This is a genomic window from Candidatus Hadarchaeales archaeon (genome assembly GCA_038736355.1).
In the GTDB taxonomy this organism is placed as follows: domain Archaea; phylum Hadarchaeota; class Hadarchaeia; order Hadarchaeales; family WYZ-LMO6; genus WYZ-LMO6.
Window position 1 is genome coordinate 275,481 of record JAVYML010000003.1, and the last position, 55,038, is coordinate 330,518.

General features: G+C 54.2%; 59 protein-coding genes and 5 tRNA genes (2 of these 64 running past the window's edge). 34 read left to right on the plus strand and 30 right to left on the minus strand.

Translation table 11 applies throughout. The annotated features are described in order from the left end of the window. Together QXG22_06335 and QXG22_06340 are read left to right on the plus strand one after the other, a co-directional pair. A protein-coding gene (locus tag QXG22_06335; protein ID MEM0359602.1) for an N-acyl homoserine lactonase family protein crosses the window boundary here: on the plus strand, positions 1-596 show its 3' portion. It extends 142 nt beyond the left edge of the window; only the last 596 of its 738 coding nucleotides appear in the window; its start codon lies off the left edge, out of view; the stop codon is at positions 594-596. A gap of 1 nt (position 597) precedes the next feature. Continuing rightward, positions 598-1,767 carry a 3-hydroxyacyl-CoA dehydrogenase NAD-binding domain-containing protein gene (locus tag QXG22_06340; GenBank protein ID MEM0359603.1) on the plus strand — a complete coding sequence of 390 codons (1,170 nt, stop codon included), beginning with the start codon at positions 598-600 and terminating at the stop codon, positions 1,765-1,767. Here the strand turns inward: QXG22_06340 and QXG22_06345 are convergent. Continuing rightward, positions 1,764-3,209: a radical SAM protein gene (locus QXG22_06345; protein MEM0359604.1), complete on the minus strand. Its 1,446-nt coding sequence runs from the start codon at positions 3,207-3,209 to the stop codon at positions 1,764-1,766. The genes QXG22_06340 and QXG22_06345 overlap by 4 nt on opposite strands. A gap of 51 nt (positions 3,210-3,260) precedes the next feature. Between QXG22_06345 and QXG22_06350 the strand changes: the two genes are divergently transcribed. The 3 genes from QXG22_06350 to QXG22_06360 all read left to right on the plus strand — a co-directional run bounded on the left by QXG22_06350 (position 3,261) and on the right by QXG22_06360 (position 5,007). After that, positions 3,261-3,335: transfer RNA gene (locus tag QXG22_06350), tRNA-Arg, on the plus strand. 145 nt (positions 3,336-3,480) lie between these two features. Then, positions 3,481-3,583, plus strand: a tRNA-Glu gene (locus QXG22_06355). 17 nt (positions 3,584-3,600) lie between these two features. Beyond that, positions 3,601-5,007 carry an amidohydrolase family protein gene (locus QXG22_06360; GenBank protein ID MEM0359605.1) on the plus strand — a complete coding sequence of 469 codons (1,407 nt, stop codon included), beginning with the start codon at positions 3,601-3,603 and terminating at the stop codon, positions 5,005-5,007. 20 nt (positions 5,008-5,027) lie between these two features. Here the strand turns inward: QXG22_06360 and QXG22_06365 are convergent, their stop codons facing one another. Then, on the minus strand, positions 5,028-5,612 hold the full coding sequence (locus QXG22_06365; protein MEM0359606.1) for a ferritin family protein: 585 nt from the start codon (positions 5,610-5,612) through the stop codon (positions 5,028-5,030). A 107-nt stretch (positions 5,613-5,719) separates the two neighbouring features. Between QXG22_06365 and QXG22_06370 the strand changes: the two genes are divergently transcribed. Both QXG22_06370 and QXG22_06375 read left to right on the plus strand, forming a co-directional pair. Continuing rightward, complete coding sequence (locus QXG22_06370; protein MEM0359607.1) at positions 5,720-6,925, plus strand: acetyl-CoA C-acetyltransferase; 1,206 nt, start codon at positions 5,720-5,722, stop codon at positions 6,923-6,925. A gap of 44 nt (positions 6,926-6,969) precedes the next feature. After that, positions 6,970-7,059 (plus strand) — tRNA-Leu (locus QXG22_06375). A 188-nt stretch (positions 7,060-7,247) separates the two neighbouring features. On the opposite strand, the gene QXG22_06380 is transcribed toward QXG22_06375, so the two are convergent. After that, positions 7,248-7,715: a C-GCAxxG-C-C family protein gene (locus QXG22_06380; protein ID MEM0359608.1), complete on the minus strand. Its 468-nt coding sequence runs from the start codon at positions 7,713-7,715 to the stop codon at positions 7,248-7,250. Between the two features lie 30 nt (positions 7,716-7,745). Further along, positions 7,746-8,540 (minus strand): hypothetical protein, encoded by a 795-nt coding sequence (locus tag QXG22_06385; protein ID MEM0359609.1) that lies wholly within the window; start codon positions 8,538-8,540, stop codon positions 7,746-7,748. Positions 8,541-8,599: 59 nt separating this feature from the next. On the opposite strand from QXG22_06385, the gene QXG22_06390 reads away from it, so the two are divergent. Genes QXG22_06390 through QXG22_06425 form a run of 8 tightly spaced genes read left to right on the plus strand, consistent with a single transcriptional unit; the run spans position 8,600 to position 15,776 of the window. Next, positions 8,600-9,520, plus strand: a complete 921-nt coding sequence (locus QXG22_06390) for an MBL fold metallo-hydrolase (protein ID MEM0359610.1) — start codon at positions 8,600-8,602, stop codon at positions 9,518-9,520. Further along, entirely contained in the window at positions 9,517-10,317 is an 801-nt protein-coding gene (locus QXG22_06395) for a tRNA pseudouridine(38-40) synthase TruA (protein MEM0359611.1), read from the plus strand. Before QXG22_06390 ends, QXG22_06395 begins: the two co-directional genes overlap by 4 nt. A 24-nt stretch (positions 10,318-10,341) precedes the next feature. Continuing rightward, positions 10,342-11,127 carry a glutamate 5-kinase gene (gene proB / locus QXG22_06400; protein ID MEM0359612.1) on the plus strand — a complete coding sequence of 262 codons (786 nt, stop codon included), beginning with the start codon at positions 10,342-10,344 and terminating at the stop codon, positions 11,125-11,127. Further along, positions 11,124-12,440: a glutamate-5-semialdehyde dehydrogenase gene (locus tag QXG22_06405; GenBank protein MEM0359613.1), complete on the plus strand. Its 1,317-nt coding sequence runs from the start codon at positions 11,124-11,126 to the stop codon at positions 12,438-12,440. The genes proB and QXG22_06405 overlap by 4 nt, the downstream gene beginning before the upstream one ends. Then, on the plus strand, positions 12,410-13,222 hold the full coding sequence (gene proC / locus QXG22_06410; protein MEM0359614.1) for a pyrroline-5-carboxylate reductase: 813 nt from the start codon (positions 12,410-12,412) through the stop codon (positions 13,220-13,222). Before QXG22_06405 ends, proC begins: the two co-directional genes overlap by 31 nt. After that, a complete protein-coding gene (locus tag QXG22_06415; protein MEM0359615.1) occupies positions 13,219-13,686 on the plus strand; it encodes a phosphopantetheine adenylyltransferase in 468 nt (155 codons plus the stop codon). Before proC ends, QXG22_06415 begins: the two co-directional genes overlap by 4 nt. Positions 13,687-13,699: 13 nt before the next feature. Further along, entirely contained in the window at positions 13,700-14,866 is a 1,167-nt protein-coding gene (coaBC, locus tag QXG22_06420; protein ID MEM0359616.1) for a bifunctional phosphopantothenoylcysteine decarboxylase/phosphopantothenate--cysteine ligase CoaBC, read from the plus strand. Positions 14,867-14,876: 10 nt separating this feature from the next. Continuing rightward, complete coding sequence (locus QXG22_06425; protein ID MEM0359617.1) at positions 14,877-15,776, plus strand: hypothetical protein; 900 nt, start codon at positions 14,877-14,879, stop codon at positions 15,774-15,776. Here the strand turns inward: QXG22_06425 and QXG22_06430 are convergent. After that, positions 15,773-16,291, minus strand: coding sequence for a nitroreductase family protein (locus tag QXG22_06430; protein MEM0359618.1), 519 nt, complete (start codon positions 16,289-16,291; stop codon positions 15,773-15,775). The two genes, QXG22_06425 and QXG22_06430, sit on opposite strands and share 4 nt — an antisense overlap. A gap of 38 nt (positions 16,292-16,329) precedes the next feature. Here QXG22_06430 and QXG22_06435 point away from each other — a divergent pair, with 38 nt between their 5' ends. Continuing rightward, positions 16,330-16,575, plus strand: a complete 246-nt coding sequence (locus QXG22_06435) for a hypothetical protein (protein MEM0359619.1) — start codon at positions 16,330-16,332, stop codon at positions 16,573-16,575. On the opposite strand, the gene QXG22_06440 is transcribed toward QXG22_06435, so the two are convergent. Beyond that, complete coding sequence (locus QXG22_06440) at positions 16,572-16,751, minus strand: hypothetical protein (GenBank protein ID MEM0359620.1); 180 nt, start codon at positions 16,749-16,751, stop codon at positions 16,572-16,574. The two genes, QXG22_06435 and QXG22_06440, sit on opposite strands and share 4 nt — an antisense overlap. 76 nt (positions 16,752-16,827) lie before the next feature. Here QXG22_06440 and QXG22_06445 point away from each other — a divergent pair, with 76 nt between their 5' ends. After that, positions 16,828-17,100: a hypothetical protein gene (locus QXG22_06445; protein ID MEM0359621.1), complete on the plus strand. Its 273-nt coding sequence runs from the start codon at positions 16,828-16,830 to the stop codon at positions 17,098-17,100. Here QXG22_06445 and QXG22_06450 read toward each other — a convergent pair whose 3' ends face one another. Beyond that, a complete protein-coding gene (locus QXG22_06450) occupies positions 17,101-17,313 on the minus strand; it encodes an LSM domain-containing protein (GenBank protein MEM0359622.1) in 213 nt (70 codons plus the stop codon). It abuts the gene before it with no gap. A 37-nt stretch (positions 17,314-17,350) separates the two neighbouring features. On the opposite strand from QXG22_06450, the gene QXG22_06455 reads away from it, so the two are divergent. The 4 genes from QXG22_06455 to QXG22_06470 all read left to right on the plus strand — a co-directional run bounded on the left by QXG22_06455 (position 17,351) and on the right by QXG22_06470 (position 20,765). Continuing rightward, positions 17,351-18,142 (plus strand): Ku protein, encoded by a 792-nt coding sequence (locus tag QXG22_06455; protein MEM0359623.1) that lies wholly within the window; start codon positions 17,351-17,353, stop codon positions 18,140-18,142. 2 nt (positions 18,143-18,144) lie between these two features. Continuing rightward, the gene (gene ligD / locus QXG22_06460; protein MEM0359624.1) at positions 18,145-19,104 is read left to right on the plus strand and encodes a non-homologous end-joining DNA ligase; all 960 of its coding nucleotides are present in this window, start codon (positions 18,145-18,147) and stop codon (positions 19,102-19,104) included. 22 nt (positions 19,105-19,126) lie between these two features. Then, positions 19,127-19,201, plus strand: a tRNA-Ala gene (locus QXG22_06465). A 325-nt stretch (positions 19,202-19,526) separates the two neighbouring features. Further along, positions 19,527-20,765: a thiolase family protein gene (locus QXG22_06470; protein MEM0359625.1), complete on the plus strand. Its 1,239-nt coding sequence runs from the start codon at positions 19,527-19,529 to the stop codon at positions 20,763-20,765. A gap of 1 nt (position 20,766) precedes the next feature. Here QXG22_06470 and QXG22_06475 read toward each other — a convergent pair whose 3' ends face one another. The 8 genes from QXG22_06475 to QXG22_06510 form a co-directional block, all read right to left on the minus strand. Beyond that, positions 20,767-22,047 (minus strand): Ni/Fe hydrogenase subunit alpha, encoded by a 1,281-nt coding sequence (locus QXG22_06475; protein ID MEM0359626.1) that lies wholly within the window; start codon positions 22,045-22,047, stop codon positions 20,767-20,769. Further along, positions 22,044-22,799, minus strand: a complete 756-nt coding sequence (locus QXG22_06480) for a hypothetical protein (protein ID MEM0359627.1) — start codon at positions 22,797-22,799, stop codon at positions 22,044-22,046. Before QXG22_06480 ends, QXG22_06475 begins: the two co-directional genes overlap by 4 nt. Continuing rightward, entirely contained in the window at positions 22,796-23,635 is an 840-nt protein-coding gene (locus tag QXG22_06485) for a hypothetical protein (protein ID MEM0359628.1), read from the minus strand. Before QXG22_06485 ends, QXG22_06480 begins: the two co-directional genes overlap by 4 nt. After that, the gene (locus tag QXG22_06490) at positions 23,632-24,618 is read right to left on the minus strand and encodes a 4Fe-4S dicluster domain-containing protein (protein MEM0359629.1); all 987 of its coding nucleotides are present in this window, start codon (positions 24,616-24,618) and stop codon (positions 23,632-23,634) included. The genes QXG22_06485 and QXG22_06490 overlap by 4 nt, the downstream gene beginning before the upstream one ends. A 61-nt stretch (positions 24,619-24,679) precedes the next feature. Continuing rightward, positions 24,680-25,498 (minus strand): MaoC/PaaZ C-terminal domain-containing protein, encoded by an 819-nt coding sequence (locus QXG22_06495; protein MEM0359630.1) that lies wholly within the window; start codon positions 25,496-25,498, stop codon positions 24,680-24,682. Positions 25,499-25,501: 3 nt separating this feature from the next. Beyond that, entirely contained in the window at positions 25,502-26,452 is a 951-nt protein-coding gene (locus QXG22_06500; GenBank protein MEM0359631.1) for an SDR family oxidoreductase, read from the minus strand. 166 nt (positions 26,453-26,618) lie between these two features. Next, positions 26,619-26,752 (minus strand) — tRNA-Lys (locus QXG22_06505). Between the two features lie 37 nt (positions 26,753-26,789). Further along, positions 26,790-27,353 carry an archaemetzincin family Zn-dependent metalloprotease gene (locus tag QXG22_06510; GenBank protein ID MEM0359632.1) on the minus strand — a complete coding sequence of 188 codons (564 nt, stop codon included), beginning with the start codon at positions 27,351-27,353 and terminating at the stop codon, positions 26,790-26,792. Between the two features lie 58 nt (positions 27,354-27,411). On the opposite strand from QXG22_06510, the gene QXG22_06515 reads away from it, so the two are divergent. Genes QXG22_06515 through QXG22_06525 form a run of 3 tightly spaced genes read left to right on the plus strand, consistent with a single transcriptional unit; the run spans position 27,412 to position 29,535 of the window. Next, positions 27,412-27,984: a hypothetical protein gene (locus QXG22_06515; GenBank protein MEM0359633.1), complete on the plus strand. Its 573-nt coding sequence runs from the start codon at positions 27,412-27,414 to the stop codon at positions 27,982-27,984. A 31-nt stretch (positions 27,985-28,015) separates the two neighbouring features. Further along, positions 28,016-28,666 carry a cobalamin-dependent protein gene (locus QXG22_06520; protein ID MEM0359634.1) on the plus strand — a complete coding sequence of 217 codons (651 nt, stop codon included), beginning with the start codon at positions 28,016-28,018 and terminating at the stop codon, positions 28,664-28,666. Continuing rightward, a complete protein-coding gene (locus QXG22_06525; protein ID MEM0359635.1) occupies positions 28,663-29,535 on the plus strand; it encodes a DUF166 family protein in 873 nt (290 codons plus the stop codon). The genes QXG22_06520 and QXG22_06525 overlap by 4 nt, the downstream gene beginning before the upstream one ends. Here QXG22_06525 and QXG22_06530 read toward each other — a convergent pair. Genes QXG22_06530 through cdhA form a run of 6 tightly spaced genes read right to left on the minus strand, consistent with a single transcriptional unit; the run spans position 29,532 to position 38,072 of the window. After that, on the minus strand, positions 29,532-31,127 hold the full coding sequence (locus tag QXG22_06530; GenBank protein ID MEM0359636.1) for an ASKHA domain-containing protein: 1,596 nt from the start codon (positions 31,125-31,127) through the stop codon (positions 29,532-29,534). The genes QXG22_06525 and QXG22_06530 overlap by 4 nt on opposite strands. 45 nt (positions 31,128-31,172) lie before the next feature. Then, entirely contained in the window at positions 31,173-32,567 is a 1,395-nt protein-coding gene (gene acsC, locus QXG22_06535) for an acetyl-CoA decarbonylase/synthase complex subunit gamma (protein MEM0359637.1), read from the minus strand. Continuing rightward, the gene (gene cdhD / locus QXG22_06540) at positions 32,568-33,734 is read right to left on the minus strand and encodes a CO dehydrogenase/acetyl-CoA synthase subunit delta (protein ID MEM0359638.1); all 1,167 of its coding nucleotides are present in this window, start codon (positions 33,732-33,734) and stop codon (positions 32,568-32,570) included. A gap of 12 nt (positions 33,735-33,746) precedes the next feature. Continuing rightward, positions 33,747-35,192 carry a CO dehydrogenase/CO-methylating acetyl-CoA synthase complex subunit beta gene (gene cdhC, locus QXG22_06545; protein ID MEM0359639.1) on the minus strand — a complete coding sequence of 482 codons (1,446 nt, stop codon included), beginning with the start codon at positions 35,190-35,192 and terminating at the stop codon, positions 33,747-33,749. After that, positions 35,189-35,716, minus strand: a complete 528-nt coding sequence (gene cdhB, locus QXG22_06550) for a CO dehydrogenase/acetyl-CoA synthase complex subunit epsilon (protein MEM0359640.1) — start codon at positions 35,714-35,716, stop codon at positions 35,189-35,191. Before cdhB ends, cdhC begins: the two co-directional genes overlap by 4 nt. 1 nt (position 35,717) lies before the next feature. Next, positions 35,718-38,072 (minus strand): CO dehydrogenase/acetyl-CoA synthase complex subunit alpha, encoded by a 2,355-nt coding sequence (gene cdhA, locus QXG22_06555; GenBank protein MEM0359641.1) that lies wholly within the window; start codon positions 38,070-38,072, stop codon positions 35,718-35,720. Between the two features lie 172 nt (positions 38,073-38,244). Here cdhA and QXG22_06560 point away from each other — a divergent pair, with 172 nt between their 5' ends. From QXG22_06560 to QXG22_06580, 5 genes are read left to right on the plus strand one after another with little or no spacing between them, the layout of a single operon-like run. Continuing rightward, a complete protein-coding gene (locus QXG22_06560) occupies positions 38,245-38,919 on the plus strand; it encodes a methylenetetrahydrofolate reductase C-terminal domain-containing protein (GenBank protein MEM0359642.1) in 675 nt (224 codons plus the stop codon). Then, entirely contained in the window at positions 38,920-39,846 is a 927-nt protein-coding gene (locus QXG22_06565) for a methylenetetrahydrofolate reductase (GenBank protein ID MEM0359643.1), read from the plus strand. It begins immediately after the preceding gene. A 7-nt stretch (positions 39,847-39,853) separates the two neighbouring features. Further along, entirely contained in the window at positions 39,854-40,978 is a 1,125-nt protein-coding gene (locus tag QXG22_06570; protein ID MEM0359644.1) for a hydrogenase iron-sulfur subunit, read from the plus strand. Positions 40,979-40,985: 7 nt separating this feature from the next. Beyond that, complete coding sequence (locus QXG22_06575; protein ID MEM0359645.1) at positions 40,986-41,750, plus strand: AAA family ATPase; 765 nt, start codon at positions 40,986-40,988, stop codon at positions 41,748-41,750. After that, a complete protein-coding gene (locus QXG22_06580) occupies positions 41,747-42,331 on the plus strand; it encodes a molybdenum cofactor guanylyltransferase (protein ID MEM0359646.1) in 585 nt (194 codons plus the stop codon). The genes QXG22_06575 and QXG22_06580 overlap by 4 nt, the downstream gene beginning before the upstream one ends. On the opposite strand, the gene mfnA is transcribed toward QXG22_06580, so the two are convergent. The 8 genes from mfnA to QXG22_06620 are packed head-to-tail and all read right to left on the minus strand — an operon-like array spanning position 42,285 to position 50,162. Further along, positions 42,285-43,406, minus strand: a complete 1,122-nt coding sequence (gene mfnA, locus QXG22_06585) for a tyrosine decarboxylase MfnA (GenBank protein MEM0359647.1) — start codon at positions 43,404-43,406, stop codon at positions 42,285-42,287. The two genes, QXG22_06580 and mfnA, sit on opposite strands and share 47 nt — an antisense overlap. Then, the gene (locus QXG22_06590; GenBank protein MEM0359648.1) at positions 43,403-44,266 is read right to left on the minus strand and encodes a RimK family alpha-L-glutamate ligase; all 864 of its coding nucleotides are present in this window, start codon (positions 44,264-44,266) and stop codon (positions 43,403-43,405) included. Before QXG22_06590 ends, mfnA begins: the two co-directional genes overlap by 4 nt. 19 nt (positions 44,267-44,285) lie before the next feature. Beyond that, positions 44,286-45,239: a methenyltetrahydromethanopterin cyclohydrolase gene (gene mch, locus QXG22_06595; protein MEM0359649.1), complete on the minus strand. Its 954-nt coding sequence runs from the start codon at positions 45,237-45,239 to the stop codon at positions 44,286-44,288. Continuing rightward, positions 45,218-46,036, minus strand: a complete 819-nt coding sequence (locus QXG22_06600) for a formylmethanofuran dehydrogenase subunit C (protein MEM0359650.1) — start codon at positions 46,034-46,036, stop codon at positions 45,218-45,220. The genes mch and QXG22_06600 overlap by 22 nt, the downstream gene beginning before the upstream one ends. Further along, positions 46,033-46,914 (minus strand): formylmethanofuran--tetrahydromethanopterin N-formyltransferase, encoded by an 882-nt coding sequence (gene fhcD, locus QXG22_06605; protein MEM0359651.1) that lies wholly within the window; start codon positions 46,912-46,914, stop codon positions 46,033-46,035. Before fhcD ends, QXG22_06600 begins: the two co-directional genes overlap by 4 nt. Next, complete coding sequence (locus QXG22_06610; protein ID MEM0359652.1) at positions 46,911-48,527, minus strand: formylmethanofuran dehydrogenase subunit A; 1,617 nt, start codon at positions 48,525-48,527, stop codon at positions 46,911-46,913. Before QXG22_06610 ends, fhcD begins: the two co-directional genes overlap by 4 nt. Continuing rightward, a complete protein-coding gene (locus tag QXG22_06615) occupies positions 48,524-49,783 on the minus strand; it encodes a formylmethanofuran dehydrogenase subunit B (GenBank protein MEM0359653.1) in 1,260 nt (419 codons plus the stop codon). The genes QXG22_06610 and QXG22_06615 overlap by 4 nt, the downstream gene beginning before the upstream one ends. After that, complete coding sequence (locus tag QXG22_06620) at positions 49,770-50,162, minus strand: molybdopterin dinucleotide binding domain-containing protein (GenBank protein ID MEM0359654.1); 393 nt, start codon at positions 50,160-50,162, stop codon at positions 49,770-49,772. Before QXG22_06620 ends, QXG22_06615 begins: the two co-directional genes overlap by 14 nt. A gap of 59 nt (positions 50,163-50,221) precedes the next feature. Between QXG22_06620 and QXG22_06625 the strand changes: the two genes are divergently transcribed. Continuing rightward, positions 50,222-51,055: a F420-dependent methylenetetrahydromethanopterin dehydrogenase gene (locus QXG22_06625; GenBank protein ID MEM0359655.1), complete on the plus strand. Its 834-nt coding sequence runs from the start codon at positions 50,222-50,224 to the stop codon at positions 51,053-51,055. Between the two features lie 6 nt (positions 51,056-51,061). Continuing rightward, positions 51,062-52,003, plus strand: a complete 942-nt coding sequence (locus QXG22_06630) for a hypothetical protein (protein MEM0359656.1) — start codon at positions 51,062-51,064, stop codon at positions 52,001-52,003. Here the strand turns inward: QXG22_06630 and QXG22_06635 are convergent. After that, entirely contained in the window at positions 51,992-53,353 is a 1,362-nt protein-coding gene (locus tag QXG22_06635) for an MFS transporter (protein ID MEM0359657.1), read from the minus strand. The genes QXG22_06630 and QXG22_06635 overlap by 12 nt on opposite strands. An 83-nt stretch (positions 53,354-53,436) precedes the next feature. Between QXG22_06635 and QXG22_06640 the strand changes: the two genes are divergently transcribed. The 3 genes in view from QXG22_06640 to QXG22_06650 are tightly spaced (at most 39 nt apart) and all read left to right on the plus strand, a layout consistent with a single transcriptional unit that may run on beyond the window. Continuing rightward, positions 53,437-54,507, plus strand: a complete 1,071-nt coding sequence (locus QXG22_06640; protein ID MEM0359658.1) for a Coenzyme F420 hydrogenase/dehydrogenase, beta subunit C-terminal domain — start codon at positions 53,437-53,439, stop codon at positions 54,505-54,507. A gap of 39 nt (positions 54,508-54,546) precedes the next feature. Further along, positions 54,547-54,858, plus strand: a complete 312-nt coding sequence (locus QXG22_06645; GenBank protein MEM0359659.1) for an MTH1187 family thiamine-binding protein — start codon at positions 54,547-54,549, stop codon at positions 54,856-54,858. After that, positions 54,855-55,038, plus strand: partial view of an ARMT1-like domain-containing protein gene (locus tag QXG22_06650; protein ID MEM0359660.1) — the start only. 656 nt of this gene lie beyond the right edge of the window; only the first 184 of its 840 coding nucleotides appear in the window; the start codon lies at positions 54,855-54,857; the stop codon falls past the right edge of the window. Before QXG22_06645 ends, QXG22_06650 begins: the two co-directional genes overlap by 4 nt.

Consider the following 55,038-nt stretch of genomic DNA (forward strand, 5'->3'; position numbering starts at 1 on the left):
ACGCGGGAGTAGGTACCTCAAAGCATGAAGACCTAGAGGTGAGAGGGGGAGGAGAAAAAGGTCTGAGAAAGGCTCTGGAGGAAGTGAGAATTTCTCCCAAAGAAGTGGAGATACTCATCCTCACCCATCTCCACTTCGATCATGTGGCCTGTGTCAGGCTTTTCGAAAACGCAAGGATTTACGTCCAGAAGAAGGAATGGGAGACCGCCCTTTCCCCTCTTCCCCCCCTCCGTCCCTTCTACGACCAAAAACTCCTAGAACCTCTCGAAAGGATGGATTTGGTACTGGTGGAGGGGGATCATGAGATAGAAAAGGGATTGACCCTCCTTCACCTACCGGGTCACACAGAAGGGATGCAAGGACTGGCCTTTCACACGAGGAAAGGGACGGCGGTCTTGGCCTCCGACCTCCTCTATACCTATCTCAATCTCCACTCTCCCTTTTCTTATACTCCATTCTATCCGCCAGCTATTATCGTGGACCTGCGGGAGTGGTTTTGGAGCGTGGGAAAAGCTCTGAGAACCGCTTCAAGCAGGGAGTTGGTATACCCCGGTCATGAGCCCTCCCTAGAGGGAAAGAGACTTCCAGAGGTGTGAAATGGGAAAGGAAGGCTTCGAAAGGGTAGCGGTAATAGGGGCGGGGTCGATGGGACATGGAATAGCCGAACTTTTTGCCATGCACGGATATGAAGTGAACCTCGTGGACCTGAAGGAAGAAATTCTGCGGGAGGCCCTCAGGAAGATCGAAAAGAGTCTCGGGATGATAGGGGGATTGGAAGAGGATACTGGGGAAATCTTGGAAAGAATTCATCCAACCACCGACTTGGGAAAAGCCCTAGAAAAAGTGGATTTCGCCCTTGAAGCCGCTACGGAAAAGTTGGAATTAAAAAGGGAACTTTTCAGAAAAATGGACAGATTTCTCCCCCACGAAGCCATTCTCTCCACCAACACTTCCTCCATAAGGATTTCCAGCCTAGCCGAAGTCACCTCCCGACCGGAGAGAGTGATTGGAACCCATTTCGTTCACGCTCCCCAAAGAGTGGACGGTTTCATGCCCCCCCACTTTTCCATCCTCTTACCTCTGGTGGAGGTGGTCAAAACGGAATTCGTGCTTGGGGAAGTACTGGAACTAACGGTGGAACTGATGAAAGGGATAGGAAAGGTGCCGGAGGTGGTAAAGGATTCGCCCGCCTTCGTAGCCAACAGATTGCTGGTGAGGGGTGGTCTGGAGGCCTACCATGCTCTGGAAGAAGCCGATCCTTACGAGATAGACGCCTCCGCCATCTACGGTCTCGGCATGCCCCTGGGAATCTTCCAGCTCATAGATGTGATAGGTCTGGATGTGGCCCTCTATATCCTAGAATACCTACAGGTAGAGCTAGGAAGGGAGTATTCCCCACCCGAGGATCTCAAAGCACTGGTAGAGGAAGGATACTTGGGACAGAAAAGTGGAAGAGGTTTCTATGACTATTCCCAGGGAATACCGGAAGTGAAAAGAGAGGATTGGAAAACCTTTGATCCACTACGCTTGCTGGCACCCATGGTAAACGAGGTATGCGGGATGATTCAGGCGGGAATAACGAATGCCGACCAAGTGGAAAGGGTCTCCAGTCTCTCCTTCGTACCCAAGGGAATCTTCTCGCTCGCGGAAGAGTTTGGGGTGGAAAAAATCGTGAAAAAACTGGAAGAACTCAGACCGAAGGGAGAATGGTATGAACCTTCCTCCCTTTTGCGGAAAATAGGGAGCTTCTCCGAACTTCAAACCTAAGTAACAGCGGAAGCCCTCAATTTCTCCCAGTATCTCCTATTATAAGGACAACCTGGATCTGGAGCCTGTACATCCCCGAAGTATCCATATGCCCTAGCCCTACATCCCCCACACACATATCTATACTCACAACCTCCACATCCTTCCAAGGCATCCCTATCCCTTAGCTTCCATAGCACCTCTGAAGTCTCCCAAATCTCCTTCAACCTCCTTTCCTTCAGGTTTCCCAAAGGGATGGGCATGAACACACATGGTACCACCTCTCCATCGGGTTGGAGACCACAATAGAGCCTACCCGCACCACATCCTCCCAAGAAATCCGCCAAGCTCCTCGTCTTACCCTGCAGGGCCCTGAGGGTTTCTTGACTGGCGAAGTGTGTGGGAACAGGCCCCAACCCTCCTTTTCCTTCAGCCATTTGAAGGGAAACCACGGAGAGTTGGGGGGCCGTGCTCAAACAGAAGAAACCCGTGCTCACCATCCTCTCGTAGAGGTGGCAGAGGAGTTCCCACCTCTCCTCTGGGGCAAGGTCCTCCTCCATTATTTCTTTCCCCCTCCCTACGGGAACATAGTTGAAAACCATCACCCTCTGGACCCCCAGCTCTTCCTTCACAAAGTCTATGAGGGAGGGAATCTCTTTGAGGTTCCAGCGGGTGGCGGTAATAGCCACGCAAGTATCCAAACCCTCTTCCACCGCGTTCCTTATTCCCTCACAAGTCTTTTTCCAAATTCCAGGTATCCCCCTGAAGCGATCGTGTGTCTCCTCAAAGCCATCCAGAGAAACCTCCACGTAATCCAAGATTTCCTTCATCTCTTTGCATTTCTCTCTCGTGAGGAGGGTCCCGTTGGTAGCTATGGAGAGGAAAAGCCCTCCTTCCTTTCCCCTCGCGGCCACCTCCAGCAAATCCTTCCTCAACAGGGGTTCCCCTCCTGAAAAGGCCACAGCCACCACTCCAGAAGTTATTAGCTCATCCATCACCTCCTTGGCCTCCTCACTGGTGAGCTCATTGCTCGAAGTCCCAGCATTCTGGTAGCAGTGGAGACACTTCAAGTTACAAGCGTTGGTATAGTTCCAAACCACCAAAAAGGGTGAGACCGTGACGAATGGTCTCCTTACCCCGTACTTGGCTATTCCCTCCAAGACGTTTACCATCCCCCTCCTTATCACAGGCTTCCTTAGGAGTTCCTTGAGCTTCTCCTCTGGATAGCCAAAAAGATGACTGCCCCTACTCAGCACTGCTCCCACGAGCAAAAAGGAAAAAAAGTCCCTCACATCCCCCTTTACCTCTTCCCCCATGTATCTGCGAATGGCCAAGTCCAACCTGCTCCCTCCTCCCCTTTTTTCTCCAGCCACGAACCTGAGGAGGAAACGGGTTAAGGGATTACCCAACCACCTCTGTACCGAGTTCACGATGAAGGCTTCCTTTCCCTCCTCCAAGGTCACCTTTCCTCCCTCTCCTTTTCCTCTAAATAGTTTAATTGGTGATAAAAGAAGGGGCCCGTGGCCAAGCCAGGATAAGGCGGCAGCCTTCTAAGCTGCAAATCGTGGGTTCGAATCCCACCGGGCCCGCCTACCCTCAAATCCTTAAAAGGACGGGAAAAACTGGAAAGGGCGATGATGAGAGAAAGGGTTCGGAGGAAACGATGAGGGAACCCCAAGCTCCTGAGCCCTTTTTCCGGAAAGAAGAAAAGAAGGGTAGAAGAGTATTGTGGGTGCCCCGGTGGTGTAGCCCGGCCAATCATAGTGGCCTCATGGGCGGCGAAGAGTCGTCCAGGCCAATCGAGCCACAGACGCGGGTTCAAATCCCGCCCGGGGCACCTATTGGAGGGAGAGGATGGAAAAACTCCTGATAAGGGATGGTTACCTCGTGACCATGGATGCCAAGAGGAGGGTTCTGAAGAGGGGTTCCGTGTTGGTGGAGGGGAATAGGATAGTGGAAGTAAAGGAGGAGATAAAGGAAAGCGCCGATGTGGTGATAGATGCCAAGGGAATGGCTGTACTACCGGGCTTGGTAAATGCCCATACCCATTCCCCCATGACCCTTTTCAGGGGCGTGGCCGATGACATGGAACTCGACAGGTGGCTTAAGGAGAAGATTTGGCCCGTGGAAGCCAGGTTGAGGGCGGAGGACTGCTATGTGGGAGCCCTCCTCGCCTGTGCCGAAATGATCAAATCGGGAACCACCTGCTTTGCTGACATGTATTTCTTTATGGAAAAGGTGGCAGAGGCCGTGGGGAAAAGCGGACTCAGGGCCTCCCTTTCCTATGGAATGATAGAATTGGGCATTCCCGGAAGATGCGAGGAAGAACTGAAAAAGGGAGAAAAACTGGTGAAGGAATATCACGGATCCTTCGGGGGGAGGGTCCAAACCATGTTCGGTCCCCATGCCCCCTACACCTGCTCTCCAGAGTGTCTTAGAAAGGTCAAAGAGAAGGCCGAAAAGTACGGGGTGGGAATCCACATCCACCTATCGGAAACCGAAAGGGAGGTGAGGGAGACTAAAGAGAAGTATGGGAAAACTCCCGTGGAGCTCCTCCATTCCATAGGCTTGTTGGCCCCCAACCTGCTGGCCGCCCACTGCGTGTGGGTTGACGAGAAGGAAATGGAACTCATGGCGAAAAGCGGAATGAAACCCGTCCACAACCCCACCAGCAACCTAAAGCTAGCTTCTGGGATTTCTCCCGTACCCAACATGTTGGAAAGGGGGATTCCCGTGGCACTGGGAACGGATGGGGCCGCCTCCAACAACAGTCTGGACATGTTTCAAGAGATGAAGGTCGCTGCCCTCATCCACAAGGGATGGAAAAGAGACCCCACCCTCCTTTCGGCTCAAACCGTGCTTGAAATGGCAACCCTCCACGGAGCAGAAGCACTGGGAAGGGAGAAAGAAATAGGCTCCATAGAGAAGGGAAAAAAAGCGGACCTCATCCTTGTGGATCTCAGGAATCTAAGGTTTTCTCCCCTCCACCACGTACTTTCCCATTTGGTTTACGCCTCGACCGGGGAACTGGTGGACACGGTAATCGTGGACGGGAAGGTACTCATGCGAAAGCGCAAGCTTTTAACTCTGGATGAAGAAGAAGTTTTGAAAATGGCGGAAGAAACCGCTTCCGAGCTTTTTGAGGAGGGTGACTTCAAAAATAAATCCTACGAGGAACTGGCAGAACTGGAGGACGAACTGGAAAAGAAAAAAAGAAAAAAGGGAAAATACAGGGCAGTTTACCGCAAGGCTCATCGCTAAGGAACCTTCAGAGAACTGCGTCAGTACTCCTCACACTTGAGCTGGTAGAAGCTTCTTTCATGATTACAGGAAGGACACCTCTCCGGTGGTTCCTTCCCGAAATGCACGTAGCCGCACTCCCTGCAGACCCACCACGCTTCCTTTTCTTTCTTGAAAACCGTTCCCCTCTCCACTTCTCTGAGGAGTTTGGAGTACCTCTCCTCATGGTGCCTCTCTGCTACTGCTATGGCCCTCAACCTTTCCGCTATTTCGGGTAGACCTTCCTCTTCAGCCACCTTAGCGAAGTCGGGATACATTTTGGTCCACTCGTAGTTTTCCCCTGCTATGGCAGCCTTCAGGTTCTCAGCGGTTGTTCCCAGAGTGGTGGGAACTGATGCCTCCACCTTTATCTCCTGGGGCAAATTCCCGCTCTTCTTTCCCAGTTCGTTGATCAGTTTGAAGAGCCAACTGGCGTGTTCCCTTTCGTTCTCCGCCGTGATGGCAAAAATTTCCGCAATTTGCTCGAATCCCTCCTTCTTTGCCACTTTGGAATAGAAGGTGTACCTGTTCCTAGCCTGACTTTCCCCCACGAAGGCCTTTGCCAAGTTTTCTATCGTCCTTTTCATCAGGAAAGAGTCTGCCATCTACTATATATTGTATATGGGGGAAAGCTTCCCCGAAATACCACCCAAAACTTATTTAAATGAAGAAAGGAGAAAAAAACGGTTCTAAAATGAAGAACGAAGTCGTAATAGTGGACTACCTACGGTCTCCCTTCTCTAGGTCCAGACCTAGGGAGCCAGATAGAGACGCTTTCAACAGGTTGAGGATGGATGTGGTGCTGGGGATGCTGTACAGAAAGCTCGTAGAAAGAACTGGAGTGAAACCGGAGGAAATAGACGAAGTTATCTCAGGTTGTGCCTTGCCTGTCAAGGAGAATTGGAGCTACGGAGGCAGGTTTCCAGTTTTCCTAGCGGAGTTACCCGAGACGGTGCCAGCTATTTTCGTAGAAAAACAGTGCGCTTCCTCCATGGTGGCCATCAGGGTGGGAGCCTTGGAAATCATGGCTGGGTTCTCCGACATCGTATTGGTAGGGGGATACGAGCACATGACGCACGTTCCCATGCAGGCGGAGTACATGCTGGAGTTTGTAGATCCCTGTCCGGACCTCATGACGGATCCCAGATACGAGAAATACGATCTGGTAACCGGTATGAACATGGGATTGACGGCGGAGAAGTTGGCCGAGATGAGAAAAGATGTGATCACCAAAGAGGACATGGACAAATGGTCCGTAGAAAGTCACATGAAAGCTGCCAAGGCTTTGGAGGAGGGATACTTCAAGGGTGAGATAATGCCCGTAGAGGCACCTCAGGCCGATGGGACCATCATGAAGGTGGACAGGGACCTTTCGATAAGACCTGATACCACACTGGAGAAGATAGCCTCCTTGCCCCCCGCTTTCAAGGAAGGCGGAGTAATCACGGCGGGTAACTCTTCTCCCCTGAACGCTGGTGCCACCGCCATGATGCTGATGTCCCGCAAAAAGGCCGAAGAATACGGACTAAAACCCATGGCTTCCATCGTTTCCCTAGGCTGGGGAGCGGTGAACCCAGGAGTGATGGGAAGGGGTCCCGTGCCCGCGAGCAGGATGGCCCTCAAGAAGGCCGGACTAAAAGTGGAGGACATCGACTACTGGGAAATTAATGAAGCCTTTGCCATCGTCACCCTGAACGCCATCTACGAGTTACAGATTGACCCGAAAAGGGTAAACATAAAGGGCGGAGCCATAGCCATAGGACATCCGCTGGGTGCCAGTGGATGCAGACTGGTAGGTACCCTTGCTAGAATCTTACAGGAGAAAAGGGCAACCTACGGTCTGGCCACGCCCTGTGTGGGTGGTGGACAGGGGGAGGCCGTAATTATAAAGAGGGAATAAAAGCTTCCCTAATTTTATTTTTTTTCCTTTACCAAAAGAGACAGGCGGGGGTGCCCGAGCCTGGTCAAAGGGGCAGGACTTAAGATCCTGTGACCTTAGGGTCGTCGAGAGTTCAAATCTCTCCCCCCGCACCAACAAATTTAGATCGTGATCGACAGCTAATATCCAGAAACCAATTCAACATGGTGAAATCCTATTTTGTCCTGCCATATAGAGGTCGGCCTCGATCAAAAACTGCCGGTGGTTTGGCAGAGATACATTCTTCAAACCGACATCACGCTAGTTCAAAGGGGTCTCAACTTCGTTCTTGAACACGTTCTACCTATAACTTCCCCAGTTCTTCCAAGAGCTCTGCTACTTTCTCAGCCGTCTTTCCCACCCTTTCCACACATTTCTCCAGTTTTTCGGGGGACCTCAGGAAGAGCATTACTTGATTGACATCGAACCAATCCGTTCCTGTAAGTTCTTTGCAAGAGGTGGTACCATATTCCTCCAAAAACCACTTCACCAGTCGTTGAGCTGGATCAAAAGCTTCCAGAAGTCCCTCGATTCCTTCTTCCATCCGAATCCTCCCCGTCTTTAAACCAAGAACCAACAGACCCCCAGTAAGGGCTCCACAAGTTAGTCCCGAGTACATGCCTCCTACCAAAGAACCCGAAGCCTTGAAAAGGGTGTCATCCCCCAATTGCAGCGTCTCCTGGAAGGCGCGTATCACCGCTTGGGAACACCCATGAAATTCTCTTTCATATTTAGAAGCCAGTTCCCCCACCTTCCTCTTAATCGGCTCCACAAACGTGTTTCAACGTTCCACATTAAAGGGTTAGGGCACGGAGAGAGGACACATCCTTTCCAAGAGAACCCTATCCCAAGCCTCCAACACCGTGAGCGTGAGGTTCCTGGTGCCCGGAAGGCTGTAAAAAGGACTGGTTTCCCATTCCCACTCCTTTCTTCCAGGAAGCAACCATTCCGCCACGTGCTTTCCCCCAACGGAAGTATTCTCCAGTTTCCACGTTACAGCCAACACGTAGGCGGGGAGGTCCCCGCGGTTGAAAAGCTCGACCTTTACGGACCTCAGCTCGTAAAAGTTGAAACAGTTATTCTCCAGCATCTTCCCCTTATCCGCCCAGGGATAGTTCTCCAGCAAGCTTTCAATGAACTCTTCCAGTTTCCTCTCCGGATCCTCCCCCGGATACATCCTTTGCACTTCCTTCAACAGGTTTTCCAAAGGCCAGCTCTCTCCCCTCCATTCAAAGGATACCTTCCCAATTTCCAGGCTGGGCCCTGAGAAGGGGAGAAGATTTTCCGCTATTTTCTTTCCTCGGTATTCGAAAAGGAGTCGATAGGTCCCACCTTGGGGGGAAACCCCCTTCGGAGAGAAGAGGAGGGAAGCCTTCGAAACATTTTCCAACAAAAAAGCGTTATCGATTTTCCTTCCTTCGGGACTGAAGAGGATGACCTGAACCCCTTTTTGGGTGGAGTAGGAGAGCTCCAGCTCCAAGTTCTCTCCAGGAACCAACGAATAGCCTAGAAACTTAAACTTGGGGCCTTCTTCCCGCAAAAAATACCAACTCCCCAGCAAGAAGAAAACTAAAAGGAAAAGGAGTACTTTTCTCATTCTCTCTTCTCTCGAGAAAAATGGAATAAAGCTTTATCGAACTTTCCTGATGGTATCTGATGGTCTGGGTGGAAGAACCCAAAACGATAGAGCTCTCTCCGGGAGTTTATGCTTACCTTCAGCCAAAGGGGGAGTGGTTCGTAAACAACACGGGTTTCTTGGTGGGAAAAAGGGAAGTAGTGGTGATCGACTCCGTGGCAAGTGTTAAAAGGGCGGAAAGGTTCCTAGCGGAAATCAGAAGGATCACTGACCTTCCCATCAAATACCTCATCAACACCCATGCCCACCCCGATCATCTTTGGACCAACCATCTCTTCCATCCTTCCCTCACCATCTGTCATTCCAGGTGCAGGGAGGAGACTCTCAGGGAAAGAGAGGTGGATCCCTCCCTTTACTTGGCCCTCTTTCCGGAATTGGAGGTGGGAGGGGTCAAGGTCTGTCCCCAAGACCTGACTTTCGAACAAAGCCTCACCCTGTACCAAGAAACGGAAGAGGGGGAGAGGGAAATCAGGATGATACATCCAGGTCCCGCCCATACCCGGGGAGATCTTTTCCTCCACTTGCCAGAAGAAGGGGTGGTCTTTTGTGGCGATCTTCTCTTTTCTCCCCCCTGTACTCCCTTCGTCCTCATGGGATCCGTGAGGGGATCCATCAAAACCCTTGAGCTCCTCCGGAACCTCCAGGCCAGAGTTTACGTGCCCGGACATGGTCCACTCAGTTGGGGTGGGAAAGCGCTGGAAGAGGCCAGGGAATATCTGGAAATGATCTGGAGGGAGGCAGAAAGGGGGTTGAAAGAAGGAAAATCCGTGGAAGAGGTGATAGGGGGCCTAGAACTGGGGAAGTATGCAAGCTGGAGGGAAAGGGAGAGGCTACTGGGAAACTTGGAAAGGGCCTATCGGGAACTGAGGGGTGAACCGCACATGGAGAGGGAAGAGGTCCTACAGGTAATGGTGAGGATGTGGGAGCTAAGAAAGGAATGAGGATCGCCCTGAGAATCGCGTATGAAGGCTCCTCTTGGTTCGGATTTGCCCGCCAACCTGGAAAACGCACGGTGGAGGGAGTACTCCTCCAAGCCCTTTCGAAGGCGGGTTTGATGGAGACTCCCGAAGGGGCTGGATACGAAGCTGCCGCTAGGACCGACAGGGGGGTAAGTGCCATAGGACAAGTGGTGGCCCTCACTTCCAGATACCTTCCTACTCCGGAAGAACTGAATTCCTTTCTTCCCCCAGACCTCACCATCCTCTCGGTAAAGGAGGTCCCCCCCACCTTTCGACCCAGAAGGGAAGCCCTTTTCAGACATTACAGATACGTCCTCCCTCTTCCTCACCCCTTCGACCTCCACGAAGCGAGAAGGGGGGCCAAGTTTTTGGAAACTACCCACACCTTCGCCCCTTTTTGTAAACCAGAACCAGGTCGCCCTCTTTCCTCCAAACTCTTCCTGGTGGGGATAAGGGCGGAAGGGGGGATACTGAAGGCGGACTTCATAGCCACCAACTTCCTCTACCACCAGGTGAGGAGGATGATGGGAGCCCTGCTCTTGGTGGGAAAAGGAGAAAGGAAGGTGGAGGACCTTTGGAAACTCAGTAGAGAAGGGGGAAGGGGATGGGAACCCGCACCCTGTGAGGGTCTTTTCCTTATGAAGGTGGGATACAAGGATCTCCTCCTACCACCCAACCCATCTGCCGTGAAGAGGTTCGAGGATTATCTCTCCCAAGTCCCCAGCTTAGGAAATGCTGAAATGCGCAGGATCTTGAGGGAAGAACTGGGGTTTAAATAGGGTAAAAGGGGGGAATTTTCAGGTATGGGGAGAGATTTCTCGAAGGTGAAGAGGATCGTGGTAAAAGTTGGTACTAGCAGCCTCACGGACAAGTATTCTCGGCTGGATTATCAAAAGGTGAGAAAGATCGTGAGAGAAGTCATGGACCTCAGAAAAAAGGGAAAGGAAGTGCTGCTGGTAACTTCTGGAGCCATAGGCGCTGGAGTGGGTAGGTTGGGGATGAGGAAGAGACCCAAGGAATTGCCCATGTTACAGGCCGCGGCCGCGGTAGGTCAGGGAATTCTGATGAGGGTTTATGAAAAGTACTTTGGAAAATATGGGCAACCCATAGCCCAGCTCCTCCTCACCAAGGAAGATTTTTTCGACAAGGAAAGGAGTAAGAACCTGAGAAACACCCTTAGGGTTCTTCGCCAATGGGGAGTGATACCCGTGGTCAACGAAAATGACAGTGTGGCAGTGGAGGAGATAAAGTTCGGGGATAACGACCTTCTCTCAGCCCATTTGGCCATCCTCTCTGAAGCCGATCTCTTGGTCCTCCTTTCGGACGTGAACGGCCTCTACACAGGAGATCCTAAACATGATAGGAAAGCAAAACTCCTCCACGAAGTGAGGGAATTCACCCCCCAACTGGAGAGGCTGGCAAAGGGCAAAAGTTTTGGAGGGATGAGAACCAAACTACAAGCAGCCAAAATGGCCTGCTCCGCAGGCATACCCGTGGTGGTAGCCAGAGCTGGAGAAAGGAAGGTGCTGGAGCGTTTGCTTTCGGGGGAAAAGGTGGGTACCCTCTTCCTGCCGGAGGAGAAAAAATGAAACTACTGGAAAGCGTTAGGAAGGCTAGAGAGGCCTCCCTCCAAATGGCCACCCTACGTACGGAGGTAAAAGATGCCGCTCTCAGGGAGGCGGCCAAGGCCGTGAGGGAACATCGGACCGAACTCTTGGAAGCCAATACTAGGGATTTGAAGATCGCTGAGAGGAGGAGACTCTCCAAGCCCCTCTTGGAAAGACTGAAGCTGAACGAATCCAAACTGGAAGCCATTTCCAAGATGATAGAGAGTGTAGCCCAGCTGGAAGATCCTGTGGGAAAGACCCTTTACGCCTGTGAACTGGACGAAGGATTGGAACTTTACCGGGTGTCCTGTCCGATAGGAGTAGTGGGAGCCATCTTCGAGTCCAGACCAGATGTCCTTCCCCAAATCTCCTCCCTTTGCCTGAAGTCCGGAAACGCCGTGATCCTCAAGGGTGGGAGGGAGGCCACCCACTCCAATCGGGCCTTCTTTAAGCTCATGAAGGAGGCGACGGAAGGAAAGGGGGTACCGGAGGGATGGATACAGCTGGTGGAAGGAAGGGAGGAGGTGAGGAAACTCCTGAAGCTGGAAGAATATGTGGACCTGCTAGTTCCTCGGGGAAGCAAAGAATTCATTAAGTTCATTCAAAGGAATACCAGGATTCCCGTCCTCGGGCATGCGGAAGGTGTTTGTCATGTGTATGTGGACGAATATGCAGATTTCGAGAAGGCCTTGGAGATATGCTACGATTCCAAGGTCCAATATCCAGCTGTCTGCAACGCTGCGGAGAAAGTATTGGTACATGCAAAAATAGCGGAAGAGTTCCTGCCCAGACTGGTGGAGATGTACTCCAAAGCCGGAGTGGAAGTGAGGGGATGCGAACGTACGAGGAAGATCGTGAAGGTGAAAAGGGCCAAGGAAGAGGACTGGTATGCCGAATACCTCGATCTCATCATAGCCGTGAAGGTGGTAGACAGCGTGGAAGAGGCCATTTCCCACATCAACCACTACGGCTCCAAACACACCGACGCCATCGTCACGGAGGACAGAGAAACCGCTGTGAAGTTCATGGAGAGGGTGGATTCTTCCTCCGTGATGTGGAATGCTTCCACCAGGTTCAGCGACGGCTACAGGTATGGACTTGGAGCAGAAGTGGGAATAAGTACGGGAAAGCTCCATGCGAGGGGTCCCGTGGGGCTGGAAGGGCTCACCACGTATAAATACTATTTGGTGGGGAAAGGGCACACGGTGGCTCCTTACCTATCCTCCCCTCCCAGACCTTTCCTCCACCGTCGACTGGAAAGAACTTGGGAAGAGGTGAGGGAGGGAAGGGTCTGAAGGTGGGAATCGTGGGGGGAGGGAGGCTCGGATCCTCCCTCTTGAGGGGCCTGCTGAGGGCGGGATTCTCCCAAAGTGAACTCATGGTTTGCGAAAAGGATGAAGAAAAGGCCAAGAACCTCTCCCTCCAGTTCGGCGTGAGGGTGGTGAAGGAATGCGGTCCCCTCCTAGAAGATTCGGAAGTGATCTTCATAGCCGTAAAACCCAAGGAGCTCGAGGAGGTGCTGGAGGAGATGGAAGGGAAAGTGGAGGGTAAAATCGTTCTTTCCTGCGTGGCTGGCGTTCCCCTCGAAAGGATGGAGGGGAAATTGAAGGGAGCGAGGGCCTTCAGACTCATGCCCAATTTAGCCTGCTCGGTGGGGGAAGGGGCGATGGTCTATTCCTCTAGAACGGGGGGGGAGGAAGAGAGGAGAAAGGTGGAGGAGCTTTTGGAAAAATTGGGAACACCCCTGGAAGTCCCAGAGGAGAAAATGAATGTCATAACCGCCCTCAGCGGGAGTGGTCCGGCTTATTTCTCCCTGGTAATCCAAGCGCTCGCTGAGGCGGCGGAAGAACTCGGGGTGCCCAGGAAGGAAGCTCTGAAGCTGGCCTCCCAAACGGCCAAGGGAACTGGAAAGATGTTGCTGGAACTGGAACTCGAGCCAGAGGAACTCATAAGGATGGTTGCCTCACCAGGAGGGACCACGGAGGCTGCCCTCGGGGAACTGGAAAAGGGAAAGGTTTTTGAGGCCTTCAAGCGAGCCTTAAAGGTCGCTTGGAAAAGGGCTGGAGAGCTGGGATGAAGTTCAAAAAAGTGGCTGCCGGCGGAACCTTTGACCATCTCCACGCAGGTCATTTAGCCCTCCTGAGAAAGGCTTTCGAGGTGGGTGAGAAGGTATATTTGGGAGTTTGTTCGGATGAAATGGCCAGGAGCAAGGGATGCGAAATACAACCTTTGGGGCAAAGGCTGGGAAGGCTGTTGGAAACCGTTTTCACGGAATTTGGAGAGGAGAGGGTAGAGGTGGTGGTGATCAGGGACCCCTATGGTCCTGCGGTTTCAGACCCGGAGCTGGAGGCCATCGTGGTGAGTCCCGAAACGAGGGAAAGGGCGGAGGAGATCAATAGAATAAGAAGGGAGAGGGGTCTGAGGGAACTCCAAATTCTGGAAATCCCCTTCGTTCTAGCAGAGGATGGAAAGCCCATCTCCTCGACGCGGATAAGGAGGGGAGAAATAGACGAACATGGCAAACTAATTAAGAAGGAATAGGAAAATCCTCTTGGTGAAGAGGATCCTCCTCTGCCTCACGGGCAGTGCTGCCATCATGAGGGGACCGGAACTGGCCAGGGAATTCATCAGGGAAGGGGCAGAGGTAAGGGTGGTGATGAGCCCCAGTGCCTCCCAACTCCTTTCCCCCATCCTCATGCACTGGGCCACAGGCAGGGAAGTGGTGACCTCCCTCACGGGTGAAATCGAACACATCAAGCTCTCGGAGTGGGCGGATGCAGTAGTAGTGGCTCCCGCCACTGCAAGCACGATCGGGAAGCTCGCCTGGGGAATAGCCGATACCCCCGTTACGGCCACGGTCCTTTCTTCGCTGGGACTGGGCAAACCCGTTTTCTTGGCACCCGCCATGCATGCCTCCCTGTTCTTCAACGGTCCGGTGCAGGAGAGCCTGAAGAGGTTGGAGGAAAAGGGCATCACCGTGATAGGACCCGTTCTGTTGGAGGGAAGGGCAAAGATGGCCGAAACGAGGGAAATCGTTCTAAGGGTCATGTTTTACCGTCCCCCCGACATGAAGGGGTTGAGGGTAGCCGTCACGGCCGGTCCCACGCTGGAACCCATAGACAAGGTGAAGATGATCACCAACCTCAGCTCTGGGAAGATGGGGATAGCCCTAGCTAGGATGGCCTCCCTGCGTGGGGCTGAGGTAACCCTCATCTACGGTCCAGGCACGGAAAGCCCGCCGGAGGGGATAAGGGTGGTGAGGGTGAGGACTACCCAAGAGATGAAGGAAGCCTTGGAGAAGGAGGTGGAAAAGGGGGTGGACGTGGTGATAGCGGCGGCGGCCGCTCAAGATCTCATGGTCGAAAGACCTTTTGAGAGGAAACTCAGGAGCGTGGAAACCGTGGAACTCAGGTTGGTTCCTGCACCGAGGGTGGCGGATGGTGTGAAGCGTCTCCGTCCCCACCTCTTACTGGTAGGGTTCAAGGCGGAACATGGGGTCTCTGAAGAAGAGCTGATTTCCAGAGCGAAGGAGAAACTGGAGGCCGGTTTTGACTTAGTAGTAGCCAACGATCTCTCCCGCCCGGGAGCTGGTTTCGGTGAAGATACCAATGAGGTGATACTGATACACCGATCGGGGATGGAAAGGCTGAAGGGCAGGAAGGAAGAAGTTGCCCATCGGATCCTCGATTTGGTTCTCCAGCTGAAGAAAAGCCGGGGTTAGGAGAATTCGAATGGAAGGGGAACTCAGGGCCTTCGTTCCCGCCCACCTCTCCGGGTTTTTCGAGGTGTGCCCTTCTCCCAGACCGGAAAGAATGGGCTCTAGGAACGGGGGACCCTGCCTGGAGGTGGGTGTTCTAACGAAGGTGAGATTGGAAGAGGGGAAGGGAGTAGAAATCTTTATTGACGGGAAGAAAACGGAAGCCAAAACGAGCTCGTACGTAGCCAGGTCTTTCTTGGGAGATACGGAGGAGGAGTTCCATTTGAGGGTCGAACATCATCTACAGGTCCCCATGGGGGCGGGTTATGGAGCCAGCGGGGCGGGGGCTTTGGGTATGGCACTAGCCCTTTCCAAATGGCTGAGAATAAGGGCATGGAAAAGGGAGGCCATAAGAATGGCCCACGTGGCCGAAATCAGGAATCTCACTGGCCTTGGGGATGTAGGTGCCCAGGCAAAAGGCGGGCTGGTGATAGGGGTAAGACCAGGGGCCCCTCCATATGGCTCTTGGAGGAAGATCGCCGTACCAAAGGGAATGTGGGTGGTTTCCTGCACCCTAGGAGGAATAAGCACCAAGGAAATACTCTCCAATCCAGAGATGAAGGACCGGGCGCGTTCTCTGGGAAAAAAAGCCGTGGAAAGGGTTCTAGCCCATCCAAGCGTGAGAACTTTTCTTGAAGCCTCTCTGGAATTCGCCGAAGGTTTGGGTCTCATGGATGGAGAGCTGAGGGAGATGGTGGAACTCTTCAAGAAATTTGGAGCGATAGGGGCAAGCCAAACGATGCTGGGAAGGGGGGTTTTCGGCTTCTTTCCCGAAGAAAGCCTGGAAAAGGGGGTGGAGGAGCTTTCGGCCTCTTTGGGAAAGGGAATGCTGATCAAGAGTAGGGTTAGTGCGCGGGGTGCTCACCTTCTCTAATACCTTTCCCTATGCACGATTTCTTCCAGGGGTCTGCGGGGGGGTGCTTCAGGTTTCTCGGCACTCCTTCCGATGGGAACGATGGCTAAGGGGCGTATGCCTGGGGGGAGGTGGAGAACCCTGGCCACCTCATCCTCGGAGAAGGCTCCCACCCAGCAGGTCCCATATCCCAAGCTAGTGGCCGCCAAGAGGAGGTTTTGGGTAGCAGCGGCCGTATCCTGCACGTAAAAGAGTTCACCCCTCCTTCCGTACCTCCCTACCGTTCTCTCCACATCCGCACATATCACCACTACCACCGGTGCTTCCCCTATGAAGGGTTGACCAAAGGCAGCCTCCATCACTTCCTCCTTTATCCTCTGATCCTTCACCACCACCAGTTCAAGCGGCTGACAGTTGCCGGCGGAAGGGGCCCAGGCGGCTGCCTCCAGCATCTTTCTCAAATCCTCTTCCGGAATGGGGTCGGGCTTGAAACTCCTTATACTCCTCCTCTTCCTTATGGCCTCGAGTGTATCCATCTCCAATTTTAAGTCTTCTGTAGAAAAAAGGATTGGGTATGGCAGAAAACGAAGTGGATTGGATAGCCTCCAAAGCTCTAGAATTTCTCATGGACAAAATCAGGGATGGCCCCCTCTCGAAGCAAGATATAGAAATGGCCTTCGACATCTTTGCCAGACCCAGACTGCAAAGGTTGAGGTTATCGGATTTTGAAAGGAGACAGGTGGAAGATCAGATCATGGCCAGGCTAGAAGAGAGGGTCAAACAGATGAACCTGGAACACTGGGGAAGGAGCGAGCTCTAGAGCCGGACCAGGCCGTAGAGGGCTAAGAGGCAGAGGAAAGTGATGAGGAACATTCCAACCGCCCATTTTTTTGCCTCGGCCCTCACGCAAATATAACCGAAGAAGCCCGAACCCACTGCTGTCAGTACTAAGATGATTCCCAGCAGGATTTTCCCCACTGTTATTAGAGCCGACATCGGCTTATTTTATGAACCCAACTTTTAATCCTATCGTCTCGATAAGGTTAAACGACCTTCCTTCAGAGGGAAAAGGATGATAGAAAAAGCCGTGGAATGGCTGGTAGAGGATGAGGAAGCCAGGAGGATCTTCCTGGCCCTCAGGGACACAGAGGGGGAAATATCGGCCTTAGAGCTCTTCAAGCTCCTTTCCAAACCCGAAAGCTGGATATTGAGATGTATCCTGGAAAGGATGATGGATTATGGCATCCTGGGCAGAAATCCTAACGGCAAGTTCTATCTTACAGAAAATGGAAAAAAGCTGGTGGAATTGGAGAAATCCCTAGGAGAGGTGAAGAAGATAGGTTGACTAAACCTCCACTATCCTGATGTTTCCCCCCTTCAGGAAAAGGAACTTGTGTTTTCTCACGAGCTTCTGATCCCAATACTCCTCCGCTTCTTCCAGCACCAAGTTCTGGTGCTCATCGCACGTCCTCAAGACTCCTTTTATTTCCCTCCCATCCCGGGCAAAAACCCGGATGGTAGATCCTATCCTTTTTCCCAGCTCCAAAACCTCAGCCATCTGTTCCTATAAGTTGCTAGGACTTAAAGGATAATGGATGCCCAAGGCCATCTTCGCGGGGAGTCTTTCCTTCGGCCTCGTAAACCTTCCCATCAAGCTTTATCCCGCCACGAAAGCCAGGGGGACGGCTCTCCGTACCCTCCACTCCTCCTGTCACACACCCCTCCAACACAAGAGGTGGTGCCCACGCTGCGAAAAGGAGGTGCCCCTGGAAGAGGTGGAGTATGGCTTCGAACTCTCCAAAACTAGGATTGTTCCCCTCAAGGAGGAGGAACTCCTCGGTATCCAGCCCAAGAAGGCCAAAACCATAGAAATCTTCACCTTCGTCGATCCCGCTTCCATCGATCCCCTCTATCCAGAGGCCCACTATCACGTAGTACCCCAAGAAGGAGGAGAAAGGGCCTTCGCCCTCCTCAGGGAGATCCTCTCCCTCACAAACAAAGTGGGGGTGGGAAAGATGACCATGAGGGCCAGGGAATACGTGGTGGTCCTCAGACCCTACAGGCAGGGTCTGCTCCTCTCCACCCTCCACTACCAGAGCGAACTCGTGGACCCCTCGGAGCTGAAGGAACTCCAGCACCTTCCCCTTCCCACCGAAAAGGAAAGGGAGCTGGCCAGGATGTTGGTGGAGCACCTGAGCGGTGATTTCAAGCCCGAGGAATACAAGGACACCTACAAGGAGGCCCTCATGGAGTTGGTGAAGAGGAAAATGGAAGGTGAACCCCTTCCCGTGATGAGGGAGGAGAAGAAGGAGGCTCCAATGGACCTCATGAAGGCCTTGGAAGCCAGCTTGGCTGCGGCCAGGGAAAGGAAGAAGGCGAGTGGCTGACCATGGGTCTGCCCATCCTGAAACCCATGCTTGCCAAAATGGGTTCCCCCTCAGACCTCAAGAGGAAAAACTTCATTTGGGAACCCAAGCTTGACGGAACGAGGGCCCTGGTCTATCGGGAAGGGGAAAAGGTGGGCTTTTTGAACAGGAGGGGCAAGTGGATAGAATATAGGTATCCGGAGCTTTCCTCCCTATCCTCCCATCTCCTATCCGATCCCTGTCTGCTGGATGGGGAAATAGTGGTTTTCGGGGAAAACGGTCTTCCGAATTTCCCCCTCCTCCAAGAAAGGGAACACCAGGAAAATCCCTTCAGGATAGAATTCCTCTCCCGTCTTCATCCTGCCACGCTGGTAGTCTTCGATCTCCTCATCAAGGGAAGGGAAGAGCTCTTTTCCTTACCCCTTCTGGAAAGGAAGAAATTGCTCTCCGAAACCGTTCAAGAGGGGGAGAGGATCAAGCTCTGCCTCTACACCAAGCAGGGGGAGGACCTTTGGGAAAGTGTGAAGAAGATGGGGCTGGAGGGGGTAATGGGAAAGAGGGAAGATTCCCCCTATCGACCGGGCGTGAGGAGTCCGGATTGGCTCAAGTTAAAAACCACGAAGACCCTGGACGCCATCATCTTAGGATATACCCCGGGGGAGGGACAGAGGGCCCCTTACTTTGGGGCTTTGGCCCTGGGTGCCTATCATGGGGGTAAGCTCGTTTTCCTTGGAAAGGTGGGAACGGGCTTCGACACCAGGCTCATGGAGGAACTCACCCCCCTCCTCAAACAGCTGGAGAGGAGGGAGAGACCCGTCGAGGAAGAGCCTCCTTACGAGGTAAAGTGGGTGGAACCCAAGCTCGTTTGTGAGGTGAAGTATCTTGAAATCACCGAAGACCTCAAGCTCAGGGCGCCTTCCTTCGTCAGGATGAAGGAAAAGGACCCACAGGAATGTGAACTGGAACTCGAGGTAAAAACTTAAGGTAAAGCTTCCATTTTTATTCGGGCCCATAGCTCAGCGGTAGAGCGCCCGCTTCGCAGGCGGGAGGTCGCGGGTTCGAATCCCGCTGGGTCCACCACCTTAACTCACACAAGTTCGTCCAGCACCCTCCAGCTAACGAACCCGCTGCTCTGTTCCTTCCTCCTTACTCCCAGATAATCCCCGAACTTCAGAGGTGGCTATGATATCAGGTAGTCCACTCTCCCCATATGGCGCAGTTGAGGAGCTTGTTGTCATCTAGATCCTCCATGAGCAATGGAAGTTCCTCCCACACTCCTCCTCCGCCTCCCTAGGAGCCTCTTCACCTTCGACCAGAACTCCACTCGCAATCCACCCTCCGAAGCATTCTTCTCTAGATACCTCGGGTTCCCCTTAAATTCTGGCTCGAAGAGAAAACTGGGGGAATGACAGGACTCAGGGAAGTCGTGGTGGTGGAAGCCGTCCGCACCCCCACAGGAAAGTCGGGATGGGCAGGAATGGGGAAAAGAGGGATTTTCTCGGAGGTTTCTTCCCAGTATCTGCTTGCCGTGGTCCTGCGCGGTTTGGTGGAGAAGGTGAAAAAGAGGTGTTCTGCCTTCGACGAAAGGGAAATAGAGGATGTGGCCGTAGGGTGTCTCAGCCAAATAGGAGAGCAAGGATTGAACCTCGGCAGACTGGGGGTAATAGCCGCGGACCTCCCGCTGGAAACGGCGGGTTGGACGGTGAATCGGTATTGCAACGCCGGTCTACAGGCCATCAATTCTCAGGCCCAGGCCCTCATGGCGGGCTGTGGGGAAATAGCCATAGCCGCTGGAGTGGAACTCATGAGTCGCTATCCCATAGGATCCGATCTGGAGGCTGCCCTGAAGGCCGATTTCCCCGTTTCTTTCCATCCAAGAGTGGAGGAAAGGGGTGCTCTACAAGTAATGGGGGTCTGCGCGGAGCTGGTAGCTGAAAAGTACGGGCTAACAAGGGAGGACCAAGATCTCTTCGCCCTGTGGAGTCATCAAAAAGCGGTGAAGGCGATGAGGGAAAGGGAATGGTATGAGAAGAGAGTAATCCCGGTAGAGGTGGAGAGGGGGGAAGAAAAGATAAGGGTTGAGAAGGACGAACCGCCTAGGACCATTTCTTTGGATGATCCAGCCACGGCTTACGAACGCCTTAAGGCCCTTCCTCCCAGGTTCAAGGAGAACGGCACGGTTACCGCCGGAAACTCCTCCGCCATAGCGGATGGGGCGGCAGCGGTGATGCTGATGACCTTGGAAAAAGCGGATGAACTGGGGCTCAAACCCCTCGCCAAAATAAAGTCCATGGCCGTAGCAGGCGACGATCCCGTTAGTATGCTATTGGGACCCATTCCCGCTATGCGTAAGGCGCTGGCCCGGGCCGGCCTGAGGATGGAGGAGGTGGAAGTGTGGGAGCCCAACGAGGCCTTTGCCTCCCCCGTGTTGGCCTTCTGCAGGGAGTTCGGAGTACCCTTCGATGACCCCCGCATCAATCCCACAGGAGGAGCCATAGCCATAGGGCATCCCATAGGATGCAGCGGGGTTCTCTACTTTACGGAAATGGTTCACTGGATGGCCCGTCATCGTCTCAGGTATGGATTACAAACCATGTGCGGGGGAGGAGGGGTGGGAATAGCAACGGTAGTGGAGGGGATGTAGTTCAGATCCTCTTTATCCTCACCAGGTGGGTAGCACAGGAAATACAAGGATCGTATGCCCTGGCGATCATCTCCAGAGTCCTTTCGAGCTCCTTCGGGTTCTTCACGAGCTTGGGGGCTGCCACCCTGAAGTCCTTATCGACGTTGGCGGCGTTCATGGCGGTTGGTGTGATCACATCCGCCCATACGACCCTTCCCTTGGCATCGAACTTGTAAGAGTGTATCAGGATGCCCCTAGGAGCCTCCACGGAAGCCGTTCCCGTCCCCGCCTTTGGCTTTACCTCCACCGGTTCCTCTTTCTTCAGTCCAAGGCTGAGGAGCTCCTCCACATCGGAGATGCAGCGGTCCACGCTGTGGACCAACTCTAGGGCCTGGGCCAAGTTGTTGGAAAGGGAGTTTTGATAATCCAGCTTGTCCTTGTGTTGCTTGAAAAGCTCCTTTGCCTCTCCCTCCAGCCTTTCTCCGAAGAGTCTAATCCTGGCCAAAGCCCCCACCATAAAGGGCTTACCCTTGTAGGAGGAATGCTTGGCCCTGGAATGCTTCACCGTGGTCTCCTTGATGTACTTTCGATAGTCATGCACATCCCAGCTCTCCCCATCCGAAGCCACATGCCTCTCTCCGAAGTATCCGAACCTTTTACCGGGATCCAAAGCGATGAAAGTATTCTCCGATCTCGGTGCCTCTGGAAGCTCGAAGGAGGAAAAGAGCTTCACGGAAAGAAGGGCGAACTCCCTTGTGAGCTGCATGGCTTCTTTGATCCTCTCCAGGTCCTTCTCCGAGGGAATGGTGGCGAAACCTCCCACCCTTTCGTTCATTCCATGAACTTCCCTCCCGGTGAGGATGTTGTGGACCAAGTTTCCTGCCTTCTTAAGTTGTAAAGCCCCTTTCACCTCCCTCGGATACTTCTGTGCCATGTGCACCACGCTGGGGAAACCGAGGAAGTCGGGGAGGGCCAAGGCAAACACGTGAAGGGCGTGGCTTTCCACCATTTCTCCGTGGATGAGCAGGTCCCTCAGGAGCTCGGTTTGCCTCGAAACCTTCACCCCTAAGGCATCCTCCACCGCCTTGATGGAAGCCATGCTGTGGGCGCAGGTACAGATGGCACAGATCCTCCTCATCACGTCAGGGACCTTCTCGTAGTGCATTCCCCTGATGAAGGACTCGAAGAACCTTGGACCCTCGAAGAGGTTGAACTTCACTTCCCTTACCTGGTCCCCTTCGATTTCGACCTCGATTCCACCTTCCCCTTCCACCCTAGCTAGTGGTTCCACTTCTATCTTCATCCCTTCACCTCCAAGATTTCGGGATAGTTGGCCGCAAACATGCGCAGCCTAGCCCTAACATAGTCCAATTTGAAGCCCGCCTCCTTGAAAACCTGTAGGGCACTCTTCACCCTGGCCTCCCCCTCTATCACTCCCCTGCATCCTATGCAATCCACTCCCAGCGAGGGGCATCTGGCCTTGCATCCTCCCACGGTGAGGGGTCCCAGGCAGAGCTTGCCCTCCAGCATCAGGCATCCATTTTCCCTGAGCTTACATTCCACACACACGGGATAATCCACCGCCTCGGGCAGATCCCCTCTGAGCAAGGAGGCAGCGGCCCTCAAGAATTCCTCCTTCTCTATGGGACAGCCGGGAAGGACGAAATCCACCTTAACATAGGCTGAGAGGGGCTTGGATTCGTAGATTTCCCACACATCCGGAGCTCCGTAAACCTCCCTCATCTTCTCCTCCACCTTCAAGATCCCATTACAACTCGCCTGTACTCCTCCCCAGGCAGCACAATCCCCTATAGCAACCAGCAGTTTGGCCTTTTTCCTTATCTCTTCCAATTTTTGCTTCTGCTTGGGAGTGGTGATGGACCCCTCTACGAAAGCCACATCGTACTCACTATCCTCCACGGCACTGCTTGCCATCGTGAAGGACTTTAGGTCCAAGGCTCCCACCAACTCCAGCAGCTCATCCTCCAGGTTGAGGATCATGAGCTGATCCCCAGCACATCCCGTGAACCCAAAGATCCCGACCTTCGGCTTCATCCTATCAACCCCTTTATCTGGAGGGCATCCACGCCCGTGAAGACGGGTCCATCCTTACATACGTACCTCATGGAGGTACCTGCCCCCACCACACAATGCCTGCATTTCCCAATTCCGCACTTCATCCTCCTTTCCATCGTCATGTAGATCCTCTCTGGAGGGAAGTTCCTGTCCATGAACTCCTTGAAGACGAATCTGTACATTACCGGTGGACCACAAACCACCGCATAGGCATCCGGGTTCAAGTCCACCATTCCGAAGAGCTTCGTGACCACTCCCTCACAAACCCTCTCCGGACACTTTTTCCTCAAGTTCTTGCATACTTCATCCTCCTTTTCATAGGAAAGGTAGACCCTACAGTCCTTGGAATCCATGAGTTTCATGATCTCATCCTTGAAGAGCATCAAACTGTAGTCCCTTATTCCGTAAAGGAGGAGGATTTCCTTATAATCCTTCCTGTGATCCAAGGCGTATTGGAGAACCCCCCTCAGGGGAGCCATTCCCAAACCTCCCGACACCAGGATGAGATCATGGCCCTTCATCTTCTCCATTGGAAAACCGTTTCCATATGGACCCCTTATCCCCACCTTGTCTCCAGGGGAAAGCCGATGAAGGGCGGAAGTAACCCTTCCCACCTTCCTCACGCAAATCTCCATGGGTTTTCTGGTCGGGGAGGAACAAATGGAGATGGGAGCCTCACCCACTCCCGCCACGCTCACCTCTATGAACTGGCCTGGTTGATGGTTCAGAGAAGCATCCAATTGGATGAGTTTCTCTATGGGAGTTTGTTCCTCCACCTTCAGCACCTTGGCCTGCCTGGGAAGGAGCTCGTTCATTTAGCCACACCCCTTATCGTGGAGAGCATTTCCACGAAGTCTATTCCTGCCGGACAGTAAACCGTGCATCTTCCGCATCCCACGCACCTCACTTCTTCCCCTACCTTGCAACTGAGCCTGTTAAGCGTCCTCTCCACCACCGTTGGCCTGAAGTTCAAACCTCCTGCCACCAGTGCATGCCTCTTCAGCATACAGGAATCCCATCTCCTCACCCTGCTCCCCTTCCTGATGTCGAGGGTCAAAAGATCTGAAACATCATAGCACTGGCAGGTAGGACAGACAAGATTACAGGTGCCGCAAGCCAAACACTTCCTCGTGAGCTCTTCCCATCCTTCCTTCCCTTCCGTCTCTATCAAGTCACCCATTCCCGCCAAGTTGATTTTCCTTTTAATTCTACCCTTCCTTCTCTCCTCCAGCTTCGCTGCAAGCTTCATCTCCGCTTCCCCTGCCTCCTTGAAGTACTCAGCCTTCGAAAGCCTGTATCCTTCCCCGCTTCCTATCCTCACCAAGTATTCCTTTCCAAGGTCGTGGAGGAAGAGATCGAACCCGCTGGAAGCATATCCACTTCCCACAGAGGTACAGAAGCAGTATTTGTCCGGAACGCAGGTTAATCCTATCACTAGGGTGTTTTCCCTCCTCCTAGCGTAGTATTCATCCCTCGGGGCATCGAGGAAAACCCTGTCTAGCTTGAGGATACCGTTGATGTCACATGCATGAACTCCCAAGAGAACGGCCTTTTTACCATCGAGCTTTTCCGTGTACGTTTCTCCCTCAAAAGACAGGATTTCCTCTTCGGGAGGTAGGAAGAGTTTCTTGGGAGGAAGGAGGGTACGAGTATATTCCAGCTTTGCTTCCTTCAGGTTCTCCACCCTTCTAAAGACCACCTTCCCCTTTTCCTCTACTGGAGCGAACACTTCTCCGTATCCTTTTAGGGCTTCGAAGAGTTTGGGAAAATCCGCTTTAGAGAGCTTGGCGTATCTCATTGAATCTTTTCCATTTCAAGCCCAATTTAAAAAGCTTTTCTTTTCACCCTCCTTGGGGGACCTATTTCGAGCGGAAGGAACCGGAAAGGGCCACCCCCCTTTCAGTGGAAACTCTGAGGAGGTATCCATCCTCCCTTCTCCACCCTTCTATCCTTAGCCTATCGCCCGGAAAAACCACTCCAGAGAATCTGGCCTTCAATGAGACGAATCTTTCAGGATCGTTATTACACAGCTTCTTGAGGAGGGTTCTACCCACCACACCGAATGTACATAGGCCATGGAGGATAGGTCTTTCAAACCCCGCCAGTCTTGCAAATTCTGGATCGATATGTAAAGGGTTCAAATCTCCCGAAAGTCTGTAAATGAGATTGAGGTTTTCTCCTATCCTCGCCTCTTCCTCAACTTCGGGTGGGCCGAGAGGGAACTCCTCCCTGTAACTTGGTCCCCTTTCTCCCCCGAAACCTCCTTCCCCCACGAAAAGAAGGGAGGCGGTATTGTCGAAGAGAGGTCTTCCCTTTTCGTCCTTGCTCTTCATCTCCACGATAGCCAGGGCATGTTTTCCCTTGTCGTACAGGGAAACTATTTTTCCAGTGGTGTAAACCTTGCCTTCTGGGGGCAGAGTACTGTGGAGGACCAACTCATGCCCAGCGTGTAGGAGCTTCGTTAGGTCTCCCTCGAGAGTTTCCAATGCCCAGAGGAGAATGGGGTAGGAAGGGAGCACGGCAAAGGTGGGATAAACCTTGAGCTTCCCCTCGTAGACGAACTCTAAATCCTCGTTTCCAGCTCCTATCCCGAGGGCATAAAGGATCACTTCCCTCCACGAATAGGAGAACTCCACGGGGCCCGTTTCCCTTCCCACTGCCTTTAGATTGAGTGGCATGTCTCAGAAAAGACCCAGTTCTTCCACCAGAAGGGAGCGGAGATCCTGGGGTGGGGGCATTTTTTCCAGTAGGGAAGGTAGGACCTCCGCCAGCTCCTCGACCAACCATTTGCCCTTCTTCGAAGCCTTCTGTAGGGACCTCCAACCATCTAAAACCCACACAGTGCCGCCCACGATTCTTATCACCCTTCCCGTAATCCCCGCTGCAAGATCCGAAGCCAAATAGGCCACCAAGGGGGCTGCGTTCGCGGGTGAAAGGATATCGAAGCCGAAGCGTTTTTCCATTTCTTCAGGAGTACTCATGAGCGGAGCCATCGAAGGAGTGGCCTCCGTAGTAAGCCTAGTCCTAGCCAAAGGAACTATCACGTTGGCCATCACACCATACTTTTCCATTTCTTTGGCCACGATGAGGGTAAAGGCCACGATTCCTGCCTTAGCTGCCCCGTAGTTGCTCTGACCGGGATTGTAAAGAAGACCTGCATCGGAAGCCGTGTTGATGATCCTTCCCGAAACGGGTTTTCCTGCTTTATGTTGCTCCCTCCAATAGGCACATGCATGTCTGGTACAGTTGAAGGTCCCCTTTAAATGGACGTTGATCACATCATCCCATTCCTCTTCGGTCATATTGAAAATCATCCTGTCCCTCAGAATTCCTGCATTGTTCACTAGAATATCCAATTTCCCGAAGTTTTCCAAGGCAGTTTCTACGATCTTCTTTGCCCCTTCGAAGCTCGAAACGCTTTCGTAACTGGGAACCGCTTCTCCCCCCATCTTCCTTATTTCCTCCACCACCTCATCTGCTGGACCATGATGCTCTCCCTTCCCGTCGAATCCTCCACCCACATCGTTGACCACCACCTTGGCCCCGTGACGAGCCAGCTCCAAAGCTTCTTCCTTCCCCAAACCCCTACCTGCCCCCGTGACAATGGCAACTTTTCCTTCCAAAAGTTTCATCACTTTTCCTCCTCTCTTCACTATATATAAGGTGAGTTTCAAATTTTTGGACCCCAGAAATCGCAAAACGCCTCCTTCCCCTGTGAACAGTAAATAACACAGAACATGTCCAAACCTCCCAAGACTTCAAAAATCTGCCTCAATTCGCGTTTTAAACAGCTGAAAATGGCGGGCCCGGTGGGATTTGAACCCACGACCGTCCGGTTTCCCCACACGTTAAGAGCTTCATCCGGTCCTCTTCGGACCGACGGATGCTCCACCAGACTGAGCTTCCCGGTAGCTTGCGCTACTTACGGGCCCGGGCCCCATAAAGCTCCCTCCTCTCTTTCTTAAAAACTTACTCTTTCGATTTGGAAGTTATCAGGTTCAAAAGAATACCCTCCAACTTTTCCCCACATTCCCTACAAAAATCCTTCCTTTTGAGATCCACCTCTAGGACGGAGTTGGAAAAACTCATCACGCATTCCCTCCGCCTGCAATGTCCCAGACCGAAGGTATGACCCAGTTCGTGAACGGCTTCCTTTACCAGTCTCTCGAGGAAAAGATCTTCCCTCCCCTCCTCCCCGTAAAAACTGGGACTCAACCTACGGAGGGAAACCAAGGCCCCCCGACCTGGACACTGGGCCAACCCGAAGACGAAGTTAAGACCTGGCGTATACAAATCGACTTCCGTTATGGCCAGAATTCTTCCTTGGCATTGCCTCAGTACCTCCTTCAACACGATGGAAGCCTCGTATTGCCCCCTCTCCTTGCGGTAAGCCATTCTCGGCACCTCCACTCGGGAAGAGGGAAGAAGCCTGAGCCTACCCCGGAAGGATTCCGATAGGGTGGGGCCCAATCCCAAAAGAATTCGGGGGGAAAGATCACCCACCGGAACCATTTTGACCTCCAGGGTTTTCAAAGTACCCCCACCTCACTTTAGTCATCTTTTTAAAAGGTGCTTCCCCTCTCCCTTCGGAATGGGACTGGAAGTCCTCATCCTCCTTCGCGGGCGGTGGGAACCGGAAGAGCTTGAGCTCCCAGAAACCATGGTCTGCAACGTGATGGAGGAAAACACCCTCCTCGTCCCCCTTCCCCTGAGGGGGCCGAGATATTATCCCTGCGAGAACCCTCCACTGGAATATGCCGTTCCGGGCAAGGTTCCCCAGCTGGAGTTCGAGGTAATCCTGAGTGACTGGGAAAGTGGGGGTTTGGAAAAGGGAAGAGCAACCATCCTGTGTGGATGGAGGGGAGAGAGGCTTAAACCAGAATACGTGAGAAGAGTTCCCCTTCCCTGTCAAGAAAACGCCCTTTTCTACTCCAAAGGACACGTAAGAATCACCGCCTATGCTTCTGGGGAGGTTCTCCTGGAAAAGTTCACCCCCCTCCTCGATGAGGAGAAAAGAAGGATAGAGGTGAAGAGGGAAGTCCTCTGGAAGGGCTTTCCTCCCCTTCCCCCTCAACTCAAGGGGTTTGAAGAGGCGGTGAAAGCGGCCATGGAGAAGGCCAGATGTCAAGGTTGCAGGGAAATTCATTACGCCGACTTCGGATAAAGTAAATAACTGCACTTCCCCCAATTTTTGGATGCCCGAGAAAAAGGAAGTACTTGAAGCCCTCCTCGACTTCAAAGGAAGGAAAATCAGGGATTTTTGCCTGAAGAGGCTGGAAGAGGGAAAAAAGGCCTACGAAATTTTGGAGGAACTCAACCAAGGATTGGAGGAAATAGGAAAGGGATACGAGAGCAAGGAGTTCAAGAGGTACTTCGAATCCGATCTCATCGTTTCTGGAGCCAACATGAAAAGGGCGATAGAATTGTTGAGGCCCTATCTCTCGGGAGGGGTTACTAAGGAAAGGAGAGGAAAAATCCTGCTCGGAACGGTTAAGGGGGACGTGCACGACATAGGAAAAACCGTGCTCTCCATCCTCCTCCAATCCAGCGGTTTTGAGGTGGTGGATTTGGGGGTAAATGTGGACAAGGAAACCTTCGTGAAGGGGGTGAAGGAGCATTTACCCCAGATAGTGGGGATGTCCGCCCTTCTCACCTCCACTGCCCCATACATGGAGGAAGTGGTGAAGGAGCTGGAAAGGGAAGGAATAAGGGAAAGGGTAAAGGTGATCGTTGGGGGAAGAGCAGTCACCGAAGAATTTGCCAGGAAAATAGGGGCGGACGCCTATGGGAAAGACGCCGTGGAGGGTGTGAGGAGATGCCTGGAGTTGGTAGGGAAAAGGGAATGAGGATCTTCATACTTTACCGGGGACCCTTTGGGGAACAGATGGTAAACAACTTGGTGTTGGGAGGGTTGGGTAGCTCTACCGTGGGGACCTTCGAACTCACACCGGAACTCTTGGAGGAAGAACACCCGGAGGAGAAGGACCTATGGAACAGGCTCTGGGAGGAGCCTCACCGCTACCTTCCCAAAAGCCTTCCCCACGTTAAGTGCGATTTGCTCTTGGTATTGGGGATCCATTCAAAACTCGGAGACCTGGTCCCACCCATCGCAGAGAAGATGGGGGCGAAAAGCATCCTTTACCCCATCGACGACCGTCAGCATCTCCCGGAGGGAAGGAAGACCATGGAAGAGGAACTGGAGAAGAAGGGAATTCACATAGAATTCCCGGAGCCCTTCTGTGCCCTCGAAAGGAGCGAGGACCCCTTCGTCCAGGAGTTCTGCGAACGCTTCGGCAAGCCAAGGTTCAAGGTGAAGAGGGAAGGGGATAGGATAAAGGAGGTGAGGGTTCTGAGGGATACCCCATGTGGTTCCGCTCATGCTGTGGCGAAAAAAATGCCCGGCTTTTCCTGCGGAGATCCCAGGGCCCTGAAGGAAAAACTCTTCTTCGAACACCACAACGAAGAAAACGAAAACTATTGCCTGGCGGAGATGGATCCCCTCGCCCCCTACATGCAGGAGGCAGGGGATATCCTCGTGGATTCCTTCTTCGAAGCCTGCGGCCTCCCCACCACCAAGGACCTCATCCTCCAGGAGCTCAAGAAAGGAAGGGTAGATTTCCAGGAACTGAAAAGGAAGCTAGTGGAGGAGGAGAAGAGGTGTGAAACGGATAGGACCATAAGGAGAATCCTCAAAGAGCTTGGTTGGAACATCTAGACACAGGGTGAGAAGGAAAGTTCCCCAACCAACCTGTACATCAGGTCGCTTTCGCTCTCCAAATTCAGGTACTCCACCCTCCTCGCCACTTCCTCCCCCTCCCTCCTCCTCCCTTTGGAAACGAGGGCCTGCCTAGCCCCCTCCAAGGCGGAGTTTCCAACCTTCTCCACCTTGTCGAGAGGGACGGAGGGAAGAAGACCTATGGCGTAGGCGTTTTCCACCCTTATATAGGTACCAAAGGCTCCTGCCAAGTAAACCTTCTCCACCTCCTCCACCCCAATTCCATATTTTTCCAGCAGAACCTTTGTTCCCACACAAATGGCGGCCTTTGCCAGCTTCAGCTTGTCCACATCTTCCTCATCGATCTTGATCTCCCTTTCCCCTTTCGCTATCACCACTTCCTTTCTCCCTCCGGTGAACTTTCCGGTTTCATCCATGAAACCTTTGTTGAGCATTTCCGCCAGCACATCTATCAGGGCCGAACCGCAGAGCCCCACGGGTGGGAGATCGTCTATCGTTTCGTAAGCCACCCTCCCGCTCCCATCCATCTCCACCCTGCTTATCGCTCCCGAAATTGCACCCACCCCGCATTTTATGCCACTTCCCTCGAAGGCTGGGCCGGAAGCGCAGGAAGTGGAAATCATTCTTTCCCTGTTCCCCACGACTATTTCGGTGTTTGTTCCTATGTCCACGAGCAAACCTATTTCCTCCTTCCGGTGAAGGTCCGTGGCCAAAATACCCGCTACGGTATCGGCCCCTACAAAACCTCCTATCAAGGGCAGGGCATAGACATTGCCCATAGGGTTCATCTTGAGACCGAGCTCGGTCGGTTTCCTGTTCTGGGCCTCCAGGGTGAAGGGCTGGAAGGGAAAGACCCCCAGAGAAGCCACAGGATGGCCCAAGAAGAGATCCCTCATGGTGGAATTACCCACCACCACCATCTCGTATACATGTTCCGGCTTCACTCCCAGTCTCTCCACCATACCGTTTACGGCCCTTCTCACCGCTTCCTCCAGCTCCCTCTGTCCCTCCTTCCTGGCATAGGCAATCCTGCTTATCACATCCCCCCCGTAAACCTCCTGAGGATTTTTCATGGAGGTTACTCCCAAAATCCTCCCCGTCTCCAAATCCACTGCATAGGCCACCAACGTGGTGGTGCCCACATCCAAGGCCAAGCCTACTATCTCCCCCTCATATTCCCCCATTTTCCTCCTTTCTTCTTTCCATTCCCAAACCACCTCCCTTCCCTCCCTCCTCACTGCGGGTTCCAGCTTTACCGGCAGGATCTTTCCCTTCTCCAGGATTTTGTATCTCCTTTCCGGCACTTCCACGATGATCCTGCCTTCCTCTTCCTCCACCCTTGCCTGACAGGCAAGTCTCTCACCGGGTTTTACGAACTTGAGCTCGGCTTCGGTGAGGGGATTGAGACCCTCCCCCTCCACCTTCAAAAGGCATTGCCCGCAAACCCCTATTCCCCCACAGAGGGAAGGGAGTTCTATTCCAAGCTCCTGGCAGTAGGAGAGAAGACTCCTCCCCCTTTCCAACTTGACCTTTTTACCGTAATTCCTGAAGAAGAGCTCTCCCCTCTCCATGACCACCTTTTCTCCTCCTTCTTCCCTAATAAGAAGCGAAGGGGATTACTTCCAGTGCTCGGCCAAGAACTTGGGGATGCCCGAGGAATCCCTGGGCCCTATCATGACCTCCCACTCGAATCCCAACAGCTCCTCCAGTTCCCCCTTGTACCTGGCCGCCATTCCAGGTAGGATGACCTTCCTGTGCTTGACCTTTTCTTTCACGTTGGAGGCTTTGATGGCATCGGCTATGGTCTGGGCCGTCATCTTCCTTCCGGCGATGGAGGACTCCACGCTGAGACCACCCGTATCCACCACGATGAGATAGGAGGGAACCTTCGAGTTTTCTATGTCACTTGCCACGGTGAAATAGGTGAGGGCAAAATTGGAGGTGACCATGACGGGAGAATTCTCGTTCACTTCCCCGATGGCCCTCATCCCTGGCTCCACGCTGACGGGCTTCCTCGGATCCGTATAGATGTTCTCCCTCAGGATGATGAGGGGAAGCCAGGTCCAGATTTCTTCAGATTTCAGGATAATGAGGTCCGCATATCTGACCATCAAGATGGTGGCTAGGGCCGTTTCTTCCCAAGCCAATTCCTCGGGCTTCCTTCCCCCGTCCTCCCAGACCCTGGCGACGGAAGCTATCAAGGGAAAGCCCACTTCCGGATCTTCCCCCCTGATGGCAGTGTTCCTCAGAACGGTGAAACAGTTCACCGTCTCCTTCAGCATCTCGCCGAAACCCGCCCCAGGATCCAAGAGGAGATCCTGGAGACCCCAGTTCATCATGGTCTTGGCCATCGACTTCAGGGTCTTCAGATCGAAGGGAGAATAGAGGGCAAGAGGACACTGGTACTTCAAAGCCAGTTCTCCCATTTCCTTCCAGTTCTCCTTGGTGGCGGCGTAAAGGAGTGGTCTTCTATCCTTCACGAGGGAAACTGCCTTTTCCATCACTCCTGGGTCGGTACACCAGAGCACCAGCGGAAATTTGGTGAGGGAAGCCTTTCTGACGGTGGCCTCGAACTTGGAGGGGTCTCCCGAGACATACCTTGGAGCCAGCATGTCCAGCCTCAGGGTCTTCCCTATGTAGGAGTATCCGTATTCCTCCACCTTCTTGATCCTCTTGAGCAGATCTACCTCGGAAAGGGTGTCCTCCAAGGTTAGGGCCAAAGGAACGGGGTTGAAATACCTGTATTCGTGCCTTCTCACCACCAGCTGCCCACCCACCTTGATATCTCCTATTTTTACTTCCTTCACGGGAGGTTTCAGCATTTCCTGCAGTTTTTTAAGGTTGGCCTCCTGTCCCTTTTCCCACAGAGGAGGACATTCTTCAAGTGAAATGGTCCTCTCCGCCAACCTGGCGGCAAAAGCCATACAAACACCCGGTTCACACTTACCACAGTTGGTTTTGGGGAGGAGGGCATAGATGTCCAAAGGTCCAATCTTCTTTTTGGCTGCCATTCACTTCACCCCTATCCAGGGCATGAAGGTAGGCTCACCCTTTTCTCCCATGAGCCACTTTATCACATCCTTCATCGTCCTGATGGCTGCGGGATGCAGGGTGATGTAGAGATCGTTTCCAGCCATGAGCATGGCGAGGGCCATCGCCGTTTCCCACATGGGACCCCTGTACTCCCTGGGACCCATTTCCGGATTGTGTAACCAGGCCTCCCTCGCCCCCCAAGCATTGGCGGTGGCCGAACCCATGGGACATTGGAGTTCTGCATCTCCCATGAGGGCTGCCAGCCTAATTCTTTCCATAATGGAGAAGGCATATTCTATCCCATACCCAAGGGGGGCAGAGGTGGGATCGATCACTATCTGTTCCTTGGGTAGATACTCGTACAACCTACGGTTCAGTTCCTTCGCCTGGGCCATGTCTATGGAAGTCCAGGCCAAAACCACGTGACCGTATTGCTTGGCAGCCTTCGCCACGGGTTCCCACATGTCCAAGTTGGCCGAGCTCAAAAGTACCCTCTCCCCCTCGCAGACCTCTGCTATTTTGGGAAGGAGCTTTGCATCCTTCTCGGGGTTCCCCGATCCTCCCACGATCAGTGGAACATCCACGGCCTGCAAGATGTTCTCCACCAGCTTGCAGGATTCTTCTATGGGAGTGTTCTTGGAATAGGGATCGCTGCTGACGAGCTCTATGTCCACCAGATCCGCACCGAACTTCTCCACCGCCAGCTTTGCCCACTTGATGGGATCTTCTATGGCATCCCCCAGTACCGCCCTAACGGGTCCTGGCAAGGGAACAGGCATGTCAAAGACATCACCTGCAATGGCTGGAGGATTGGGAAACTTTCCTTCCAGGAAGTGCCAAGGTGGAGCCGTTTCTCCCCCTATTTTCACAACCTTCCTCCTCGTTCCTCCATCGGCACTGGTCGCTCCCAGTGTAACCTCCGCTATGGAGCCTGGATATTCTTGCACGAAGGGAGAGAACTCGGCCTCCAACAGGGAAAGGGGCTTGGCTGGGACAGCCTCTTTGACCGGTGGTGGGACCACGGTCATCAAAGGCCTGAAAATGAACCTTAGTTCTTCTAGAGTGAGATCCACCTTCTCCAGCTCGAGTTCATTCATTTCCCCCAACAGCCTCAGGATCTCATCAAGTGGGGAACCTTCCGTCACCCTCTTCCTCCTTTATCCCTTTTTCTTCTCCACCCTTCTGATGATCATCTTCTCGGCGAAGATCTTGGCATTCTTCAGCACGATTTCGAACTCCATCCCACCAGCACCCGGCACTCCCACGGTAAGGGTGGGGGCCAACATGGGCGCACCTTCCGCAGGCGCTTCGGGAGCAGGTGCGGCGGCGGCTTCCTCGGCCTCCACCCCTTTCAATCCCTTTACACCCAATTTCTTCAGCTCCTCACTGGGCTCGACGATGGGATGATTATGGGCTTTTAAAAAGGCCTTGAGCTCTTCAATGTTCTTCACCTCTTCTTCGGTGGGTATCTTGTCCACCACATCCTTTGGTATGAAGTCCTTCACCCTTTCTTTGGCCTCCTTGGGAATCCAAACCACCCTCTTCCATCCACCATCTGCCTGGAGGAACTTCGGAGATCTCATGTATTCGAACGAGATACCATGAAAGCCATCCACCTGCCTCCCTCCTGCCGTGGAATCCGCCATGGTAGAGAAAGGAACCCCGTTAACGGCGGGGCCCTTAAAGTCCCTGTGCACGATTCCCAATCCATCCACTTCTGGAATGTAGAAGGCGATAGCCTCAAAACACCCACAGGAAGTGTGCGGATAACCGAAGGCCGTGTAAAGCTGTACCCTTTGCACTGCCCCCAGGCTCTTGGCTTTAACAGATTCATTGGCCCCCTCCCACTCCCCCTTGAAGGGATCTATAACTTTCCCTATCTTGACTTCGTAGATGGGGCCCTTAGGATCTATCTTGGAGGCCGCCCTCCCATCGAACCAACTTATAGCACCGCAATTGGCATACCTTTGGGGTGTGATCACGCACACATGGGTAGGGGCGAAGGATTGACAGAGGGTACATCCATAGAAAACATCCACTTCTTCGTCCTTTAGGCCCCTTGCCCTCGCATCCCTAGCCTCATAAACTTTGAGGGCCTCAGGATAGAGCTTAGCCACTTCGGCCGGATCCGTATAGAAAGTAACTTGAACTCTCTCGATGATGGGACACTCGCTGTGGTAGAGCCTGATGATCACCGCTCCCAGATGCTTCAGGGTGAAACCTTTCTGCACCGTCTTTTTGCTCACTCTGCACCAGATCGTGTTCCTTTGGTTGAGGTGCATGAAGCCCTCCACCCAGTTGGTGAAGTAGTGGATTCTCCTCTCGAAAACACCCTCCATCTCTTCCTCTAGGTCCTTTCCACCCACCTCCACCAAGATGGCAAAAGGAGTCTTGGTTCCTTCTGGCATGTCCTTGAAGTCTGGACCCACTACCGTTACCTTTCCATCCTCCACCTGCTCTAGAGGTCTCACCCTCAAAAGTTCAAACTTGTGGGGAACATCCGGTCCACCCAGCTCCGCATGCATGTCCCCCTTCCTTATTCTCTCTCCCTCGTACACCACCCCTACGTCCACGGGGATGTCCGCGAACATTCCCGACTTCATTTTTCCAGCTCCTCCGCTATTTTTTCCAGGTTTTTATACCATTCCTCCGCGGAGAGGTTGGGGAAGGACCAACTACAATGAGGCTGATAAAATCTATTTAAAGATATCGTTCGCAGGTGGGGTGCAAAGGACTTCAAACCTGAACCCATCAGCCACTCCATGTAATAGGGACCCAAGCCCAGCATCAGCACTAGATCGTGGGGCTGCCCGTCCCCATGCAGGCTCCACTTGGGATCCGTGAGTCTCGAGCATATCTCCACCATGGCCATTCTAGCGGCCGGTTGTAATCCCCTCTTCTTGAGCTCCATGGCCATTTGTGCCGTCGCCACCACCGGCACCTTTCCTGCCTTGGCTATCCTCACGGCGTAATCCAACGGTTTTCCTCCCTCTTCCTTCAGCGCCTCCGTCCCTACCACGAAGAGGGGCCGCTTGGCCCTTTTGATGAGAACTGCTACTACCTCAGGCCTGGTGATGAGCACCGCCTTCACGGGTCCTGGAATCTCAGCCTTCTGCCACGGCTCCACTTCATCCCTCCTTTACCCTGATGAGCCTGGGAACTAGGGTGGGATCGGGATTGGGATTTTCAAATTCCTTCCACCCTTTCTCTTTGAGGAAGGCCATTACCTCCTCCTTCATGGTCACTGGGATGTCGGCCACCGTCCTCACGAAAAGATGGAGATCATCCGGAAGGTCTCCGAAAAGCCTGCGGTGCAGGTCTATGTAATGGTTCAGCTTAATGGACCTGCCCTTGGTGGTATCGCTGGCCCTCATACAAAGCTTGGGAATGGCCACCATGGCCTCTTCCACCGTTTCCGCCATGAAGAAGAGGTGCTCGGGAACGGGACCCACATAGGCCTCCTTTCCCGTTCTAGCATCTATCACCTTCCAAACCTCTCGATCTTCCTTCCTACCCAGCAAGGCCCTCCTGTATTTCGAGCCATGAGGTCCTACGATTACAGGGATTCCCAGTCTCCAGAATCCGCTGGCTATGGAGGAGGCCTTCTGGGAGTAAGCTCCCCAGGCCACGCCCACCGCTCCCACCCTGTTATGGATGTAATCCGCTATTTCCTCGTAGTTGGCCCTCAGCCTGCGTTTGGCGAAGATGCTGGCGATTTTGATGGCGGCACCGGCTATGTGGGAATTGGAGACACAGGAGCCACAGTTCACGATTCCTCCCGCATCAAAGACCCCGGGATAGGTCTCGTAAAGGCTTTGCCCGTTTTCATCCCTGTACATCCCTATGGCCATCGCCGAGCATCCTGTCGTACAGATGATGTACTTCCTCCTCGCAAACTCCTCCGCCATCCTGGCCACTTCCTTCCAGCTCCCCGGAAAGTTGGAGCAACCCACGAAAGCTACTACTCCTGGGATCTCGCCCATGACGATGGGTTGACCCACCCTTCTTATTTCGATGTCCTGAATGGCTCCCCTCCCCGTCCTCATCTTGAACTTCTCTTCCGCAATTTCTCTCCGATGGGCCCCTACGATAAGGGTATGGGGCTTTATCCCGACGGGACAAACCCCCTCCTGCTCGCATTTCCCACATCCGACACAGGGCTCGTAGAGGTCTGAGAGGGGTTTGAGGTTCCCCCTCCCCGCCTCCGCTAAAGCTTCGGGAATGGGAAGGGTGTTCGGGCATGACCTCACACAAGAGAAACAGGAAGTACATCTTCTAGACTCCTCCATGAGCCTCTCCTCCGTGGGGATAAGGCCCATCTTTCTCCTCTTGGGGGCTATCTGCATCGCTACCTTCACCGCTACCTCTCCAGCTTTTTCAGGATCCAGGATGGCAGCCCCAGGAAGTTTGCCTTCCACCAAGTCCTCTACGATTTGATCCACGGGATCTTTGGTCCTGTCCGGAAGTCCCTGCAGGTTCTTGTAGTGGGTAGTGATGAGGACTGCATTCACCTTTTGGGCCTCTTGCAGAATGTCCGTCCTTATGCATTGCTCATCCACCATGATCACATCCGCCACACCGGACCTCACGAACCTAAGCTGAAAGGAAATGGGCCCCACGATCTTGGCCTTTCTGGAATACCTGCTGAGATCGATGGCCGTACAGCAGATCCCGCAGACCTCTACCTTGTCCTCCAGGCCTGCCTTGGCCAAGTAATCAGCCACCCCTATCGCGGGTGGTACATTGTGTCCTATCACCAAAATCACGGGTTTGGAAGAGTCTATTACCCCCATCCCCAATTCCACCAAATGAGCCTCTGGATCGGCCTTCGGAAAACCGAAAGCCGAAACCTGGGCGATGTCCGCCACCTCCATCACAACGTGGTCTATCATACCAGCGTGGAAGACCTTGGACTCAAAGTCTAGGTTGTCTCCCTCCTGCCCCGTATGAACACAGGAGAGGAGATGGACGAGTTCCGTTTCACAATAATCCAGCACGTCCTCCAAGTCCCCCAGGGTCCTGGGCTTTATTCCCGTAACCAGTCTGATGATGGGGGCTTCCAAATACACGTTTTCCCCACCCACATCCAAGGGATAATCTCTCCCGTACTTCTCTATGAGTTCATCCAACATGTGCCTCGCATGCCCACAGTGGGTAGAGGCTCCTATGCAACAGGAGAGGAGAACGATCCTGGAGAGTTGACCTCCCATGTCTATACCACAAGCTCCCCTCTTGCCCTTGCTGAGATCACACTTTCCGAAGGTACAGAGACAACAGAGATCACAAAAGGGGAGGTAGAAGGGCTTGTACCTCTTGAGGAGTCTTTTATCCCACTCCCGGAGGGAGGCTATGTCCGGCATTGGGGTGGGACCCTCTTCCTCCTCCCACTCTCTGGCCACTCTCCCCAGACTCAGTTCGAAACCCTTTGCTTTCAGCCAAGGAAGCTGGAGTTCATCCGCTCTGATCCGAAGTTTGGAACCCAACTGCCCCCCTCCCGTCTTTTTCTTCCAAGCTCACGAAATCTTTTCCTTTGAATAGTTTTTTATAAAAACTTATCGGGGGGAGGCTTCTCCCAAACGTTGGTTTCCCCTAAGACTTTGGTTCTCTTCCTTTTACCGAAATCTTAAAAAGGAGAAACTTCATTCCATCATCGTTATGATAATCACGAGAGAGAAACCTTTGCAGGAAATTTTGGGTTTTCTACAACCTTATAAAAAGGTCTTGGTCGTGGGTTGTGATGGCTGTGTACAACCCCCCCGTAGCCTCAGGGAAAGCGAAAGGATGGCCTCCCTTATAGAGCTGGCTAGGAGTTCCTCCGGAAACCCCATTCAGATAAGTGCCACCACCGTCAGCAGACAGTGCTGTGCGGAGGGATTGCAAAACCAGCTGAAGGTGGAGGGCTACGAGGCCCTTCTCTCGATGGCTTGCGGGGTAGGTGTGCAGGTCATGAACTCCGTTTTTCCCTCCCTTCCCACCTTCCCCGCCCAGAACACGCTCTTCATAGGTTACGAGACGAAGAGGGAGGGAGAGATGTTTGAAAATTGCAGGGCTTGCGGGGAGTGTATGCTGGGCGAGACGGGAGGGATTTGTCCCGTGGCTAGGTGTGCCAAAGGACTCATGAACGGACCCTGTGGAGGGTGTGTGGAAGGGAAATGTGAAGTGCCTGTGGAGATAAGGAACTGGAAGGGGGAGGTAGTACAGACCCTCAAAAACGACTGTGCTTGGTACCTGATTTACCAGAGGTTGAAGGAACTGAACCGTCTGGATCTCTTCCGGAAGCTCCGGCTACCCAAGAACTGGGGGATAGCCGGATACCCCAGGAGGCTCTGAATGAAAAAAGCCTTCTCCAACCTGATGAAGGCCATTTCCGAAGGAAAGTTCGTGTACACGGGCGAGCTGGAACCCCACAGGAGCATAGACCTCTCGGAAGTGGAGAGCTGGGCCAGAACCCTCAAAGAGGCTGGTATCGTGGCAGCCAACGTGACCGACAATCCCAGAAGCGACTCAGCCATAAGCAGCATGGTGGCCTCCTATCTCATCCAGAGGAACACCGGATTGGAAACCATCTACCAACTGAGGACGGCCGACCGCAACAGGTTGGCCCTGCTCTCGGACGTGCTGGGTGGAGCAGCCCTGGGGCTAAGAAACATCCTAGCCCTGACCGGAGACCACACGAGGATAGGCACCACACCTTCCTCCAAACCCGTTTTCGACCTAGATTCCACCGGTCTCATCGCCCTCATCCACAAGCTGGTTTACGAGGGCAAAGACCTCGACGGCAACGAGTTGAAGGGTCCAAGGCCCGAGATCAACGTGGGCGCGGCAGCTAATCCCAACATGGACCCCCTGGAAATAGAAATCCTCAAGCTGGAACGCAAGGCGGAGGCTGGGGCTGACTTCTTCCAGACCCAAGTGGTCTTCGACGTGGAAGTGGCCAGGCGCTTTCTGAGGGAGATAGAGCATATCAAGGTTCCCACCCTCGTGGGGATCTTCCCCCCACGCTCTTATGGACAGGCCGAATTCTTTGACAAATATGTCCCGGGAGTGAGAGTGCCCAAGGAATTCATGGAGGCCTTCGCCCGCTTCAGGACCATAGAGGACAAACAGAAAAGGAGCGAGAAGATCAACGAGTATAACGTGGAATACTTCTCCAACTTCATCAGGGAAGTGAAAAAGGAGAGGGCCTGCGCCGGCATTCACATCATGGCAGTGGGATATCCAGAGGTGATAAAGCCCCTCATGGAGAGTGTAAAGTAGTGGGAGGATGTCCACTACTCTTCTTCAGACCCTCGAGGTGAATCCAGAACTTTGCTCCGAATGCCACTTTTGTCGTTGGGCCTGTCCCTATGAGGCCATCCAGCTGGAGGTGGGAAAGAAGGAGGGAGCAAAGATAGACTTGGAAAAGTGCAGGACCTGTGGTCTGTGCTCCTCCACCTGTCCTTCTGGGGCCATTCGCGCCCTTTACTATCCCGAAGAACTCCTCCTCTCGCGTGCGCGGGTGGTGGAAACCCTCATCCTGACCTGCAGGGGGAGTTCTCCTCCCGACCTCGAGAAGGCCGTGAGGGAGAGCGGGGTCAAAGGCAGGCCCTTGGAAATCAGGCTCCCCTGTCTGGGAAGGCTGGATGCCGGAACCATGATGAAACTCCTCTCCCAGGGGATAAGGGAACTCGTGGTGATGCCTTGCGAGGAGGAGTTCTGCCGCTTCGAAAGGGGCAGCAAGGCCCTGGAGAGGAGGTTCCTCCTCCTCAGGAAGGTCCTGTCGGAAATGGGAAGGAAGGAAGTTCTGATCCTGCGGGAAAGGTCTAGGAAGGTGATTTTCAACAAGGACAGGTGCATATGGTGTGGAACTTGTGTGGACCTCTGTCCCTACGATGCCGTGAAGCTCCTCCCCTCCCAGAGAGTGGCGGAATTCGATCTTTCTAAGTGCATGGGATGCGGGATATGCGTGGCCAGATGTCCTGCCTTCGCCATAGAGCTGGAGGGCTTCGAACGAAGTTCCTTCCTCTCGAAGGTGGGGAAGGGTGCGGGAATTTTGGTGCTCGCTTGCCAGTGGGCGGAGTTCGCATGGGGGGATGAACTGGCTGGAATGGAGCGCAGGCTTCCCGAAGGGGTGGAACTGGTCTATCTCCCTTGTCTGGGTCTCTCGGACCAGCTTTTCGTGTTGGAGGCTCTCAGGAGGGGAAGAAAGGGGGTCCTGGTTTTGGGTTGTCCTGAAGAGGAGTGCAAGCTGGAGGAAGGAAGCAAGGCTGCTTCTCGTTACCTGAAGGAATTGGAGGAAAAATTGGAACAGGTGGGGCTCTCGGGGAAGGTGAGGTTCTCCACAGCTTCCCCGCGGGATCCCACCCTCCTAGAGAAGGAGATCCTTGAATTCTCCAAACAGCTCGAGTGAAAAGATCGTGCTGGCCGTTTCGGGGAAAGGGGGAGTGGGGAAGAGCACCCTCTCCGCCCTCATGATAAGGATCCTCTCGGAAAGGGGAAAGGGTCCCCTGCTGGCGGTGGATGCCAACCCGGATTCCAATCTTCCCCATCTTTTGGGGATCCAGGTGGATCGAACGGTGGCCGACCTCACCTCCGAGCTGAAGGAAGAAATAGAGGAGGGCAGGCTCCCCCCCACCCTCCCAAAGAAGGACTTGCTGGAATACCGCGTGATCAAGATCTTGAAGGAAACTCCTTCCTTCGATTTGCTGGTGATGGGGAGGGGGGAAGGGGAGGGATGTTACTGCATGGTAAACAAGCTCCTCACGGATATCCTGGACACCCTCAGCAGCAACTACAGGATCACCATCATAGACGAGGATGCGGGGTTGGAACACTTAAGCAGGAGGATGGATAGGGATGTGGACGTGATGCTCGTCGTCACCGACCCAAGCTCCATGGGCTTCAGGACGGCCTCCAGGATAAAGGAGGTGGCCAAAGAAGTGCACTTGGAGTTCAAGAAGATGTATTTGGTGGGGAACCGCTTTTCCCCCGAACAGGTCCCCCTGTTGGAGGAAAAAGCCGCGGAAATAGGGCTTGAAGTGGGTGGAGTCCTACCCCAAGATGAAAACGTCTTCCTTTTGAACCTCGCCGGCAAACCCCTTTCCGAGCTACCCCCAGACAGTCCCTCCCTCAAAGCCACCGAAAAACTCTTACAGAAATTGGGTCTCCTCGACCAAGGATGAAGCTGGCCCTGTTGATCCTGGCCGGAGGAAGGAGCGAGAGGTGGGGGAAGGAAAAGGCGCTGGTGGAGGTGGAGGGTAAGCCCCTCCTCCTCCATGTACTGGAGAGACTGGAGGGACTTTCGGAGGAAAGGATCATCTCCTCCAAACCTGGTTTGGGGTTGGAGGTAAGGGGGGTAAAATTGGTGGAGGACTTTTCGGAAGAGAAGGGGGCCGTGATAGGTCTTCTGAGTTCCCTACCCCAAGTACGCTCCGAGTACGTGGCGGTGGTGGCCTGTGATCACCCCAGGGCCAACAGGGAGGTACTCGAGAAGTTGGCGGAAAGGGCTGAAGGGCGCGACGGGGCAGTGCCTCGCTGGCCCAACGGCTACATAGAGCCCCTGTACGCCGTCTACAAAACCGAAAGCCTCCTGAAGGCGGTGAGGGAAGCTGGAGGTGAAAAGAGGCTGAGGAAGGTACTGGAGAAACTGGATATAGTTTACGTGCCCGTGGAAGAGCTGAGGGAAGCCGATCCACAGCTCGATTGCTTCTTCAACCTCAATTCCCCCGAGGACCTCCCCCTCCTTCCCCCACGCAGATCCTGAGGTCTTTGAGGAAGGAAGCGAGATGGGAGGGACGATGGTGGGGCATCACCACCAGCCTTATCCCCTCGGGAAAATCCGAGCGGGAGACCACCCATCCCCTTTCCCTCAACCTCCCTTCGAGTTCCGCGCAACTGAGCTTCTCGTGCCTGAAGACCACCACGTTCAGTTCGGGCTCCACCACTAGGCTCAGTCCCTCCACCCTCCCTATTCCCCTAGCCAACTCCTTGGCCAATTCCACACATCTTCTGGCCTCCCTTCCATCCATGAGCTTCAGGGCCATCCAAGCAGCGGCCACCGAAGCCCCAGGCCTCGTTCCCAACAAGGTGAAGGTTTTACCACCGAGATAGGAAACCTCCTCCTCCACCTCCCCCAACCATTTCCTCTCCCTGAAGAGGAGGATACCACAGGGAATGGGAGCACCCCCCATCTTGTGGAAATCCGCCGTAAGGGAAGAAACCCCTTCCACCCCAAAATCCCATCCCTTCCTCCCCAAGAAGGGGAGCATGAAACCACCGAGGGAAGCATCCACATGCAGAAAGCATCCCCTCCTCACCGCCACTTCAGCCATTTCCCCTATGGGGTCAACCACCCCGAGGGAAGCGGTTCCGGCCGTGGCCACCAACGCTGCCGTTTTCCCATCCGTCTTTTCCTCCACTTCTTCCACATCCGCCCTGTAGTCCCTTCCCAGCCCTACCTGAACCAGCTTCAGACCCAAGAGGGAACAGGCTTTCCTGATGGAATAATGGGCGGAAAGGGGGGCCACCACCTTCCTCCTCCCCGTCACCTCCCTTGCCACCCAAAGGGCCATCAAATTTCCTTCCGTCCCCCCTGAGGTCACATAACCGCAAGCCCCTTCATGGGAAAAGAACTTGCCCGCTTCCCTCACCACCTCCTCCTCCAGCTCCCCCACACTGGGAAAGACCCTGGGATCCAGGGCGTTGGTCTCGAGGAACCTCAGATAGGCCTTCACCACTTCCTTCCGAGGAAGGGTACACATGGAAGAGAAGACCCTGCCAGAGCGGTATCCCGGATCCTTCTTCCTCTTTTCCTCGAGGTATCGGAAGTATTCCTTCATTCCTTCACCAGATGATCCAAGAGCATCGCCGCCACATTTTCCTTTCTCACCGACTGCAGTCCCTTCCAGCCTGGAATGGCATTCACCTCCACCACATACTTCTCACCCCCCTCCCCCACGAGTAAGTCAACCCCTGCGTAAACGCATCCCGTGACTTCCCTCGCCTTGAGGGCCATTTCCCTGCTCTCCTCATCCGGCTCCCAAGCTTGGGGGTTCGCCCCGGCCGAAACGTTGGTCTTCCATCCCTCCCCCACCCTCCTCATGCCCAGGATCCTTTCGCCTATCACGAAGAGCCTGAAGTCCCAGTTCCCATGGGGAACGAACTTCTGCACGTAGAAAACCGATCTCCCGTATTCGAGCACGGAGAAAAGACGATAGGCCAAGTCCTTCTCCCCCACCCTCACCATTCCCGCCCCCAGGGAACCGAAAAGGGGTTTCACCACCACTTCCCCATACCTCTCAAAGGCCTTCCTCGCCTCCGATCTCTTCTCCGTCACCACCGTGGGTGGAACCGGGAGACCCGCATCCTCGAGCAGGGAATTGGTATAGAATTTGTCCGCACACTTTTCTATCGCAGAGGGTGGATTCACCACCCTTACCCCCAAGTTTTCCAGCCTGTGGAGGACGTCCATCCTGAAAACGAGCTGTTCCGCAGAGCCCTTGGGCACCCACCTCACCAACAGGAGATCGAATTCCTCCAAGTCCCTTCCGAGACAGGTTACCCTCGGTCTTTCCCCCAGCCTCGCCACCACCTCCTGGAGGGGGAACTCAAAACATTCCCATCCCCTCCTCCTCGCTTCCTCCTTCAGCCTTTCCACGTTCCAATCGGGTCTTCCTGAAGTGAAGATGCCCAACTTCAAGCGTGCTCCCTCAGGGGAATCAAGGCCTGAGGCCCAAAGATTTTTCCAGCACCTCTTCGTTGATCTTACCCGCGTGGAACACCCTACCCGTTTTGAGGTTGTTCACGAAGATCTCCGCGGGGGAGAAGAGTTTAGGATCTATTTTGAAGAAGTCCCTCTGGTATCTCTCGAAGAGTTCTAGGAAGGGGACTCCGTAGTCCCTGGAGGAACTGGAGGGAACCTGCTCTATCACCCTCTCCACCTCCTCGTCCTCCGCTTCAACGAAATAGACCGTTCTCCCACCGTAAAGCACACAATCGTTGGTCTTTCCCATGGCCTCGAGATCGTTCTTGGCCACGGGTGCGATGGGGGCCTTACCCAACCCGCTCACGATCTTTTGGAGCGGGAAACCCACTTCATGGAGCTTGTGGACTCCCGTCTCCACCACCCTTGCGGAGATCTGGATGCTCCCAACCAAACTGGCCGTGGGTGCCACGACCAACGTAAGGTTCTCGGGTTTCACACCGCAGCGCTGAGCCACTACCTCCGCCACCCTCTCGTCCGGGAGTTTCCTGGTTTCGAGGGTGAGCACCGCCACCTCACTCTCATCTTTATAACCGAGCTCCTCGAAGAGCTTCTCCACCCTGGCCAAGGCCCTGGCAGGGCCAGAACCCATGGCGAAGTACTTCTCCACCTTCACCGCCCATCCAGCGTATTGGGAAGCCATGCAGGAGATGAGGGGAAAGTCCGTCCTCACGAAGACCCAGGGGATTCTTTCCACCCTCACTTCCACTTTTCCCAGTCCGCCCATACAAATCTCCGAGAAGGCTATTCCCGCTTCCACGCTTCCGGGAACTTCCACCCCAGCATCGATTACCGTCGCACCGTTTCCCAACTTCTTTACCCTTATCTTCAGCTCCTCTTCCCTCCTCACCATCTCTTCCACTATCCTTTGGGCCCTCCTGTTCACGCTCAGCAAGTTCCTTCCCTCCACACCAAGATTTCACCCTTTCCAGAACAGGCTAAATCCCCATCGTATCTCTCGTATTTCCCTTTTAGATGTTCTTCCCTTACGGGCAATCCCTCGCGTTGGAGGTACCGGAGGAGGAGGGGAAGGAAGGAGGGGAGATAGAGACAGCTGTACTGAAAGGTGGGAAGGAGGGGGGGTCTCTTGAAAGCCAGGATGGTTCCCCTCTCCATTCCTCCTCCCGCCCCCTCACCCATTTCTCCAAAACAAACGATCGTTCCTCCCGTCATGAGGGCGCCGGCAAAATCTCCCATTCTTCCCTCCACCACTATTATTCCCCTCCTCATCTTTTCTCCCACCTCCCTCCCGGCTTCTCCCCTCACGATGATCGTCCCTCCCTTCATCCCCACCTTGGATCCACGATAGGCTGCCCCCACCAAGTTTCCCGCCTTACCCCTCACCTCTATCCTCCCGCCACTCATCTCCGCCCCCATCCAGTCACCCACTTCCCCCTCCACGAAGATTTCACCTCCCTTCATCTCCCTTCCCAAATGCATTCCCACCTTTCCCTTTACCTCAATCCTTCCCCTCGTCATCCCGGCTCCCACATGCTTCACCCTGCCGAAATCACCCTCCAACCTCAGGACCTCCCCCTCCCCCCTCTCCTCCACCGAGAAGAGCTCCTCCACCCTTTTCCTCCTCCTTCCGTAGAGCACCTCCATCCTCCCTATTTCCCCCGCCGACTTACCACACAGGTGCTCAGGACTCAGGATTTCCGCTTCCACCGGAACCTTGAAGGGGCCCTTTGGTCTGAGAACGATCACTTCATCACCTCCCTCAGGTAAAAGAGGTACTTGCCCAGCTTGCCCCCGTAGTTACCGGCCGAAATCCTCTTTATACCCTTAACCGAACATGCCCCCTCTATTCCCACCCTCATCGCCCTCCTCACACTCTCCTCATCCAAGCCATTGATCACTATCTCGAGCACGCAGTTAACCCCTTCCGGGACTTTGCTCTTCACCAACGGCCTCAGGGTGGGACAGTACTCGGTGTTGGTGGAAGCCCTCAAAAATTTGTACTTGGAACCCACCTTACTCCCACTCCTCACCACCCCGCCGGGGAAGGGGGCCACCACCCCTTCCACCTTCCTTATCCTCTCGACGGCCCTTTCCGCGGCCTCCAGCGTACAATCCTCATCCTCACCCAAGATGAGGAAATTCCCCCCTCCCACCGCCCTCTTTATTCCGAACTCCTCCTCAACCAAGAACTCCCCCTCCATCACGGGAATCCTCCAGAACCTTTTTCCCTCCAACCTCTTGGAGAGCTGGAAGCCATCCCCAAAGAACCTCAGCTTGGCCCCTACCTTGACGCTCTTTTCTCCCTGCAAACCGTTGAAACAGGAAGTGGTGGGACAGGTCATGATGCACTGCCCTATCCTGCGGAGGAGCTGATCCTCCAAATCCTTCTCCGACATGGCGAAGAGGAGGAGGCTCGCTCCCGGCCTGCCATCGGGGGTTTCCTGCGGACTCAGCCACCTCTCCACCCCTGCCTCCGCCCCGCAGGCTATCACGGAAGTGGCAAAGCCCGTGGCGGTGAGGGCGGCGTTTCTCACCCACTCCTCGTTCTTGGCCGTTACGATTACCCTCGCAGCCCTCATGCCGAAAGCCTCGGCGAAGGTATCTTCTATCTCCACCCCATTCACCTGCAAGGTATCACCTCGCTCTTCGGGAGGTACTCCAGCTCAACGGGATAGTTTTCTAGGGAAACGGTGTAATATTTCTCGAAGTCCTGCTTGGCATCCTCGGGCAGTTCGCCGGGGGGACTCACCCAGAAGGTTCTTCCCCACACCTCCTTCACCACCTTCCCATCCTTCACCACCACTTCCCCATCCTTGATCACGTATTTGGCCCTGGAGAAGGAACCCTCGATGTCCTCCTCCTTGAATTCGTAGATGGCCACGTCCGCATCGGCCCCCACTCCCAGGTGTCCCTTTCTCTTCAAGCCGAGCAACTTGGCAGGTCCCGCCCTGGTGACGATGGCTATCTCGTAAAGGGAGTATTCCCTGTCCAAGCTTGGGAGGGTGGAGCGGGAGGAGGCTGCCCTGTGGATCTCGGAGAGGGTTTTCTCCCTAGCCCTCTTGCTCATCAGCCACTCGATCACCTTTGGATAATGGTAAAAGGGTCCGGCGTTGGGATGATCGGTAGTGAGCACCACTTTCCAGGGATCCTTCACCAAAAGGGCTACTTCCAGACCTATGGTCCATTGGACGGCATTCACCAGGGACTTGGGTTTGAAGGTATAGGGAACGATCCCAGCCCCTACCTCCATCTCCACGTCGGAATTGTACCATTTGTTTCCCGTGAGCTTGAAGAGGTTGTACTGCCAGGGACCATCCGCAGTCATGGTAGTGGCCTCCCCGAAGATGACTTGCCCCAAGTCACAGGTGGCGTTGGGCGATTCATCGATGGCCTTAGCCACCTCCGGCGCGGCGGAGGAAAGGGTGGCCCAATTTTCCCCCCCATAGGAGTTGAATTGGATGTGGGTGATGTGGACCCTTCCCCCCTGGGCCACCACCGTCTTCACCGTATCGATCACTATCCCGAATTTCCCCGGCGTTCCCAGTTTGTTACAATGGACATGGATGGGATGGGGGAGTCCCAGTTCCTCGTTCACCCTACTCAGACCCTTTATGATCTCCCTGGGAGTCACCCCATAATTCTCCACCCTATCATCCAACCCCTCCACGTTCTTACCCCACTTCCAATTCTCCACCCCACCCGGATTCACCAGCTTGATGGCATAACCTTTGGTGGCCTTGAGAAGCCAACCCACATAATTCCTGAGCTTCTCCCAGTTACCTTCCGCTATGTACTTCATCACGAAGTGGTTGTTGCCCATCAGGGTATAGGCCCCCTTATCCACCATGGGTATATCGCAGAGCTCCTCGTGTACGTGTCTGGCGGTGAGGGGTGGCATGGCCGCCTCCATCACGGTGGTATAACCCAAAATGGCATACCTGTAACCCGTGACATAGGTGGTGGGGACCGTATATCCCGTCCCGCTCCTCGTCACCTCCGTCCTGGGCACGGGATCCCTGCGATGATCCTCAGGCCTCATCAACCTTCCCAGGTTCACCTTGGACCCGGCGATATGGCTGTGGAGATCCACCCCTCCCGGAAAAACGATCATTCCGGAGGCGTCTATGACCTCCCCCCTCGCCTCCTCCACGATTTTCCCATCTTCGATGAAGAGGTCCATTTTTTCTCCTTCGATTCCGTTGAGGGGATCGTAAACCGTTCCGTTTTTGATGATCATCCTCCCACCCTTTCGATGATCTTCTCCAGGATTTCCCTATCCGGCAGATAGGGGGAAGCCACGAGCTTCTTCAGCCTGAGCGGGATCCCATCCATTCTGTAAGCCGTTCCGTCGCACTCTATACCCACTATGGCGGAAGGAATAACCACCTTCGCAAGCTTGGTGGTCAGACTCACCTTGGGATCTATTACGATGGTGGGTATGGAAGCGAGATGACGTACGGCCCCAGCGGGGAAGTGGGCCGCAGGATCCGAAGCCAAAATGAGGGCCGCATCACACTCCCCCCTGTAAAGGAGGTCCACTGCCGAAAATTCTCCGGGATTGTAAACGGGATAACCCCTGCTGAAATTTATGGCAAAGGGATAACCGGTAAGCCAGGTGAGTACCTCATTGGCCCCGGCGACGTTGAAGTGGCCCCTCATGGGCATGATGAGGAACTTCGTGTAATCGTTCAGATCCCTCACCAGACGGAGGGCTGCATCTATGTTGAGGTTTTTGCCCTTCGACATGGTGAGACCCATCCCGAAGAAGATGATGCCGAACTTACACCCCTTCATCCGCTCCGCCAGCTCCTTTATCTTCTCCCCCGGTACTCCCGCCGCCTCCTTCACCTCATACCCCCTCACGGCCGCCCTCAGGGCGGAAAGGAGTTCGTAATCCTTTCCTTCCTTTACCCTGATGAATTGGTTCACCATCTTCGAAGTCCTGGTTTCCCTCACGTCCACGTGAACCGTGAACCTCTCCTTCTTCCCCTGCCTGTACATCCCCAGGGGGGTAATGGAATACCTCACGGGATGGCGGATGTGGGCCTCTGCCGGATTACAGCCCCAGAAGACCACTAGATCCGCTCTGTTCTTAACCTCGCCGAGGGTACATTTGACCGCCCCACATTCTTGAGCTGCCAAGACCGTGGGTCCATGACAGGTGGAAGAGGTATTGTCCAGGCTGGCACCCGTCAGCTCGGCGAGCCTGACGGCGAGCCTCTGGGCCTCCGCCTCCGTGGAGCTCAAACCGTAAATGAGGGGGAAATCTGCCTCCCTGAGGATGCGGGCGGCTTCCTCTATGGCTTCCTCCACCCTTACTTCCCTCCCATCCACCATGGGCTTGGCCCTGTCCTCGGCATGGGAAAGGAACTTCGATCTGGAAACGGGGCAAGCGTTCTTCGTGGAAAGGATTTTTCCATCCTCCACTTCCACTTCCAGATCGTCGCAAAGGCAACCGCAGAAGGGACAGACCACGCCCTTATACAGAACCAAGCTCACCCCTCCATCTCTTCACCAATTCCTCCAGGGGGGTGGGCTTCTCCCCCGGGGCCTTCGTAAGGCGGGCCTTCAAGCCCTTCAGGGAAGGCATGCCCGTTCCCTCCGTGAGGGGACTGGTAAGGAAGTTGGCCCAGGGACCCATCGGCATGAAAACCGTTCCCCTCTCCGTATTACCAAAAACGCATCTCACCACCACGGAACCGAACTCCGTGCTCACCCTGACCGTCTCCCCCTCCTTCACCCCTATGAGACTGGCATCCTCCGGATGGACAAAGACCACTGCCACTTTCTCAGAATATTCCGGAGAGGTTTTCCCCTTCTCCATGCTCACGCCTTGGTCCACCGTTCTACCGGTGTTCAGAAAGACTTCCAAGGAAACCTTCTCTTTCCTTTCCCCAAAAATTTAAATGTTTTCCCATCTCATTTTGGCCGATGTTTTCAAAGGTGAGGATAGGAGTGGTGAAAGTAGGGAACATAGGCACCTCCACCATGATAGATCTCCTCTTGGATGAGAGGGCGGAAAGGGAGGACATCGACTTCAGGATAGTCGGATCGGGTCCCAAAATGCAGGAAGAGGATTGTAAGGAATGCGCCCAGAAGATTTTGGAGTTCAATCCCCACCTAGTCCTGATCGTGAGCCCCAATCCTGCCCTGCCCGGACCAACCGCTGCCAGGAGAATAGTGGCTGGGGCGGGGAAGCCCGTGATAGTGATAGGGGATGCCCCCGGGAAGAAAGCGGTTCCGGACCTGGAAAAGGAGGGAATGGGCTACCTGCTGATCGAGGCCGATGCCATGATAGGGGCGAGAAGGGAATTCCTGGATCCGGCCGAGATGGCCCTCTTCAACGCCAACGTAATAAAGGTCCTAGCCGCCACGGGTGCCTTCAACGTGATCTGTGAGGAAGTGGAAAAGGCCATAGAGGGGATAAAGAAGGGTTCACCCTATTTGCCCAGGGTGGTGATCACGAGGCAAAAGGCGGTGGAAGCGGCGGGTTTCCAGAACCCGTATGCGCTGGCCAAGGCCATGGCTGCCTACGAGATGGCCAAGAAGGTGGCGGATCTTTCGGTGGAGGGATGCTTCAAGATGAAGGAGATGAAGGAGTATGTTCCCACGGTGGCTTCCTCCCATGAAATGATGGAAACCGCGGCGAAGTTGGCGGGTGAAGCTAGGGAACTGGAAAAGGCCACGGACTCCCTCCTGAGGAGGCCCCATGCCGACGACGGCAAACTGCTCTCCAAGAGGAAATTGATGGAAAAACCAGGTTAAGGGGACTTGAAAGAGATTTTGGTAAGTGCCCCATCGAGATTGCATCTGGGAATCCTCGATCCCTCGGGAAGGAATGGAAGGATTTACGGTGGTTTGGGGGTTGCCCTACTGAAACCGAGGGTGAGGGTGAGGATTTCCCCCTCCTCCTCTTTAGAAATTTCTGGACCCTCGGCCAAAACCGCCAGGGAGAAGCTCTCCCCCCTCTTGAGAAGGCTGGGAGAGAGGGGGGCGAGGATAGAAATCTTGGAAAGTATTCCCGAACATTCCGGACTGGGCTCCACCACCCAGCTCTCCTTGGCGGTGGGGATGGGACTGGTCAAGCTCTTCGGATCCAAGCTTTCGGTGGAGGAAGTGAGCGAAGTGATGGGGAGGGGATGGTTTTCGGGAGTGGGAACCCATCTCTTCAAACGGGGCGGTTTCGTGCTGGAAGGGGGAAGAAAAAAGGAGGGTGGTCTTCCGCCCCTTCTCTTCCACTCCCCCTTCCCAGAGGAATGGAAGTTCGTGGTGGCCCTTCCCCCCTCAAGGGGTTTGGATGAGAGGGAGGAACGGAAGGTCTTCGAGAGGATCTCCCCTCCCCCGGAAGAAGTGGGAAGGGCTTGCAGGCTTGTCTTGATGAAGATGCTTCCGGCCTTGGTGGAAAGGGACCTTTTGGCCTTTGGTTCCTCCCTCACCGAGCTTCAGCGGGTGGTGGGAGGCTATTTCAAAGAAGTGCAGGGGGGAATCTTTGGAAGTCCCCTCCTCGAAGAAACGATAGAGTTCATGCTGGAGGAAGGAGCGGTGGGGGGAGGGCAGAGCTCTTGGGGACCAGCAGTTTACGGTCTGGTGGGTGGGGAAGAAAGGGCCAAAGCCTTGGAGGAAAAGGTCGAAAGGTTTTTGGAAAAAAGGGGAGGGGGAAAAGTCTTCAGCTCGGGAGTGGACAACAAAGGGGCCAGATTTTTAAGGCGCTGAATCCTTCGAATGCACCTTCCCCCTAGCCAGGGAGAAGAAGATTCCGAGGAAACAGAGGAGGGAGAAGAGGAGGAAGAGGACTCTGGCCGTATCCATGAAGGAGGGATAGACCTCGGGCTCAAGCTTCTTCCTTCCCAAGCTCAGGGAGAGGACCATGGTGGTTATTCCCATGCTCATGGTTTGTCCCACCTGCCTCATCGTTCCCAGGGTGGCAGAAGCAACACCGTAGAACTCCCTTTCCACGGAACTCATCACCGCATTGGTGTTGGGGGAAGAGAAGAGGGCGAATCCCAGTCCCAAAAGGGAAAGACTGAGTATTACTTGGAGCAGAGGAGTTTCTCCTCCCAAGAAGATGAGGGAAAAGAGTCCAAGGGAGGTGAGGCCCATTCCCAGGGAGGCTACTAGCTGCGGCTCCACCCTGTCCGACCATTTTCCAGCGAGGGGAGAAAGGAGGGTTTGAAGGAGGGGCTGTACCATCATAACCGTTCCCGCTTCACCCGCGGAGAGGGAACGGGGATGTTGGAGGTAAAGACTCAGGAGAAAGGTTACGGCATAGGTAGCGCTGTAGTTGATGAGGGCTGCCAAGTTGGAAAAGAGGAAAACCCTATTGTCCCTGAAGAGGAGGGGGTTTATCATGGGTTCCTTTCTGATCCTTTCGAGGAAAAGGAAGAGGAGGAGGAAGAGAGAGCCGAGGAAGAGGGAGGAAAAACCGAGAGGGGAAGGGAGGGAGGAAAGTCCATAGATGAGGAGGACGAGCGTAACCACGTAAGCGAGGGAGCTGGGGAGGTCAAAACTTCCCTTGCTTCCGGCCTCCTCCTCCAACCTGAGGGAAAGGAGGAGGATGGAAAGGGAGAGGAGGGAAGAGAAGAAGAAGAGGCTCCTCCATCCAAGGCTCTGGGTCATGATTCCTCCCAAAAAGGGACCCAAGAGGAGCCCCGAATAAACGGCAGCCGTGTTTATTCCCAAAACCCTTCCCCTCTCCTCGGGAAAGGCCGAGGAGAGGAGGGCCACGGTCGTGGACAACACCATTGCGCTTCCCACTCCCTGAAGTACCCTCGAGGAGAGGAAGAAGGGAAAGGAGGGGGAAAGGGAAGAGAAAAGGGTGGAGAAAAAGAGAAGGGCGAGCCCTACCAGGAAGAATTTTTTCCTACCTTTGAGGTCCGCCAATCTTCCGAAGGGAAGGAGGAGGGCCGCAGAACTGAGGAGGAAGGAAGTGTTGACCCAGCCCAAGAGGACCGCATCCACCTGGAATTCCCTCTGAAGGGAGGGGAGGGCGAGGTTAACGGAAGAACCCAAGAAGGGGGTAAGGAAGGAGGCGGCCGCCACCGTCGCCAGCAGGCCCAGGCGCATGCTTCACCTTCCTGAGAAAGACCGGCTAGATAAAAGTTAAATATCGGGTGTGTTTCAATTAGCCGTTAAATCCGGGTGAACTCATGGAAGCGAAGCCCAAGGTCTTCGGCCATCTCCTCAAGGAGGTGGTGAGGGCAGGGTTTTGTGCCGGATGTGCAGCTTGTGTGGTTTCCTGTGAGCCGGGCGTGCTGGGTTTCGAAAGGGAACCCAAGATTTTAGGGAAGTGCACTTCCTGTGGTCTTTGCTACTCCGTTTGTCCCCAAACCCCCACCTCCAAATCCCTGTTCGAGCCCTTAACCGGAGCCCAATGCGATCCTTCCGTGGGCAGCTTCAAGGAAGCCCTTTCCGTACGCTCGACCGATGAGGAGGTTCTGAAGAGATGTCAGGATGGGGGGGCGGTTTCCTCCCTCCTCCTCTCCCTGCTCGAGGGAGGCCACATCGATGGAGCCCTGCTGATGGGAGTGGGCAAGGAACCCTGGAAACCCGAAGCCAGACTGGCAAAAACGAGGGAAGAAATCCTGGAAGCGGCCGGCACGAAGTATACGCGCGGTCCCCTCTTCCTTCCCTTAAAGAATGCCGACGGCTTCCAGCGCCTGACCGTGGTGGGCGTACCCTGCCAGGTGAAAGCGGTCAGGAAAATACAGAGGGGGGAACTTCCCTACCCAAAGCTGGGGGAAAAGATCTGGTTGGTGATCGGTCTCTTCTGTATGGAATCCTTCGACCATTCGAAACTGGGTGAGTTCCTGAAGGAGAGGATGGGGGTAAGTTTCGAGGAGGTGGCGAAGTTCGACATAAAGAAGGGCAAGTTCATCTGCAGGCTGAAAAACGGCGAAAGCAGGGAAATTGAAGTGAAGGCCCTTCACGATTGCGTCAATCCTTCCTGCTTCCTTTGCACCGACTTCACTTCCGAGCTGGCCGACCTCTCGGTGGGTGCGGTGGGTTCACCCTTGGGCAGGTCCACCGTTCTCGTCAGGACCCAGCGGGGTGAAGAAGCCTTGGAAATCCTGCGCCGCTCCGGAAAGGCCGAAATCAAGCCCCTAGCCGACTTCAAGCCCGGAATAGAGGGAGTGAAGAAGGTGGCTGGGGTGAAGAGGACGAGTGCGGAAAAGGAAAGGGAAAAAAGGAAGGAAGAGGGCAAGTCTCCTTCTCCCTAAACAAGCTTTTTTGATTGACCGAGAAAAGTTTCGGGAAACATGGTAGTGGCCGAGATTTCCGTCCTTCCCTTGGGAACGGGGAGTCCCTCCCTCAGTGATTACGTGGCCAAAGCCGTGGAAGTGCTGAGGAAGAGGGGGCTCAAATATCAAGTAACGGCCATGGGCACCCTCGTGGAGGGAGAACTGGGTGAAATCCTAGAAGCCGTGAGGGAAATGCACGAGGCGGTGCTGGAAGCCGGGGCCCAGAGGGTGATCACCACCCTCAAGGTGGATGAGAGGAGGGACAAACCCCTCTCCCTCGAGGGCAAGGTGGAGGCCGTCAGGAAGAGGCTGGAGGAAGGTAGGACATGAAGATGGATTTGGAGTGTTTTCCCTGCCTCTTGAGGCAGGCAGTGGAAGCCGCCTGCCTAGCCACGGAAGAGGAAGGGAAGAGGAGAGAAGTGGTGAGGGAAGTCCTCAGGATTTTGAGGGAAGTATCTCCCGAGAGCTCTCCACCACAGGTCTGTTTGAAGGTGCACGAGGAAGTGAAGA

Bases quoted from the DNA above. Each gene is read 5' to 3' on its own strand.
- QXG22_06340 (MEM0359603.1), top strand. From the start codon at position 598: ATGGGAAAGGAAGGCTTCGAAAGGGTAGCGGTAATAGGGGCGGGGTCG.
- QXG22_06360 (MEM0359605.1), top strand. From the start codon at position 3,601: ATGGAAAAACTCCTGATAAGGGATGGTTACCTCGTGACCATGGATGCC.
- QXG22_06365 (MEM0359606.1), bottom strand. From the start codon at position 5,612: ATGAAAAGGACGATAGAAAACTTGGCAAAGGCCTTCGTGGGGGAAAGT.
- QXG22_06370 (MEM0359607.1), top strand. From the start codon at position 5,720: ATGAAGAACGAAGTCGTAATAGTGGACTACCTACGGTCTCCCTTCTCT.
- QXG22_06385 (MEM0359609.1), bottom strand. From the start codon at position 8,540: ATGAGAAAAGTACTCCTTTTCCTTTTAGTTTTCTTCTTGCTGGGGAGT.
- QXG22_06390 (MEM0359610.1), top strand. From the start codon at position 8,600: ATGGTCTGGGTGGAAGAACCCAAAACGATAGAGCTCTCTCCGGGAGTT.
- QXG22_06395 (MEM0359611.1), top strand. From the start codon at position 9,517: ATGAGGATCGCCCTGAGAATCGCGTATGAAGGCTCCTCTTGGTTCGGA.
- proB (MEM0359612.1), top strand. From the start codon at position 10,342: ATGGGGAGAGATTTCTCGAAGGTGAAGAGGATCGTGGTAAAAGTTGGT.
- QXG22_06405 (MEM0359613.1), top strand. From the start codon at position 11,124: ATGAAACTACTGGAAAGCGTTAGGAAGGCTAGAGAGGCCTCCCTCCAA.
- QXG22_06415 (MEM0359615.1), top strand. From the start codon at position 13,219: ATGAAGTTCAAAAAAGTGGCTGCCGGCGGAACCTTTGACCATCTCCAC.
- QXG22_06425 (MEM0359617.1), top strand. From the start codon at position 14,877: ATGGAAGGGGAACTCAGGGCCTTCGTTCCCGCCCACCTCTCCGGGTTT.
- QXG22_06430 (MEM0359618.1), bottom strand. From the start codon at position 16,291: ATGGATACACTCGAGGCCATAAGGAAGAGGAGGAGTATAAGGAGTTTC.
- QXG22_06435 (MEM0359619.1), top strand. From the start codon at position 16,330: ATGGCAGAAAACGAAGTGGATTGGATAGCCTCCAAAGCTCTAGAATTT.
- QXG22_06440 (MEM0359620.1), bottom strand. From the start codon at position 16,751: ATGTCGGCTCTAATAACAGTGGGGAAAATCCTGCTGGGAATCATCTTA.
- QXG22_06445 (MEM0359621.1), top strand. From the start codon at position 16,828: ATGATAGAAAAAGCCGTGGAATGGCTGGTAGAGGATGAGGAAGCCAGG.
- QXG22_06450 (MEM0359622.1), bottom strand. From the start codon at position 17,313: ATGGCTGAGGTTTTGGAGCTGGGAAAAAGGATAGGATCTACCATCCGG.
- QXG22_06455 (MEM0359623.1), top strand. From the start codon at position 17,351: ATGCCCAAGGCCATCTTCGCGGGGAGTCTTTCCTTCGGCCTCGTAAAC.
- ligD (MEM0359624.1), top strand. From the start codon at position 18,145: ATGGGTCTGCCCATCCTGAAACCCATGCTTGCCAAAATGGGTTCCCCC.
- QXG22_06470 (MEM0359625.1), top strand. From the start codon at position 19,527: ATGACAGGACTCAGGGAAGTCGTGGTGGTGGAAGCCGTCCGCACCCCC.
- QXG22_06475 (MEM0359626.1), bottom strand. From the start codon at position 22,047: ATGAAGATAGAAGTGGAACCACTAGCTAGGGTGGAAGGGGAAGGTGGA.
- QXG22_06480 (MEM0359627.1), bottom strand. From the start codon at position 22,799: ATGAAGCCGAAGGTCGGGATCTTTGGGTTCACGGGATGTGCTGGGGAT.
- QXG22_06485 (MEM0359628.1), bottom strand. From the start codon at position 23,635: ATGAACGAGCTCCTTCCCAGGCAGGCCAAGGTGCTGAAGGTGGAGGAA.
- QXG22_06490 (MEM0359629.1), bottom strand. From the start codon at position 24,618: ATGAGATACGCCAAGCTCTCTAAAGCGGATTTTCCCAAACTCTTCGAA.
- QXG22_06495 (MEM0359630.1), bottom strand. From the start codon at position 25,498: ATGCCACTCAATCTAAAGGCAGTGGGAAGGGAAACGGGCCCCGTGGAG.
- QXG22_06500 (MEM0359631.1), bottom strand. From the start codon at position 26,452: ATGAAACTTTTGGAAGGAAAAGTTGCCATTGTCACGGGGGCAGGTAGG.
- QXG22_06515 (MEM0359633.1), top strand. From the start codon at position 27,412: ATGGGACTGGAAGTCCTCATCCTCCTTCGCGGGCGGTGGGAACCGGAA.
- QXG22_06520 (MEM0359634.1), top strand. From the start codon at position 28,016: ATGCCCGAGAAAAAGGAAGTACTTGAAGCCCTCCTCGACTTCAAAGGA.
- QXG22_06525 (MEM0359635.1), top strand. From the start codon at position 28,663: ATGAGGATCTTCATACTTTACCGGGGACCCTTTGGGGAACAGATGGTA.
- QXG22_06530 (MEM0359636.1), bottom strand. From the start codon at position 31,127: ATGGAGAGGGGAGAGCTCTTCTTCAGGAATTACGGTAAAAAGGTCAAG.
- acsC (MEM0359637.1), bottom strand. From the start codon at position 32,567: ATGGCAGCCAAAAAGAAGATTGGACCTTTGGACATCTATGCCCTCCTC.
- cdhC (MEM0359639.1), bottom strand. From the start codon at position 35,192: ATGAAGTCGGGAATGTTCGCGGACATCCCCGTGGACGTAGGGGTGGTG.
- QXG22_06560 (MEM0359642.1), top strand. From the start codon at position 38,245: ATGATAATCACGAGAGAGAAACCTTTGCAGGAAATTTTGGGTTTTCTA.
- QXG22_06565 (MEM0359643.1), top strand. From the start codon at position 38,920: ATGAAAAAAGCCTTCTCCAACCTGATGAAGGCCATTTCCGAAGGAAAG.
- QXG22_06570 (MEM0359644.1), top strand. From the start codon at position 39,854: ATGTCCACTACTCTTCTTCAGACCCTCGAGGTGAATCCAGAACTTTGC.
- QXG22_06580 (MEM0359646.1), top strand. From the start codon at position 41,747: ATGAAGCTGGCCCTGTTGATCCTGGCCGGAGGAAGGAGCGAGAGGTGG.
- mfnA (MEM0359647.1), bottom strand. From the start codon at position 43,406: ATGAAGGAATACTTCCGATACCTCGAGGAAAAGAGGAAGAAGGATCCG.
- QXG22_06610 (MEM0359652.1), bottom strand. From the start codon at position 48,527: ATGATCATCAAAAACGGAACGGTTTACGATCCCCTCAACGGAATCGAA.
- QXG22_06625 (MEM0359655.1), top strand. From the start codon at position 50,222: ATGTTTTCAAAGGTGAGGATAGGAGTGGTGAAAGTAGGGAACATAGGC.
- QXG22_06635 (MEM0359657.1), bottom strand. From the start codon at position 53,353: ATGCGCCTGGGCCTGCTGGCGACGGTGGCGGCCGCCTCCTTCCTTACC.
- QXG22_06640 (MEM0359658.1), top strand. From the start codon at position 53,437: ATGGAAGCGAAGCCCAAGGTCTTCGGCCATCTCCTCAAGGAGGTGGTG.
- QXG22_06645 (MEM0359659.1), top strand. From the start codon at position 54,547: ATGGTAGTGGCCGAGATTTCCGTCCTTCCCTTGGGAACGGGGAGTCCC.